55 protein-coding genes and 1 tRNA gene (2 of these 56 cut by a window edge) are annotated in these 56,718 nt (G+C 68.6%); 24 read left to right on the top strand and 32 right to left on the bottom strand.

The genetic code is table 11. The features are described 5' to 3' along the window. The 6 genes in view from tkt to pgl are tightly spaced (at most 22 nt apart) and all read left to right on the top strand, a layout consistent with a single transcriptional unit that may run on beyond the window. Window positions 1-1,316, top strand: partial view of a transketolase gene (gene tkt / locus ABS642_RS02800; protein ID WP_350352173.1) — the 3' portion only. Its footprint begins 796 nt before the window's first position; the window shows 1,316 of its 2,112 coding nt (coding positions 797-2,112); the start codon falls outside the window, past its left edge; the stop codon is at window positions 1,314-1,316. Continuing rightward, window positions 1,313-2,425, top strand: coding sequence for a transaldolase (gene tal, locus ABS642_RS02795; RefSeq protein WP_350352172.1), 1,113 nt, complete (start codon window positions 1,313-1,315; stop codon window positions 2,423-2,425). Before tkt ends, tal begins: the two co-directional genes overlap by 4 nt. Continuing rightward, on the top strand, window positions 2,422-4,029 hold the full coding sequence (locus ABS642_RS02790) for a glucose-6-phosphate isomerase (protein WP_282216953.1): 1,608 nt from the start codon (window positions 2,422-2,424) through the stop codon (window positions 4,027-4,029). Before tal ends, ABS642_RS02790 begins: the two co-directional genes overlap by 4 nt. 22 nt (window positions 4,030-4,051) lie before the next feature. Then, window positions 4,052-5,602, top strand: a complete 1,551-nt coding sequence (gene zwf, locus ABS642_RS02785; RefSeq protein ID WP_350352171.1) for a glucose-6-phosphate dehydrogenase — start codon at window positions 4,052-4,054, stop codon at window positions 5,600-5,602. Further along, window positions 5,599-6,534: a glucose-6-phosphate dehydrogenase assembly protein OpcA gene (locus ABS642_RS02780; protein ID WP_350352170.1), complete on the top strand. Its 936-nt coding sequence runs from the start codon at window positions 5,599-5,601 to the stop codon at window positions 6,532-6,534. The genes zwf and ABS642_RS02780 overlap by 4 nt, the downstream gene beginning before the upstream one ends. Window positions 6,535-6,539: 5 nt before the next feature. Further along, window positions 6,540-7,319 carry a 6-phosphogluconolactonase gene (gene pgl, locus ABS642_RS02775; protein ID WP_282216951.1) on the top strand — a complete coding sequence of 260 codons (780 nt, stop codon included), beginning with the start codon at window positions 6,540-6,542 and terminating at the stop codon, window positions 7,317-7,319. Window positions 7,320-7,361: 42 nt separating this feature from the next. On the opposite strand, the gene ABS642_RS02770 is transcribed toward pgl, so the two are convergent. Next, complete coding sequence (locus ABS642_RS02770; protein WP_350352169.1) at window positions 7,362-8,432, bottom strand: DMT family transporter; 1,071 nt, start codon at window positions 8,430-8,432, stop codon at window positions 7,362-7,364. A 43-nt stretch (window positions 8,433-8,475) separates the two neighbouring features. Here ABS642_RS02770 and def point away from each other — a divergent pair, with 43 nt between their 5' ends. Together def and ABS642_RS02760 are read left to right on the top strand one after the other, a co-directional pair. Continuing rightward, window positions 8,476-9,042, top strand: coding sequence for a peptide deformylase (gene def, locus ABS642_RS02765; protein ID WP_282216949.1), 567 nt, complete (start codon window positions 8,476-8,478; stop codon window positions 9,040-9,042). Between the two features lie 129 nt (window positions 9,043-9,171). Beyond that, entirely contained in the window at window positions 9,172-9,687 is a 516-nt protein-coding gene (locus ABS642_RS02760; RefSeq protein WP_350352168.1) for a septum formation family protein, read from the top strand. A 70-nt stretch (window positions 9,688-9,757) separates the two neighbouring features. On the opposite strand, the gene ABS642_RS02755 is transcribed toward ABS642_RS02760, so the two are convergent. Beyond that, window positions 9,758-10,336, bottom strand: a complete 579-nt coding sequence (locus ABS642_RS02755) for an XRE family transcriptional regulator (RefSeq protein WP_282216947.1) — start codon at window positions 10,334-10,336, stop codon at window positions 9,758-9,760. 67 nt (window positions 10,337-10,403) lie between these two features. Between ABS642_RS02755 and ABS642_RS02750 the strand changes: the two genes are divergently transcribed. Beyond that, window positions 10,404-11,414: an NAD(P)/FAD-dependent oxidoreductase gene (locus ABS642_RS02750; protein WP_350352167.1), complete on the top strand. Its 1,011-nt coding sequence runs from the start codon at window positions 10,404-10,406 to the stop codon at window positions 11,412-11,414. Then, on the top strand, window positions 11,411-12,088 hold the full coding sequence (locus ABS642_RS02745) for a class I SAM-dependent methyltransferase (protein ID WP_350352166.1): 678 nt from the start codon (window positions 11,411-11,413) through the stop codon (window positions 12,086-12,088). The genes ABS642_RS02750 and ABS642_RS02745 overlap by 4 nt, the downstream gene beginning before the upstream one ends. Before the next feature lie 34 nt (window positions 12,089-12,122). Here ABS642_RS02745 and ABS642_RS02740 read toward each other — a convergent pair whose 3' ends face one another. Continuing rightward, window positions 12,123-13,214, bottom strand: coding sequence for an alcohol dehydrogenase catalytic domain-containing protein (locus tag ABS642_RS02740; RefSeq protein WP_350352165.1), 1,092 nt, complete (start codon window positions 13,212-13,214; stop codon window positions 12,123-12,125). After that, window positions 13,211-14,746 carry an APC family permease gene (locus tag ABS642_RS02735; protein ID WP_350352164.1) on the bottom strand — a complete coding sequence of 512 codons (1,536 nt, stop codon included), beginning with the start codon at window positions 14,744-14,746 and terminating at the stop codon, window positions 13,211-13,213. The genes ABS642_RS02740 and ABS642_RS02735 overlap by 4 nt, the downstream gene beginning before the upstream one ends. Window positions 14,747-15,017: 271 nt before the next feature. On the opposite strand from ABS642_RS02735, the gene ABS642_RS02730 reads away from it, so the two are divergent. Next, the gene (locus ABS642_RS02730) at window positions 15,018-15,947 is read left to right on the top strand and encodes an Lrp/AsnC family transcriptional regulator (RefSeq protein ID WP_350352163.1); all 930 of its coding nucleotides are present in this window, start codon (window positions 15,018-15,020) and stop codon (window positions 15,945-15,947) included. 47 nt (window positions 15,948-15,994) lie between these two features. Further along, on the top strand, window positions 15,995-16,915 hold the full coding sequence (locus tag ABS642_RS02725) for a dihydrodipicolinate synthase family protein (protein ID WP_350352162.1): 921 nt from the start codon (window positions 15,995-15,997) through the stop codon (window positions 16,913-16,915). A gap of 24 nt (window positions 16,916-16,939) precedes the next feature. Here ABS642_RS02725 and ABS642_RS02720 read toward each other — a convergent pair whose 3' ends face one another. From ABS642_RS02720 to dusB, 6 genes are all read right to left on the bottom strand, one after another. Then, the gene (locus tag ABS642_RS02720; protein ID WP_350352161.1) at window positions 16,940-17,359 is read right to left on the bottom strand and encodes an NUDIX domain-containing protein; all 420 of its coding nucleotides are present in this window, start codon (window positions 17,357-17,359) and stop codon (window positions 16,940-16,942) included. A 144-nt stretch (window positions 17,360-17,503) separates the two neighbouring features. Continuing rightward, window positions 17,504-17,576, bottom strand: a tRNA-Asn gene (locus ABS642_RS02715). A gap of 97 nt (window positions 17,577-17,673) precedes the next feature. Beyond that, window positions 17,674-18,447: an ATP-binding cassette domain-containing protein gene (locus tag ABS642_RS02710; RefSeq protein WP_282216939.1), complete on the bottom strand. Its 774-nt coding sequence runs from the start codon at window positions 18,445-18,447 to the stop codon at window positions 17,674-17,676. Window positions 18,448-18,483: 36 nt separating this feature from the next. Then, the gene (gene dnaG / locus ABS642_RS02705) at window positions 18,484-20,343 is read right to left on the bottom strand and encodes a DNA primase (RefSeq protein ID WP_350352160.1); all 1,860 of its coding nucleotides are present in this window, start codon (window positions 20,341-20,343) and stop codon (window positions 18,484-18,486) included. After that, window positions 20,343-21,728 carry a deoxyguanosinetriphosphate triphosphohydrolase gene (locus tag ABS642_RS02700; protein WP_282216937.1) on the bottom strand — a complete coding sequence of 462 codons (1,386 nt, stop codon included), beginning with the start codon at window positions 21,726-21,728 and terminating at the stop codon, window positions 20,343-20,345. Before ABS642_RS02700 ends, dnaG begins: the two co-directional genes overlap by 1 nt. Next, complete coding sequence (gene dusB, locus ABS642_RS02695; RefSeq protein ID WP_282216936.1) at window positions 21,718-22,872, bottom strand: tRNA dihydrouridine synthase DusB; 1,155 nt, start codon at window positions 22,870-22,872, stop codon at window positions 21,718-21,720. Before dusB ends, ABS642_RS02700 begins: the two co-directional genes overlap by 11 nt. Before the next feature lie 59 nt (window positions 22,873-22,931). Between dusB and ABS642_RS02690 the strand changes: the two genes are divergently transcribed. Further along, window positions 22,932-23,426 (top strand): glutathione peroxidase, encoded by a 495-nt coding sequence (locus ABS642_RS02690; RefSeq protein WP_116636646.1) that lies wholly within the window; start codon window positions 22,932-22,934, stop codon window positions 23,424-23,426. On the opposite strand, the gene ABS642_RS02685 is transcribed toward ABS642_RS02690, so the two are convergent. Then, a complete protein-coding gene (locus ABS642_RS02685) occupies window positions 23,423-24,115 on the bottom strand; it encodes a DsbA family oxidoreductase (protein WP_350352159.1) in 693 nt (230 codons plus the stop codon). The genes ABS642_RS02690 and ABS642_RS02685 overlap by 4 nt on opposite strands. Window positions 24,116-24,213: 98 nt before the next feature. On the opposite strand from ABS642_RS02685, the gene ABS642_RS02680 reads away from it, so the two are divergent. Continuing rightward, window positions 24,214-24,825, top strand: a complete 612-nt coding sequence (locus ABS642_RS02680; protein ID WP_350352158.1) for an AAA family ATPase — start codon at window positions 24,214-24,216, stop codon at window positions 24,823-24,825. On the opposite strand, the gene ABS642_RS02675 is transcribed toward ABS642_RS02680, so the two are convergent. After that, entirely contained in the window at window positions 24,765-25,568 is an 804-nt protein-coding gene (locus ABS642_RS02675) for an isoprenyl transferase (RefSeq protein WP_350352157.1), read from the bottom strand. The two genes, ABS642_RS02680 and ABS642_RS02675, sit on opposite strands and share 61 nt — an antisense overlap. Continuing rightward, a complete protein-coding gene (gene recO, locus ABS642_RS02670; protein WP_282216932.1) occupies window positions 25,565-26,308 on the bottom strand; it encodes a DNA repair protein RecO in 744 nt (247 codons plus the stop codon). The genes ABS642_RS02675 and recO overlap by 4 nt, the downstream gene beginning before the upstream one ends. Before the next feature lie 34 nt (window positions 26,309-26,342). On the opposite strand from recO, the gene ABS642_RS02665 reads away from it, so the two are divergent. Beyond that, window positions 26,343-27,035, top strand: a complete 693-nt coding sequence (locus ABS642_RS02665; RefSeq protein ID WP_282216931.1) for a TRIC cation channel family protein — start codon at window positions 26,343-26,345, stop codon at window positions 27,033-27,035. A gap of 188 nt (window positions 27,036-27,223) precedes the next feature. Here the strand turns inward: ABS642_RS02665 and leuA are convergent, their stop codons facing one another. Further along, a complete protein-coding gene (leuA, locus tag ABS642_RS02660; RefSeq protein WP_350352156.1) occupies window positions 27,224-28,978 on the bottom strand; it encodes a 2-isopropylmalate synthase in 1,755 nt (584 codons plus the stop codon). 194 nt (window positions 28,979-29,172) lie between these two features. On the opposite strand from leuA, the gene ABS642_RS02655 reads away from it, so the two are divergent. After that, complete coding sequence (locus ABS642_RS02655; protein ID WP_350352155.1) at window positions 29,173-29,820, top strand: hypothetical protein; 648 nt, start codon at window positions 29,173-29,175, stop codon at window positions 29,818-29,820. A gap of 22 nt (window positions 29,821-29,842) precedes the next feature. Here the strand turns inward: ABS642_RS02655 and ABS642_RS02650 are convergent, their stop codons facing one another. The 11 genes from ABS642_RS02650 to hrcA form a co-directional block, all read right to left on the bottom strand. Next, window positions 29,843-30,784: an NADP-dependent oxidoreductase gene (locus ABS642_RS02650; protein ID WP_350352154.1), complete on the bottom strand. Its 942-nt coding sequence runs from the start codon at window positions 30,782-30,784 to the stop codon at window positions 29,843-29,845. Window positions 30,785-30,795: 11 nt separating this feature from the next. After that, window positions 30,796-31,779, bottom strand: coding sequence for a hypothetical protein (locus ABS642_RS02645; RefSeq protein WP_350352153.1), 984 nt, complete (start codon window positions 31,777-31,779; stop codon window positions 30,796-30,798). Continuing rightward, on the bottom strand, window positions 31,779-32,300 hold the full coding sequence (locus tag ABS642_RS02640) for a sigma-70 family RNA polymerase sigma factor (RefSeq protein WP_350352152.1): 522 nt from the start codon (window positions 32,298-32,300) through the stop codon (window positions 31,779-31,781). The genes ABS642_RS02645 and ABS642_RS02640 overlap by 1 nt, the downstream gene beginning before the upstream one ends. 54 nt (window positions 32,301-32,354) lie before the next feature. Next, window positions 32,355-33,251: a GTPase Era gene (era, locus tag ABS642_RS02635; protein ID WP_282216925.1), complete on the bottom strand. Its 897-nt coding sequence runs from the start codon at window positions 33,249-33,251 to the stop codon at window positions 32,355-32,357. Then, window positions 33,244-34,539, bottom strand: coding sequence for a hemolysin family protein (locus tag ABS642_RS02630; protein WP_282216924.1), 1,296 nt, complete (start codon window positions 34,537-34,539; stop codon window positions 33,244-33,246). Before ABS642_RS02630 ends, era begins: the two co-directional genes overlap by 8 nt. Beyond that, window positions 34,536-34,994: an rRNA maturation RNase YbeY gene (gene ybeY / locus ABS642_RS02625; RefSeq protein ID WP_017202321.1), complete on the bottom strand. Its 459-nt coding sequence runs from the start codon at window positions 34,992-34,994 to the stop codon at window positions 34,536-34,538. Before ybeY ends, ABS642_RS02630 begins: the two co-directional genes overlap by 4 nt. A 16-nt stretch (window positions 34,995-35,010) precedes the next feature. After that, window positions 35,011-36,036, bottom strand: a complete 1,026-nt coding sequence (locus tag ABS642_RS02620; protein WP_350353385.1) for a PhoH family protein — start codon at window positions 36,034-36,036, stop codon at window positions 35,011-35,013. A 79-nt stretch (window positions 36,037-36,115) separates the two neighbouring features. Next, window positions 36,116-36,466, bottom strand: a complete 351-nt coding sequence (locus ABS642_RS02615) for a histidine triad nucleotide-binding protein (protein ID WP_282216923.1) — start codon at window positions 36,464-36,466, stop codon at window positions 36,116-36,118. Between the two features lie 48 nt (window positions 36,467-36,514). Next, window positions 36,515-37,243, bottom strand: a complete 729-nt coding sequence (locus ABS642_RS02610) for a 16S rRNA (uracil(1498)-N(3))-methyltransferase (RefSeq protein ID WP_350352151.1) — start codon at window positions 37,241-37,243, stop codon at window positions 36,515-36,517. A gap of 2 nt (window positions 37,244-37,245) precedes the next feature. After that, the gene (gene dnaJ / locus ABS642_RS02605; protein ID WP_282216921.1) at window positions 37,246-38,361 is read right to left on the bottom strand and encodes a molecular chaperone DnaJ; all 1,116 of its coding nucleotides are present in this window, start codon (window positions 38,359-38,361) and stop codon (window positions 37,246-37,248) included. 37 nt (window positions 38,362-38,398) lie between these two features. After that, complete coding sequence (hrcA, locus tag ABS642_RS02600; RefSeq protein ID WP_350352150.1) at window positions 38,399-39,430, bottom strand: heat-inducible transcriptional repressor HrcA; 1,032 nt, start codon at window positions 39,428-39,430, stop codon at window positions 38,399-38,401. A 114-nt stretch (window positions 39,431-39,544) separates the two neighbouring features. On the opposite strand from hrcA, the gene ABS642_RS02595 reads away from it, so the two are divergent. Continuing rightward, entirely contained in the window at window positions 39,545-40,966 is a 1,422-nt protein-coding gene (locus ABS642_RS02595) for a carboxylesterase family protein (protein ID WP_350352149.1), read from the top strand. Between the two features lies 1 nt (window position 40,967). On the opposite strand, the gene hemW is transcribed toward ABS642_RS02595, so the two are convergent. Together hemW and ABS642_RS02585 are read right to left on the bottom strand one after the other, a co-directional pair. After that, the gene (hemW, locus tag ABS642_RS02590) at window positions 40,968-42,203 is read right to left on the bottom strand and encodes a radical SAM family heme chaperone HemW (RefSeq protein ID WP_350352148.1); all 1,236 of its coding nucleotides are present in this window, start codon (window positions 42,201-42,203) and stop codon (window positions 40,968-40,970) included. Window positions 42,204-42,219: 16 nt separating this feature from the next. After that, on the bottom strand, window positions 42,220-42,873 hold the full coding sequence (locus ABS642_RS02585; protein WP_282216917.1) for a DUF1990 family protein: 654 nt from the start codon (window positions 42,871-42,873) through the stop codon (window positions 42,220-42,222). Between the two features lie 198 nt (window positions 42,874-43,071). Here ABS642_RS02585 and ABS642_RS02580 point away from each other — a divergent pair, with 198 nt between their 5' ends. Beyond that, window positions 43,072-43,479: a GIY-YIG nuclease family protein gene (locus tag ABS642_RS02580; RefSeq protein WP_350352147.1), complete on the top strand. Its 408-nt coding sequence runs from the start codon at window positions 43,072-43,074 to the stop codon at window positions 43,477-43,479. On the opposite strand, the gene ABS642_RS02575 is transcribed toward ABS642_RS02580, so the two are convergent. Together ABS642_RS02575 and lepA are read right to left on the bottom strand one after the other, a co-directional pair. Continuing rightward, window positions 43,458-43,973, bottom strand: a complete 516-nt coding sequence (locus ABS642_RS02575) for a DUF1990 family protein (protein ID WP_350352146.1) — start codon at window positions 43,971-43,973, stop codon at window positions 43,458-43,460. The genes ABS642_RS02580 and ABS642_RS02575 overlap by 22 nt on opposite strands. 2 nt (window positions 43,974-43,975) lie before the next feature. After that, entirely contained in the window at window positions 43,976-45,829 is a 1,854-nt protein-coding gene (gene lepA, locus ABS642_RS02570) for a translation elongation factor 4 (protein ID WP_350352145.1), read from the bottom strand. 240 nt (window positions 45,830-46,069) lie between these two features. On the opposite strand from lepA, the gene ABS642_RS02565 reads away from it, so the two are divergent. From ABS642_RS02565 to ABS642_RS02545, 5 genes are all read left to right on the top strand, one after another. Continuing rightward, on the top strand, window positions 46,070-47,053 hold the full coding sequence (locus tag ABS642_RS02565; protein WP_282216913.1) for an ABC transporter permease: 984 nt from the start codon (window positions 46,070-46,072) through the stop codon (window positions 47,051-47,053). 1 nt (window position 47,054) lies between these two features. Beyond that, window positions 47,055-47,993, top strand: a complete 939-nt coding sequence (locus ABS642_RS02560) for an ABC transporter permease (protein WP_282216912.1) — start codon at window positions 47,055-47,057, stop codon at window positions 47,991-47,993. Next, the gene (locus tag ABS642_RS02555) at window positions 47,990-49,918 is read left to right on the top strand and encodes an ABC transporter ATP-binding protein (RefSeq protein WP_350352144.1); all 1,929 of its coding nucleotides are present in this window, start codon (window positions 47,990-47,992) and stop codon (window positions 49,916-49,918) included. Before ABS642_RS02560 ends, ABS642_RS02555 begins: the two co-directional genes overlap by 4 nt. Before the next feature lie 142 nt (window positions 49,919-50,060). Next, window positions 50,061-51,779, top strand: a complete 1,719-nt coding sequence (locus ABS642_RS02550) for an ABC transporter family substrate-binding protein (protein ID WP_282216910.1) — start codon at window positions 50,061-50,063, stop codon at window positions 51,777-51,779. 86 nt (window positions 51,780-51,865) lie between these two features. Then, window positions 51,866-52,594 carry an alpha/beta hydrolase gene (locus ABS642_RS02545; protein WP_350352143.1) on the top strand — a complete coding sequence of 243 codons (729 nt, stop codon included), beginning with the start codon at window positions 51,866-51,868 and terminating at the stop codon, window positions 52,592-52,594. On the opposite strand, the gene ABS642_RS02540 is transcribed toward ABS642_RS02545, so the two are convergent. Both ABS642_RS02540 and ABS642_RS02535 read right to left on the bottom strand, forming a co-directional pair. After that, window positions 52,589-53,809 carry an MFS transporter gene (locus ABS642_RS02540; protein WP_350352142.1) on the bottom strand — a complete coding sequence of 407 codons (1,221 nt, stop codon included), beginning with the start codon at window positions 53,807-53,809 and terminating at the stop codon, window positions 52,589-52,591. The genes ABS642_RS02545 and ABS642_RS02540 overlap by 6 nt on opposite strands. Next, the gene (locus ABS642_RS02535) at window positions 53,806-55,179 is read right to left on the bottom strand and encodes a GH1 family beta-glucosidase (RefSeq protein WP_350352141.1); all 1,374 of its coding nucleotides are present in this window, start codon (window positions 55,177-55,179) and stop codon (window positions 53,806-53,808) included. The genes ABS642_RS02540 and ABS642_RS02535 overlap by 4 nt, the downstream gene beginning before the upstream one ends. Before the next feature lie 221 nt (window positions 55,180-55,400). On the opposite strand from ABS642_RS02535, the gene rpsT reads away from it, so the two are divergent. After that, window positions 55,401-55,661 carry a 30S ribosomal protein S20 gene (rpsT, locus tag ABS642_RS02530; protein ID WP_282216906.1) on the top strand — a complete coding sequence of 87 codons (261 nt, stop codon included), beginning with the start codon at window positions 55,401-55,403 and terminating at the stop codon, window positions 55,659-55,661. 75 nt (window positions 55,662-55,736) lie between these two features. Here the strand turns inward: rpsT and holA are convergent, their stop codons facing one another. Further along, window positions 55,737-56,718, bottom strand: partial view of a DNA polymerase III subunit delta gene (holA, locus tag ABS642_RS02525; protein WP_350352140.1) — the 3' portion only. Its footprint extends 56 nt past the window's final position; the window shows 982 of its 1,038 coding nt (coding positions 57-1,038); the start codon falls outside the window, past its right edge; it ends in the stop codon at window positions 55,737-55,739.

Below are 56,718 nucleotides of genomic sequence, written 5' to 3'. Positions count from 1 at the left end.
CGCCCGGCAAGCAGAACTCCGGCAAGATCCACGGTTCCGCCCTCGGCGCCGACGAGCTCGCGGCGACCAAGAAGGTCCTCGGCTTCGACCCCGAGCAGAACTTCGCCGTCGCGGACGACGTGATCGCGCACACCCGCGGCCTGGCCGACCGTGCCGCCGAGGCGCGCGCGGCCTGGCAGGAGTCGTTCGACGCCTGGGCCGCCGCCAACCCGGAGCGCAAGCAGCTGCTCGACCGCCTCGAGTCGGGCGAGCTGCCCGCCGACATCGACGCCGCCCTGCCGGTCTTCGAGAGCGGCAAAGAGGTCTCGACCCGCGCGGCATCCGGGCAGGTCATCAACGCCCTCGCCGCCGAGCTCCCCGAGCTGTGGGGCGGATCTGCCGACCTCGCCGAGTCGAACCTCACGACGATCAAGGGCGCCCCGTCGTTCATCCCCACCGAGTGGTCGACGCACGAGTGGTCCGGCAACCCCTACGGCCGCGTGCTGCACTTCGGCATCCGCGAGCACGCGATGGGTGCCATCGTCAACGGCATCGTGCTGCACGGCCCGACCCGCCCGTTCGGCGGCACGTTCCTCATCTTCAGCGACTACATGCGCCCCTCGGTGCGTCTGGCCGCGCTGATGAACATCCCGAGCATCTTCGTCTGGACGCACGACTCCGTCGCGCTCGGCGAAGACGGCCCGACCCACCAGCCGATCGAGCAGCTCGCCACGCTCCGCGCGATCCCGAACTTCTCGGTCGTCCGCCCCGCCGACGCGAACGAGACGTCCGTCACGTGGCTCGAGATCCTCCGCCGTCAGGCCGGCCCGACCGGCATCGCCCTGACCCGCCAGAACATCCCGGTGTTCGAGCGCGGCGACGGCGCAGCATCCGGTGACGAGTTCGCCGCCGCCTCCGGCGCGGTCAAGGGCGCGTACGTGCTCGCCGAGGCGCCGAACGGCACGCCGGACGTCATCATCATCGCGACCGGGTCCGAGGTGCAGCTGGCCGTGAACGCCCGCGAGGCACTCGCCGCCGAGGGCGTGAACGTGCGCGTCGTCTCCGCTCCGTCGCTGGAGTGGTTCGACGAGCAGGACGAGGCGTACCGCGAGAGCGTGCTCCCGGCGGCCGTCACCGCCCGTGTCTCCGTCGAGGCGGGCTCCGTGCTCAGCTGGCGCGGGATCGTCGGCGACCGCGGTCGCTCGGTCGGCATCGACCACTTCGGCGCCTCCGCCGACTACAAGACCCTCTTCGAGAAGTTCGGCATCACCACCGAGGCCGTCATCGCGGCCGCACGCGAGACCATCGCCGCAAACAGCACCAAGGAGAACGCATGAGCACCCCCACCGCAGAGCTCGCCGCCGCAGGTGTCAGCATCTGGCTCGACGACCTGTCGCGCACCCGCATCTCCTCCGGCAACCTCGCCGAGCTGATCGAGTCCCGCAACGTCGTGGGCGTCACGACGAACCCGACGATCTTCGCGAACGCGATCACCGACAAGAGCAACACCTCGTACGACGCTCAGGTCACCGAGCTCGCCGCGTCCGGAGCCACGGCCGAGGAGGCCGTCTTCGCCGCCACGACGCAGGATGTCGCAGCCGCGCTCGACGTCTTCCGTCCTGTCTGGGAGAAGTCCGGCCACGTCGACGGTCGCGTGTCGATCGAGGTCTCCCCCGACCTCGCTCACGACACCGCGGGCACCGTGGCGCAGGCCAAGGAGCTGTGGGCCAAGATCGACCGGCCGAACCTGCTGGTCAAGATCCCCGCCACGAAGGCCGGGCTGCCCGCGATCGCCGAGGCCATCGGCGCCGGCATCAGCGTCAACGTCACGCTGATCTTCAGCCTGGAGCGCTACGCGGCGGTGATCGACGCCTACCTCACCGGGCTCGAGACGGCCAAGGCCGCCGGGATCGACCTCTCGACGATCCACTCGGTCGCGTCGTTCTTCGTCTCGCGCGTCGACACCGAGACCGACAAGCGTCTCTCCGCGATCGGAACGGATGCCGCCGAGGCGCTGAAGAGCAAGGCCGGTCTCGCCAACGCGCGCCTGGCCTACGAGCTGTTCGAGCAGACCTTCGCGGGCGACCGCGCCAAGGCTCTCCTCGACGCCGGCGCGAACCCGCAGCGCCCGCTGTGGGCGTCGACCGGCGTCAAGGACCCCGCTCTCCCCGACACGCTGTACGTCACCGAGCTGGTCGCCCGGGGCGTCGTCAACACGATGCCCGAGAAGACGCTCGAGGCGACGTTCGACCACGGCGTCGTCACCGGCGACACCATCACCGGCGGCTACGACGAGGCCCGCGCGGTCTTCGCCGGGCTCGCCGAGGTCGGCATCGACTTCGACGACGTCACCCAGGTGCTCGAGGATGAGGGCGTCGCGAAGTTCATCGACTCCTGGCACGACCTGCTCAGCCAGGTCGCCGAGGGCCTGGAGGCCCAGCGATGACGTTCTCCATCCACACGTCGGGCGCTCCTCGCGCCGCGATCGACGAGACGGTTCCCGGCCTCGTCCACGACCTCGTGGCCTCGCGCATCACGAACGGCGATCCGACGCTCTGGGGTGCCGCTGCCGAGGCCGAGGCGGCCGTCCGGCTCGGCTGGGTCGAGGCCGTCTCGATCTCCCGCCCGCTGGTCGCCGAGATCACGGCCCTCCGATCCGAGCTGCACGCCAAGGGCGTCACGCGTGTCGTGCTCGCCGGCATGGGCGGTTCCTCGCTCGCGCCCGAGGTCATCGCGCAGACGGCCGGCGTGCCGCTGACGATCCTCGACTCGACCGCACCCGGCCAGGTGCTCGCGGCCCTCGACGAGGGACTCGCCGACACCGCGCTGGTCGTGTCGTCCAAGTCCGGCTCCACGGTCGAGACGGACTCGCAGCGTCGCACCTTCGAGGCGGCGTTCCGCGATCTGGGCATCGACCCCACCGAGCGCATCGTCGTCGTGACCGACCCGGGCTCTCCGCTCGACGTCTCGGCACGCGAAGCCGGCTACCGCGTCTTCAACGCCGACCCCAACGTCGGCGGACGCTACTCGGCTCTCACGGCCTTCGGCCTCGTGCCGTCGGGCCTGGCCGGTGTGGACATCGACGAACTGCTGAACGAGGCCGAGGCCTCGCTGCTCGAGGTCGCCGTGGACTCTGCCGAGAACCCGGCGCTCCGCCTCGGGGCGGCGATCGCGGCGACCACTCCGCGCCGGGACAAGCTCGGCCTGATCACCGACGGGACCCACATCAACGGGCTCCCCGACTGGATCGAGCAGCTCATCGCGGAGTCCACCGGCAAGGACGGCACCGGCATCCTCCCGGTCGTCCTGCTCCCGGTCTCCCCCGAGCTCGACTCGAAGCCCGCCGACCTGCAGATCGTCCGTCTGGTCGACGACGCCAACGAGTTCCACCTGCACGAGCGTCACCCTGGCGAGATCCTCGTGAGCGGCACGCTCGGCGCACAGCTCATCGTCTGGGAGTACGCCACGGCGATCGCGGGGCACCTGCTCCGCATCAACCCGTTCGATCAGCCCGACGTCGAGTCGGCCAAGATCGCCGCACGCGGCCTGCTCGATGCGCGTCCGGAGCCCACCGCCCCGGCGTTCACCGAGAACGGCGTCGAGGTGCGCGTGTCCGACCCGGCTCTCGCCGCATCCGGCACGGTCGAGGGCGTGCTCGACGCGCTCTGGGCGCAGCTCCCGGCCGACGGATACGTGTCCATCCAGGCGTACGTCAACCGTCTCGAGGTCCCGCAGCTCCAGGGTCTGCGCGAGCTCGTGGCCGCCGACTCCGGCCGGCCGACGACGTTCGGATGGGGACCGCGGTTCCTGCACTCGACCGGCCAGTACCACAAGGGCGGACCGGCCCAGGGCGTGTTCCTGCAGATCCTCGAGCGCACCGATGTCGATCTCGAGATCCCGGACCGTCCGTTCACGTTCGGTCAGCTCATCCAGGCGCAGGCCGCCGGCGACGCGGGCGTGCTCGCGGAGCACGGGCGTCCCGTCGTCTCGCTGACGATCACCGAGTCCTCCGACGACGTGCTCGCCCTCTTCGAAGCCGCACAGAAGTAGACAGCAGGAGAATCCCCCACCGATGTCTGTTCCCATCTCGCGCGGGCACAACCCGCTGCGTGACCCCGATGATCGTCGCCTCAACCGGATCGCGGGGCCCAGCGCCCTCGTGATCTTCGGGGTCACCGGCGATCTGTCACGCAAGAAGCTCATGCCCGCCGTCTACGACCTGGCCAACCGCGGCCTCCTGCCGCCCGGGTTCGCCCTCGTGGGCTTCGCCCGACGCGACTGGGAGGACCAGGACTTCGCCCAGGTCGTCTACGACGCCGTCAAGCAGCATGCGCGCACGCCGTTCCGCGAGGAGACCTGGACGCAGCTGCTGCAGGGCATCCGGTTCGTCTCGGGCGAGTTCGACAACCCCGACTCGTTCCGCAAGCTCCGCGAGACGGTCGAGAAGCTCGACGTGGAACGCGGCACGATGGGCAACCACGCCTACTACCTGTCGATCCCGCCGAAGGACTTCCCGCTCGTCGCGAAGCAGCTGAAGGAGTCCGGACTCGTCGGGGAGGATGCCGACGACGACGAGAACTGGCGCCGCGTCGTCATCGAGAAGCCGTTCGGACACGACCTCGAGTCCGCGCGCGCCCTCAATGCCGCACTCGAAGTGGCGTTCCCCGCCGACTCGATCTTCCGCATCGACCACTACCTCGGCAAGGAGACGGTGCAGAACATCCTGGCGCTGCGCTTCGCCAACGAGCTGTACGAGCCGATCTGGAACCGCAACTACGTCGACCACGTGCAGATCACGATGGCCGAGGACATCGGCGTCGGCGGACGCGCCGGCTACTACGACGGCATCGGCGCAGCTCGAGACGTGATCCAGAACCACCTGCTGCAGCTCCTGGCCCTCACCGCGATGGAAGAGCCGATCAGTCTCTCGGCCGCGCACCTGCGTGCCGAGAAGGAGAAGGTGCTCGCTGCCGTCCACGTGCCGGAGGACCTCTCCCAGGCGACCGCGCGCGGCCAGTACGCGGGCGGGTGGCAGGGTGGCGAGCAGGTCACCGGCTTCCTCGACGAGGACGGGATGAACCCGGAGTCGACGACCGAGACCTACGCGGCGATCAAGCTCGAGATCGACACGCGGCGCTGGTCCGGAGTGCCGTTCTACCTGCGCACCGGCAAGCGACTCGGCCGCCGGGTCACCGAGATCGCCGTGGTGTTCAACCGCGCACCGCAGCACCTCTTCGGGCGCGGCAACGCCTCCGAGCTGGGGCAGAACGCCCTGGTCATCCGCGTGCAGCCCGATGAGGGTGTCACGATCCGCTTCGGCTCGAAGGTGCCGGGCAGCGGATCGAACGTGCGCGACGTCACGATGGACTTCGGATACGGCCATGCCTTCACCGAAGCCAGCCCCGAGGCCTATGAGCGCCTGATCCTCGACGTCCTGCTGGGCGATCCGCCGCTGTTCCCGCGGCACGAGGAGGTCGAGCTCTCCTGGAAGATCCTCGACCCGGTGGAGAAGTACTGGGCAGCCGTCGGCGGCCCGGTCGAGCAGTACGCGCCAGGCTCGTGGGGACCGGCATCCGCCGACGACCTGCTGGCCCGCGACGGACGAGTCTGGAGACGCCCGTGATCATCGACCTTCCCGACACGACCGTCAGCCAGGTCGCGAAGCAGCTCGTCAAGGTGCGTGAAGACGGCGGCGCCGTCGCCCTCGGGCGCGTGCTCACGCTGGTCATCTCGGCGCGCAACGGCGTCGCAGAGGCAGCGATCGACGCGGCCAACGACGCCTCCCGCGAGCACCCGATGCGCGTGATCGTGCTCACCACCGGCGAGGGAGAGTCCCGTCTCGACGCGCAGATCCGCGTCGGCGGCGACGCCGGAGCCAGTGAGGTCGTGGTGCTCCGCGCCTTCGGAGACGCCGCCAGCAACGAGGAGAGCCTGCTCACGGGCCTTCTGCTGCCGGACGCCCCCGTGGTCGCCTGGTGGCCCGAGGAGGCGCCGGAGTCCCCCGCGACGTCGCCGCTCGGGCGCATCGCGCAGCGCCGGATCACCGACGCCGCGACCGCTCCGGATGTGCGCGATCGGCTCGCGCTGCTCGGCCGCACGCACGCTCCGGGCGACACCGACCTCGCGTGGACCCGCCTGACGCACTGGCGCGAACAGCTCGCTGCCGTGCTCGACCAGCCCCCGTACGAATCCATCACGGATGTCGAGGTCCGCGGAGCGGCAGCCTCGCCGTCCACGGCGCTGCTCGCGGCCTGGCTGCAGATGGCGCTGGAGGTTCCGGTGCGCTGGTCCTACGAGGAACCCGATCACTGGCAGGAGGGGATCAAGTCGGTGCGCCTCACACGCGAATCCGGCGACATCCTGCTCGAGCGTCCGACACCGGGCGTCGCGGTCCTGACGCAGCCCGATCAGCCGAACCACGATCTGCACCTGCCGCGTCGCACGCTGCGGGAGTGCCTCGCGGAGGAGCTGCGACGGCTCGACCCGGATGTCCTGTACGGTCGAGTGATCACCGAGGGCTGGGAGAAGCTGGGTCCGCCTGAGACGGGAGAGTGAAGTCGATGCAGGTTTCGTCCGCAGAGAAGCGGGTCGTGGTCGAGGCCACACCTGCCGCCGTCGCCTCCCGGGTCGCCGACCGTTTCCTCGCACGCGTCCGTGCGCGCACGCGGAACGGTCGGATCGCTCACATCGCCCTCACCGGCGGTTCGATGGGCGGGGCGGTGCTGCGCACGGCTGCGGAGGATCCTCGCGTGTCGGAGATCGATTGGTCACTGGTCCACTTCTGGTGGGGCGACGAGCGCTTCGTTCCCCGTGACGACCCCGACCGCAACTCCCTGCAGTCGCGTCGCGCGCTGCTCGACCACATCCCGGTGCCCTCGGAGAACGTGCACGAGGTCGCGGGCCCCGACAGCGGGCTCACCCTCGACGAGTCCGCCGCGGCATATGCGGCCGATCTCGCGCGGTACAGCACGGACGAGCATCCCTGGCCGTCGTTCGCCGTCTGCTTCCTGGGCGTCGGACCCGACGGACACATCGCCTCCCTGTTCCCGGATCGCGACGAGGTCACGGTGACGGACGCCGCGGCTCTGCCCGTGCGCAACTCGCCGAAGCCTCCGCCCGAGCGGGTGACGCTCACGCGACCCGTCCTGAACTCGTCCAAGCGCGTCTGGCTCGTCCTGACCGGAGCCGACAAGGCGTCCGCCCTCGGACTGGCGCTGGCCGGCGCGAGCTACACGAGCGTCCCGGCTGCCGGGGCGAAGGGCCGCAAGCGCACGGTGTTCTTCGTCGACGAGGCGGCGGCCGCAGAGGTCTCCCCCGACCTCATCGACCAGGCCTACTGAGGCTCCTCCACCGCGACGGTTTCGCGGCGTCGACGCGCTCGGCTAGGGAACGTCGGGCCGGGTCTGATCCGTCTGCGGCCAGGCATCCGACCGGCTCGACGGCTCCGTCGTGCCGGGATCTGAGGCGGGCTGCGACGGATCGCTGCCCCGCACGATCGGCAGTTCCTGGCTCTCGCTCAGCACCTGCGGGTGGTATCGGGCGAGATTGACGACGCCCCAGACTGCGATGGCCCCGGCGACGCCGAAGATGATGAACACCCACCACGGCGCGGCCGCGGCCTCGCCGAGCACGATCATGCCGATCAGGACAGCGATGAGCGGGTCCACGACCGTGAGGCCGGCGATGACGAGGTCCGGCGGCCCGGAGCTGTAGGCGGTCTGCACGAAGTACGCGCCGACCGACGCTGCCGCGAGGAGCGCGACCACGCAGATGGCGGTGATCCATTCGAACTGGCCGGCTTCGATGCGCTTGATGACGACCTTCGCGAGAGTGGCGACGAAGCCGTAGAGGATGCCGGCGCCGATCACGTAGAACAGCGCGCGCATACGGTGACGGAGGACGAGCCAGCACGCCCCCAGCACGATGATCACGACGAGGAGGAGGGCGAGGATCACGAACAGTTCGCGCTCGGTGACCTCCTTCTCGGTGGCGTAGATGGCCGCGAAGAAGACGAAGAGGAAGATGCCGCCGACGCAGAAGATGATTGCCGTGAGCGACTTCCTGGTCGGCGAATGGCCGGAGATGCGCGCGTTCAGGAGGGTCGTGATCACGAGCGCGATCGCGCCGAGCGGCTGCACCACGATGAGCGGAGCCTTGACGAGCGCCGCGAGCTGACACACGATCGCGAGCCCGAGCATGAGCGTGCCGAGGATCCACGACGGGCGGGTCAGGAGCGCCTTGATCTGGCCTCCGGTGAGTCCGGTGGTGCCGTCGGAGCCGCTCAGTCGCTCGACCTTCTCGACGCCGCGATGCTGGTACTGCGCGCCGAGGGACATGAACACCGCACCGGCGAGGGCCAGTGGGATTCCGAGCAGAAGTCCGGGGTTCTGGAAGGCGCCGACGAGCTGTTCGCCGACCTCTTCGGCCGTATTCGTCCACACCCCAGCGCTCACACTACGACCCTACCTGGCACTTCCCGCCCAGTAGGGTTGTGACGTGGCTGTACTTCCGATTCGCATCATGGGCGACCCCGTGCTTCACTCCCCCGCCTCCGCCGTCGAGGAGATCACGGACGAGATCCGCACACTCGTCGCCGACATGTTCGAGACGATGGATACCGCACCGGGAGTCGGGCTCGCCGCACCGCAGGTCGGCGTTCCGCTGCGCATCTACACCTACGCGTATGTGGACGATGACGATCAGCCCTGGCGCGGCGTGCTCATCAACCCCGTGCTGTGGATCGCACCGATCGAGCCGGGCGATCCCGACCCCGATCTGGAGTCGGAGGGATGCCTCTCCTTCCCCGGGGAGCGATTCCCCCTTCGTCGTTCCGAGCGGGTGCACCTGACGGCGACCGATCTGGACGGGCAGCCCGTCACGATCGACGTAGACGGCTGGCGCGCACGGATCATGCAGCACGAGTTCGACCATCTCGACGGCATCCTCTACGTCGACCGTCTCTCCGACGGAGACTGGAAGACCGTTCAGAAGATCGCGCGCAAGCGCGGCTGGGGGCGCCCAGGAGCGAGCTGGATGCCGGGCGTCGACGACCTCGAGGGCTGAGTCCGCTCCCAGCCGGATCACAGCGTCTGTGGAGTTGCGTCATAGACTCCGCGGCGGCTAGCGTGAGTTCGCGCGACCGAAATTTCGGCATGCCCGCGCATCAAGAGGCTCTGTGGAGGGGACACAATCATGATGAAACTGCGCAATCGACGCGCTCTGATGCTCGCAGGAACCGCGGTGGCGCTCTCCATCGCTCTGAGTGGCTGCAGCGCCATCAACAGCATTCTCGGGAGCGGCTCCGGCGACGCCGACCGCGACGAGGAGACCGGACAGGTCACCGAGAGCTCGAACATCGATGTCTTCGCGCTGAAGGTCGGGGACTGCAAGATGTCCAGCGCGACGGGTCTCATCGAGGCCGTCGACGTCGTGCCGTGCGAAGAGCCGCACGACGAAGAGGTCTACCACGAGTTCTCGATGGAGGACGGCGAGTTCTCCGAAGAGGCCGTCGACGCGGCGACCGAAGGCTGCATCGGCGATGCCTTCACCACGTTCGTCGGCGTCATCTGGGACGAGTCGACCCTCGACGTCTACCCGATCACCCCGACCAAGGAGACCTGGGACCAGCTCAACGACCGCGTGATCCAGTGCGTGATCTCCGACCCGGCGGGCCCGGTCACCGGCACCCTCGCAGGCGCCGCACGCTGATCTGAAAAGCAGTCGGCTGTCTGAGTGACATCCGGAGAGGGCCTCGCCGTTCGGCGGGGCCCTCTCTGCATCAAGAGGCGGCCGGACGTGCGCGCAGGTGGATGCGCTTGCCGTCTTTGCTGAAGATGGACACGATCTCGGCCGGACCCGGACCCGCGGCCGACAGCCAATGCGGAACCCGGGTGTCGAACTCCGCCGCCTCGCCAGGCCCGAGCGTCACGTCCTGATCGCCCAGCACCAGTCGCAGACGGCCCGAGATCACGTAGAGCCATTCCTGACCGTCGTGCACTTTCGGCTGCGGCACGGCGGTGATGCCGACGGGGCGGGCGGGGAAGGTGACCTTGTAGGTCTGCACAGGGCTCGACGCCGGCGAGAGCGATTCGTAGCGGATGCCCTCGACCTCCCTGGTCGTCCGCGACACCCGGGGGTCGGGAACGGCGCGCGGCACGATGTCGTCGAGGCCGAGGCCGAGTGCACGCGCGATCGGCACGAGCAGCTCGAGGTTCGGTGCCCGTTTGCCTGCCTCCAGGCGCGACAGAGTGCTCGGAGAGATGTCCGTCAGCGCGGAGAGGTCCGCGAGAGTCATGCTGCGCTTCTCCCGCCAGCTCTTGAGGCGAGGGCCGATGAGGGACAGGGAATCGTCGGGCACGTCGTCTCCATTTGCTGATTCGGCACGGATAGTTGCCGAAAGCGTATCAGGCGCGGATGCTGAGAACATGACCGACGCCACTACTCCCCCCACCGTCCCCGCCCATCCCTCCGAGTCCTCGACGGCTCCGATCTCGGACGAGCACTGGGACGTCATCATCATCGGCGGAGGCGCAGCCGGCCTGAGTGCCGCGCTCATCCTCGCGCGAGCCCGGCGCCGAGTGCTGGTGCTCGACGCCCAGGAGCCGCGCAACCGGTTCGCGCCTCACATGCACGGCGTGCTGAGCCGGGACGGCTACTCTCCGCTCGACCTGGTCGCCGACGGCTACCGGGAGGTGCGCGCCGTCGACGGCGTGATCGTCGACGCCCGCGTCGCCACGACCCGCACGATTGCCGACGGGTTCGAGGTCGTCACCGAGGCCGGTGCACGTGCGACCGCCCGGCGCCTCATCGTCGCCACAGGAGCGCGCGACCTGCTGCCCGAGATCCCCGGACTGGCCGACCAGTGGGGTCGGGGCGTCGTCGCCTGCCCCTACTGCGACGGATACGAAGCCCGAGAGCGTGCGATCGGCGTGTTGGCGACCTCGGTGGCCGGCCTGCACAAGGCGCACATGCTGCGGTCCTACTCGGAGGACATCACGGTGTTCACCGGGCTCATCGACGGTCTCCCCGACGAGGAGCGACTCGTCCTCGAAGCGCGCGGGATGCGTGTGGAGACCCGTGCCGTCACCCATGTGGTCGCCTCCTCCGGCGAGCTCACCGCCCTCGGCCTGGATGACGGCTCGACGATCCCCGTCGACGTCGTGTTCGCCGAACCGGCTCTGGTCGCGCTCGATGAGCCGCTGCGCCAGCTCGGAGCCGAGCGCGTCGACACGCCGATGGGGCCGTGGACCGCTGTCGACGCGCTCGGACGAACAAGTGTCGACGGCGTCTGGGCCGTGGGGAATGCAGCGAATCCGGGCGCACTCGTTCCGATCGCCGCCGGTTCCGGCGCAGCCGCGGCCCTCGCACTGAACGGGGAGTTCGTGGCGCTGGACGTCGCCGCTGCCGCCGATCGGGTCACGCGGGTCGCATCATGAGTGACGCCGGGCACTCCGTCGATCCGGTGACGGACCCTGCGGAGTTCTGGGAAGCGCGCTATCGAAGCACCCGCGGCGAGCACGGGAGAGTGTGGAGCGGTCAGGTGAACGCGGCCGTGGAGCGCGAGGTCGCGGGTCTCACTCCCGGCACGGCTCTCGACCTGGGCTGCGGCGAAGGGGGCGACGCGCTGTGGCTCGCTGCGAACGGATGGACCGTGACGGCGATCGACATCTCCGCGGCCGCGCTCGACGTCGGCAGGGCGGAGGCGCAACGTGCGGGACTCGCCGACCGGATCCACTGGGTCCGCGGCGATCTCTCGACGTGGGAGCCGACCTCGGCGTTCGATCTCGTGACCTCGGCGTTCCTGCACTCCCCCGTCGAGCTGCCGCGAGACGAGGTGCTGCGCCGCGCGGCATCCGCTGTGGCGCCCGGCGGGCGGCTCCTCGTCGTCGGACACGGAGCAGCCCCACCAGGTTCGAAGCTCAACCACCACGACCACGACGGGCCGCCGCTGCCGACCACCGACGAGGTGCTCGAGTCGCTCGCCCTGACCGACGAGTGGATCACGGAGACCCGGGCGATGGTGGAGAGGTCCGCGATCTGGCGCGACGGCTCGACGGTGACGCTCGTCGACGCCGTGCTGCGCGTGAGGCGGTCCGGCCCGCGCGCATAGGGTGCGCGCCATCGCAGCATGGTCGCCGCCTCGACTATGGAACGAGGATTCCGCGCAGGCCGATGCCTGCGCGGAGCTCCTCGAAGGCGATCTCCGCCTCGGCGAGCGGGCGCGTCGTACCCACGAGATCGCCGAGCGGCAGGCGGCCGTCGAGGAACAGACGCGCGAGGCGCGGGATGTCGACAGCACCGACGCTCGAACCGTAGTTGCATCCCAGCAGGCTCTTGCCCTGGTCGGCGAGGTCGAAGGCGTCGATCCCCACCTTGGCACCGATCGGCGGCATGCCGACCACCACGGCGGCACCGCCCGAACGCACCATCGCCGGGAGCTGCTCGATGAGAGCGGGGCGGCCGACGGCCTCGAAGGCGTAGTCCGCGCCACCGAGGTGCTCCTGACACCACGCCGGGACATCGACCGTCGCACCGTCGAGTGTCGCGGTCGCTCCGAAATGCGCGGCCGCCGCGCGACGCTCCGCTGACAGGTCGACGGCGATGATCGCTCCCGCCCCCGCGAGACGCAGGCCCATGATGATCGCGAGCCCGACTCCCCCGCAACCGACCACCACGGCCGTGTCACCGGGCCGGACGCCGGCCGTGTTCACCGCGGCACCGACCCCGGTCGTGACCGCGCAGCCGAGCAGCGCGCCGACGTCGAACGGCAGTTCCTGCGGCACCTTGATCGCCGCTGTCCGTGGCACGACCACGTTCTTCGTGAACGCGCCCAAGCCCAGGAACGGCCACACCGGCTCACCATCCTCCTCGAAAGCCGTGCCGCCGTCCGGCAGCACGTTCTCCACCGCACGAGTGCCGGTGCACAGCCATGCTCTGCCGGCGGCGCAGCGATCGCAGCGACCGCACGGGGCGAACCAGGAGAGGACGACGTGGTCGCCCCGCTCCAGGTCCACGCCGGCGCCGACGGCCGTCACGACGCCGGCAGCCTCGTGTCCGAGCACGAGCGGGCGATCCTCCGGCCAGTCGCCGTTCAGGATATGGAGATCGGAGTGGCAGACGCCGGCGGCACGGATCTCGACGGCGACCTCGCCCGCGCGCGGAGCGCGGACGGCGACCTCTCGGACGCGCATGCCGGATCCCGGCTCGAACACGACGGCGGGGTTCGTGACGGTCATCGTCCGGTCTCCTTCTCCGTCCGGTCGCCTCGCTGGGCTGCGGCCGCCGCGTCCTGGACCTCGAGGTGCGGCTTGCGCACCACGAGATACCCGATGCCGATCAGGATGAGCGCACTGAACACGACGATCACCGCCCATACCTGCACCCACGCACCGGATGCCGGGGCGAGCTCCGCCCTGGGCCACGCGACGTTGACGACCTCGAACGCGAGCCACGCCACCGCGAGGATGTTGATGATCAAGCCGAAGCGTCCCGGAGCGAACGAGCCACGGCTCGGATCCCAGCGTCCGTTCAGGCGTGCCCACAGCGCGACCACGGCGACGATCAGGAAGACGATGTAGAAGCCACCCGAGCCGAACGAGATCAGCGTGGCTGCCGCATTGCCGTTCAGGCCCAGCAGCAGGCCGAGTCCCGCGAGCACCGCTGTGGTGATGAGCGCGACGTGCGGGATCTCCTTCTTGCCGATCCGCGAAAGCGGCGTGGAGAACGGGATCTGGCGGTCACGGGCGAAGCTGTACACCATGCGGCCGATGTAGGTCTGGATCGAGACCGCGCAGGCGAAGAAGGCGATGAGGACCACGACGATGAACGGCTTCTCCGTCCAGGCGCCGAAGGCCTCGGTGACGGAGGCCAGCACGGGGTCGCCGACCTCGCCGGTCACGGCACGAGCCGGATCCCGCAACGAGAGGGTGACCGCCGTACCGCTCAACAGCACCGTGATGCCGACGAAGAGGAAGGAGAGCAGCATCGCCCGAGGCACCGTACGACGCGGTTCATGCGCTTCCTCGGCGACCTGTGTCGTCGCGTCGAAGCCGAGGAACGCCCAGCCGGCCACCGCGAGACAGGTGAGGATCCCCGCGAGCGTCGATCCGCCGGAGTTCTCCTCCGCTCCCAGGGTCTGCACGAGGATCCCGATGTCGTTGTGGAGGAAGAAGACGAGCAGCAGCACGCTGACCACGATCGAGGCGACGCCCTCGGCGATGATCCCGGCGCTCAGGAAGTGCTTGACCGGGTTCACGCCGAGCAGGTTGATACCGAGAGCGACCACGAGGAAGACCGCGCCGTAGAGCACGAGGCCTCCGGCGCTGTCCGAGGCGTCGCCGACGAGCGCCTTCATCCAGATCCCGCCCAGGTAGGCGACCGTCGAGAGCGATGCGATGGCCGCCGCGAGGTAGATCCACCCGGTCATCCAGCCGAGCTTCGGACCGGCGAGGCGTCGTACCCACTGGTAGACGCCTCCCGTCATCGGGAACTGGGAGGAGAGTTGCGCGTAGACGGTCGCCACCAGCAGTTGGCCGATGAACGCGATCAGCACGGCCCAGATCCAGACGGGCCCCGAGAACACGAATCCGAGCTGGATGACGGCGTAGATCCCGACGACCGGTGAGATCGTCGCGAAGCCGAGGGCGAAGACCGCCCAAGGCGAGAGAGCGCGCTTGAGCTCTTGCTTGTAGCCGTAGTCTGCGAGCTCGTTCTCATCGTGGCCGACTTCTGCGGTTCGCCCGGATGATCGAGAGGAGGGTGTGGACATATCGGGGTGCCTTTCGCCGTTGAGAGATCGGTCGGATCGTCATCGATCAGTCGATCGGAACCCGGAGGTCCTCGTCGTCTCGAACAGTCAGTCGTCTTCTTCCGGCTGTCGACCTGCTCGCTCAAGGACGACAGTAGGGCGGGTTCAGCGTGAACTGAAGCGAAAACCGAGCCGGATCTGGCTGGATGTGCGTATTCGTCGCAACGCAATGCAGAATGAGAGGCTCAACGTGCACCGAGGAGCTTGATCCTCGCGAAGTGTAGGCACGTGCTTGACGAATCTGGAGGCCGGGATGGAGCATCGGGACCCGCTGACCACGCAGGTGCTCGCCGCACTGCGCGAGGATGGACGGGCGAGCTACACCCGCATCGCGCAGTCGCTCGGCGTGACTCGGCGACGCATCACCCAGATCGTGGAACGCGCCGTCGAGCGCCATGAGGTCGTGTTCACGGTATCCGTGAGCCCGGATCTGCTGGCGCTGCAGCGGTTCGCCTACACGCAGCTCCGGCTCGACGGGCCGGTCGCTCCGGTGCGCGAGGCCCTCATCGCGATGCCCGAGACCACGTTCGTCGCCGACATCAGCGGCGAGGCGCCGATCGACGCGGAGATCCGAGTGGGCGCCGATCCGCATCTGAGGCGCACTCTCGATCGCATCCGCTGCCTCCCGGGAGTGCGCGATATGCAGGCACACCTCTACGAGAGCATCGAGATCAACCTCTACTCCCCGCTCCGCACCGGTCGCACGGCATTCCGCCTCGACGCCGTCGATCGGGCGATCGTGCGTCGGCTGCAGATCGACGGCCGTGCATCGTTCCTCGAGCTCGCAGAAGCAGCGGACATCTCCCCCAGCGGCGCGCGGCTCCGCCTGAACCGCCTCGTGCGTCACGACGCCGTGAAGGTCGTCGGGATCCCGGTGCGACACGACAGCCCCGATCTCCTCACCCTCGGCGTCGGCATCCGAGTCCGCGGAGAGCTGGCCGCCGCGCTGGAAGAGGTGCGCCGTCTCTCGCCGGAGTTCCTCGCGATCACGATCGGCGAGTACGAGCTCATCGCCACCCTCTCCGCCCAGTCGGTCGACGGACTCCTCGAACTCGCCGACCAGCTGCGTGCCAGCTCGCAGATCGCGGGGATGCGTACCTGGACCAACCTGCGGACCGTCAAGGAGGAGTACGGCCGGGGCGACCGTCTCGCCGACGACTGAGGCCACGCGACGAGAAGCGCCGCTCCCCTGCGCTATTCTCGCTGAGCATGCATGACGAGCAGAGGAGCCCCTCCGTGTTCACCGGCCTGAGCGCATTCCCTCTCACCCCCCTGCGCGACGATGCCTTCGACGAAGCCGCGTACGCGCGCCTCGTCGAGCGGCTCGTCAGCGCCGGCGTCGACTCGATCACAGCGCTCGGCTCGACCGGCTCCTACCTCTACCTCGACCGCGAGGAGCGCCGACGCGTCGCCCGCGCTACCGTGACGCTCGCGGGAGACGTCCCGGTGATGGTCGGCATCGGCGCGCTACGCACCTCTCAGGCGCAGCGGCTCGCCGATGATGCGCAGGATGCCGGCGCGAGTGCCGTGCTGCTCGCGCCGGTCACGTACCAGGCACTGAGCCCCGACGAGGTGTTCACTCTGTTCGAGGACGTCACGGCCGGGCTCTCGGTGCCGCTCGTCGTCTACGACAACCCGCGCACGACGCACGTCGCGTTCACCGACGAGCTCCACGCACGGATCGCTGCCCTGCCCAACGTTGCATCCATCAAGATCCCCGGTGTCCCATCGGAACCCCGGGATGCAGCCGCGCGAGTGCAGGCGCTGCGCGAGCGCATCCCCGGCACGGTGTCGATCGGTGTCTCGGGCGATTGGCTCGCGGCCACGGGCTTGAACGCAGGATGCGACGCCTGGTACTCGGTCATCGGCGGCACGCTCCCCGACCCGGCGCTCACCATCACCCGAGCCGCCCAGGCCGGCGACCACGCCGCGGCCACCGCGGAATCAGCCCGCCTCCAGCCGTTGTGGGATCTGTTCCTGGAAGACGGCGGCTACCGCGTCACCGCCGCCATCGCCGAGCACCTGCAGTTCGTCGCCCCGGACTGCCTTCCGCGCCCGGTGCTCGGGCTGGGTGCGGCAGCGCGTGGACGAGTCGCAGAGGTCGTCGATCAGCTGGGACTGCGGGACTGAACAGGCTTCGAGCCGGACAAGTCCTCAGCGGCCGTCGGCGAGGCATTCCGCGAAGGCTCGCCGCACGATCTCTCGCGCCTCCTCGGGTACGAGCGGCTCGTCTGCGAGCTCGGCTACCGGGACCCATCCGGGCCGATACCGGTTGTCCTCGCTCTCCGCGAGGGCTTCCGGCCCACCCAGAACCGGCTCTCCGGGCACGGCCGCCATGAGCAGGTAGTGCGCCCGCCGGTCGTCGTGATCGACAGTGGCGAGGTTGCCGGTCACGGTCGCGACGAGACCGGTCTCCTCGGCCAGTTCACGCACTGCTGCCTGGTCGGGGATTTCGCCGGGCTCGATGCCGCCGCCCGGGAGCACGGTGTACTGCCGGCCGCCGTGGAGTCTCCTCATCAGCAGCACGCGGGAGCCGTCGAAGCACACGCAGACAGCGCGTTCCTTGGGGTTCATGGCATCCTCCCTCGCGCGCGGGTCCGTTTCTCCGACGCTACGGTAGGCCGCCTCTCGCAACCGGCCATCGGGTTGCATGGCTCGAGACGCGTGACGCCGGAAACGGCGAAACCCCGCCCGGAGGGGCGGGGTTTCAGGGGATTGCTCCCCGGCTTGGACTCGAACCAAGAACCTGCCGGTTAACAGCCGGCTGCTCTGCCAATTGAGCTACCGAGGAATGTGCTCCGCTGAGCGGGCAACTCGACAAGCTTAGCAAACTCCGGGCCCCACTCGTGACACCGGGGCGGGGTCGACGCAGCTCGGGCGTGTCGTGTTCAGTGCCGCGAATCGGACTCGGCGTTCGGGACCCAGAGGAGGTCCTTGCCGACGCCGCGAGCGACCACGTGACCGCCCCGGAGCATGAGCGTCTCGGCGTTCAGCTCGCGGATGAACGCGGCGTCATTGGTCACGAGGAGCGCCGCCATCGACTCTTCCTTCCGGCGACGGGTGATCGCGTCGAACACCACCGGTCGCACCTCCAGATCGAGGTTCGCGAGCACCTCGTCGGCGATGAGCACCTTCGGCTCCAGGATGAACGACCGGGCGATCGCCACGCGCTGACGCATGCCGGCGCTCAGCTCGTACGGGAACTTGGCTGCGGTGCCGAGCGGAAGGTGCAGCTCGTCGAGCAGCGTCGCGACACGGATAGACAGCGCCTTCGTGTTGACCCGGCGCTCGCGGATCAGGATCGGCTCAGCGATCACCTCGTTGACGGTCAGACGAGGCGGGAGGTCGGCACCCGCGCCCTGCGGGACGAAGCCGGTGCGGTACGTGAGGATGCGGTGCTTCCGTCCGGGCCGGCGCACATCGACACCGCAGACGGTGGCGCTGCCGCCCACGACGCGCACCGACGGGTCGGTGGACCCCGCGAGGGCGGCGACCAGGGTGGACTTTCCCGACCCCGTCGGACCCGCGACGCAGATGAGCTCGCCCGGGGCGAGAGAGAACGTCACGCCATCGACGGCGCGGGTGGGCGTGCCGTGCCCGATCCGGTCGATCACCAGATCCGAGCAATCGATCGCGTTCTGGGATTCTGGCCTGCGGGACATGACTCCATCCTGCCCTCTGCGGACCTGCTGGCCGCGTTACGACTCGGCGAACCTCTGACGCTCTGCGTCGATGTCGCGCAGACGCATACGCAGGGCGCGACCGCCGTCGGACTCCGCGGGGACCCGCTGCACCGCGCCGAGCAGCTCCTGCTTGTCGCGCTCCAGCTGACGGAGGATGAGACGACGGGCGAGATCGGTCGTCGAGGCGACGGCGCCCTCCTCGTTCCTGGCGGGGAACGGCGTCATCAGCAGCTCGCCGGCCAGCGACCGGTACGGCTCCCGCACGCCGTTGACGGCGTCCGTCACCCAGCCCGCCCTCGTGCGGTCGGGAGCGGATGCCACGGCCTCGCGCACGGCATCGAGCCCGGGTGTCCGGAACGGCGCGCCGAGAGCGCGGTTCAGGAGGGTCTGGTCGACCTGGTGTCCGTACTGCAGGGCCCCCATCAGAGCATCGCGCTCGACCGCGACGTCAGCCGTCCGGGGCAGGCTCGCGAGAGTGACGGGGGCGACGGCCGCGATACCGGTCGACGGATCGGCCTGCGGGGTCTCGCGCCGTGCCGCGGGCTGCTGCGAGGCCCCACGCGCGGCGCGTTCCACCTCGCTGTGCACCTCGGTGGGATCCATCCCGAGACGCCGCGCCAGCACGCGCTCGTACCCGGGGCGCAGCAGCCGGTCCCTGATCTCGGCGACGATCGGCGCGGCCGCACGAAGTGCACCCACGCGGCCCTCGACCGTGGAGAGGTCGAAGCCGCCGAGCTTCCGGTCCATCGCGAACTCGAACATCGGCACCTTGGCGTCCATGAGCCCGCGCACCGCGGCATCCCCGCGCTGCAGACGCAGATCGCACGGATCGAGGCTGTCCGGCGCGACCGCTACGAAGGTCTGCGCGTTGAACCGGTCGTCTTCCGTGAACGCGCGCAGCGCCGCCTTCTGTCCGGCTTCGTCGCCGTCGAACGTGAAGACGACCTCGCCCGAGGCGTTGTCGTCTCCCATCACCCGGCGCAGCACCTTGATGTGCTCGGTGCCGAACGCGGTGCCGCACGTCGCGATCGCCGTCGTCAGCCCCGCGAGATGGCAGGCCATGACGTCGGTGTACCCCTCGACCACGACGACTCGGCGAGGGTCTCCGCGGGAGATGTCGCGCTTGGCGAGGTCGAGCCCGTAGAGCACCTGCGCCTTCTTGTAGATCGGCGTCTCGGGCGTGTTGAGGTACTTCGGTCCCTGGTCGTCGTCGAAGAGCTTGCGCGCGCCGAAGCCGATCGTCTGCCCCGAGACATCGCGGATCGGCCACACCAGGCGTCCGCGGAACCGGTCGTAGACGCCGCGCTGTCCGGTCGAGACCAGGCCGGCGGTGGCGAGCTCCTCACGGGTGAAGCCCTGCGCGGTGAGCGCCTTGAGCATCCCGTCCCAGCCGCGCGGAGCGAAGCCGACACCGAAATGCGCGGCGGCCCCGGAATCGAATCCGCGCTCGCCCAGGAACCGCCGCCCGGCCCCGGCGTCCGGAGAGAGCAGCTGTGCGCGGAAGAACTCCGCCGCGGCCGTGTTCGCCGCGTAGAGGCGGCTGCGTCCGCTGGTCTCGGGCGCCGCTCCCCCGTCTTCATAGTGCAACGTGTAGCCGATGCGACCGGCGAGACGCTCGACCGCCTCCGTGAAGCTGACGTGGTCCATCTCGCGGAGGAACGAGTACACGTCCCCCGACTCGCCGCAGCCGAAGCAGTGGTAGTAGCCCACCTGCTGCCGCACGTGGAAGCTCGGGCTCTTCTCGTCGTGGAACGGGCACAGCCCCTTGAGGGATCCGACTCCGGCCGACTTCAGCGCCACGCGCTCGCCGACGATGTCGGCGATGTTCGTGCGCGCCTTGACCTCGTCGACGTCGGCCTGCCGGATGCGGGGCATCAGCCCACCCCTTCGGCGACGGGCCGCCTCTCGGCGTGCGCGCCTGCCCTCGCACGGGCGTGCCGCGGCGTCCAGATGCCGACCTCGGCGGGGTCGATCTCGCCCACCAGACGGTTGTGCCAGTCGATCGCGCTCTGATCGGTGAGGCTCGCGATCTGGTCGACCACGACCCGTGCGCGCTCGGCATCGTCGACCGCGGCGACGAAGTCCGCCGCGAACGCGGGCTCGAGCACATCCGCTCCCGCCGACCAGAGTGCATCGGTCGACCACAGGGAGTCGGCGAGCCTCTTCAGCACGCGCCGCTGCTCCTTGTAGACGCCCTTGCGCGCATCGATCGTGACGATCGCCTGTCCCATGATGCCCTTGAGCACCGCGATCTCCGCCTCCACGACACGGGGCACGACGACGTGGGCGTTGTAGCGCACGAGATTGCTGCCGCCATACGCGTCGCGCGTGGCCGAGACGGAGGCACGCGCGAAGCGCCCGATCAGATCGCTGGTCAGGTTCTTCAGACGGGCGAGGGCCTGACGCGACCGGTCGAAGGACGGGAGCCACATCGACTGCGACGCCAGCCGGTAGAGGGCGTCGGCGAGCTCGTCACGGGTGAAGTCGTAGCCGACCCACTGCTGGATGCGGCCGACGAGGGCATCGTGACCGCGCGGATCCGCGAGCTGGGCGACGTCGACGTAGCCGTTGACGATCGCGTCCTCGAAGTCATGCACGGAGTACGCGATGTCGTCGGAGAGATCCATGATCTCGGCCTCGATGCAGCGGAGGCGCCCGGGGGCGCCTTCTCGCATCCACCGGAACACGGCCTCGTCCTCGGGGTAGACGCCGAACTTGAGTCGACCGCCCGGATCGGGGACCGGGCTGTCGACGGTCCAGGGGTACTTGCACGTCGCGTCGAGACTCGCCCGCGTGAGGTTGAGTCCGACCGAGTGGTCGTCGTCGTCGAGGACCTTGGCTTCGAGCCGCGTCAGGATGCGCAACGACTGGGCGTTGCCCTCGAACCCGCCGATGTTCTCGGCCCACTCGTTGAGCGCGCGCTCGCCGTTGTGGCCGAACGGCGGATGGCCGAGGTCGTGGCTCAGGCAGGCCGTGTCGACGACGTCGGCCGAGACGCCGAGGGCCGTGGCGAGCTCGCGACCGACCTGCGCGACCTCGAGCGAGTGCGTCAGGCGGTTGCGCGCGAAGTCGGCTGTGCTCGCGGGGCTCAGGACCTGCGTCTTCGCGGCGAGGCGGCGCAGCGCCGCCGAGTGCAGCACACGGGCGCGGTCGCGGGCGAAATCGTCGCGCTCGGAGCGGTGCGTCTCCGCGAAGAAGCGCTCGGCGTCACGGGAGTCGTAACCGTCGGTCCGCGCACCGGCCTGAGTGTCAGCCACCACTGTTCTCGATCTCCGCTCCACGCATCATCTCGGAGGCCGACGACTCGATCTCCCGCGACTCCAGCCACTTGTCCGGCAGGGCAGTCCGCTTCGGATGGCCGGAGCGTCCGCGCTGGCCCTCCGCATCGGCACCCGGGTACGGTGCGGTGTGATCGAGCCGGCCGAGCAGGTCGTCGATCTCCGCGAGGCTGGATGCGGTGGCGAGTCCGGTGCGGATGTCTCCGCCGACCGGATAGCCCTTGAAGTACCAGGAGACGTGCTTGCGGATGTCACGGCATCCGCGGTCCTCCTCGTCGAAGAACTCGACGAGGAGCTGAGCGTGCCGGCGGAAGGCGTTCGCGACGAAGCCGAGCGTTGCATCGACCGGGTGCGATTCTGCGCCGAAGGCGGCGGCCAGTTCACCGAAGAGCCAGGGGCGGCCGAGGCAGCCGCGGCCGACGACGACGCCGTCGCAGTCGGTCTGCTCCATCATGCGCACCGCGTCGTCGGCCGACCAGATGTCGCCGTTCCCGAGCACCGGAATGCTCGTGACCGCCTGCTTGAGTTCGCCGATCGCGTTCCAGTCGGCGTGCCCCGAGTAGAACTCGCTCGCCGTGCGGGCATGGAGCGCGACGGCGGCGGCGCCGGCGTCCTCGGCGGCGCGTCCCGCCTCGAGGAAGGTCAGGTGGTCGCGGTCGATGCCCTTGCGCATCTTCACCGTCAACGGGATGGAACCGGCGGCCTTGACGGCCTGGTCGACGATGTCGGCGAACAGCTTCGACTTCCATGGGAGCGCCGCTCCCCCGCCGCGGCGCGTGACCTTCGGCACCGGGCATCCGAAATTCAGGTCGATGTGATCGGCGTGATCCTCCGCGACGATGATCCGCACGGCCTCGGCGATGGTCCCGGGATCGACGCCGTAGAGCTGGATCGATCGCGGGGTCTCGGACTCGTGGTGCCGGATCAGGCGCATCGTGGTCTCGTTGCGCTCGACGAGCGCCCTCGACGTGATCATCTCGCTGACGTAGAGCCCCGCACCGTACTCGCGGCACAGACGACGGAACGCGGTGTTGGTGATGCCCGCCATGGGCGCGAGGACGACCGGCACGTCGAGGTCGATCGGACCGATGCGAAGCGGGCGGGCGGGGGCGGTGGCGAGAGTCATGTCCCCTCCATTCTCCCAGACGCGGAGCCGGTGCGGATGCGGCGACCTAAGCTGTGAATATGACCGATTCTGCGCTCCGTTCGATCCCCTTCACCGACGCCCAGGGCAACGAGAAGACGCTCGACGACCTCGGTGCCGACGTGGTGCTCGTGGTGAACGTCGCCTCCAAGTGCGGCCTCACCCCGCAGTACGAGCAGCTCGAGGAGCTGCAGCGCCTCTACGGCGACCGCGGCTTCAGCGTCGTGGGCTTCCCGTGCAACCAGTTCTTCGGTCAGGAGCCGGGTTCCGTCGACGAGATCCTCGAGTTCTGCTCGACGACCTATGGTGTCTCGTTCCCGGTGAACGACAAGGTGAAAGTGAACGGCAAGAACGCCTCCGAGCTCTACAAGGCTCTCAAGGAGGCCCCGGATGCCGGCGGCAAGGCGGGCCGCGTCGAGTGGAACTTCGAGAAGTTCCTCGTGCTGCCGGACGGCGAGGTCCTGCGCTTCCGCCCGAAGCAGAAGCCGGACGCCCCCGAGATCGTCAGCGCGATCGAAGCGGCCCTGACCCGCTAGACCGCCGCGGGCTCGGTCTCGTCCTCGGTCTCTCCGCGCTTCGCCCAGAGATCGCGGAGGACGTTCTCGAACGCCTCGGGAGGCTGAGCGCCGGAGATGCCGTACTGGCCGTCGATGACGAAGAACGGCACGCCCTGGATGCCGTAGGCCTGCGCCTGCGCTTGGTCCTGACGGACGGCGGGGAGGTAGGTCTCGCTCTCGAGAGCCTGCCGCGCGCCATCGGCGTCGAGACCGACCTCGACCGCGAGAGCGACGAGGTCGTCGATGCGGCCGACGTGCTTGCCCTCGGTGAAGTACGCCGACATCAGGCGCTCCTCCATCACGTGCTGAAGGCCCTCGGCCTTCGCGAAGTGGAGCAGCTCGTGCGCCTTGACGGTGTTGGTGTGCTGCAGGAGGTCGAAACGGTACTCGAGGCCCGCGTTCGCCGCGACGCCGGTGACGTTCGACAGCATCTGCTCGACCTGTGCCCGGGGCATCCCCTTGTGGCCGGCCAGGAAGTCGATCTCATCGCCGTCGAAGTCGACGGGGGTGTCGGGCGAGAGCTCGAAGGAGTGGAAGGTGACGGTGACCTCCGGGGCGTCCTCGTCGGCGGAGACGGCTTCGAGGCCCTTCTCCAGATTGCGCTTGCCGATGTAGCACCACGGGCAGGCGATGTCGGACCAGATGTCGATCGAGATGGGTTCGCTCACACCTTCATCCAACCGCATGGTTCTGTGAGCTATTCCGGGACATGCTCGGGTCCAGGTTCCGGTGCGCGACGAATCCCCGCGATCGGTAGGATTTCCGGATGCTCTCCGCCGACGATCCGCTACCGCTCAGACCGGAGCGAGTACTGATCGCCGGAGTATCCGGGTCGGGAAAGACGACGCTCGCCGGCCGCATCGGTGACGCATGGGGACTGCAGCACGTCGAGATCGACGCGCTGTTCCATGGGCCGAACTGGACACCGCGACCGGAGTTCCTCGACGACGTGCGCGCGTTCGCGGCCGAGGACCGCTGGGTGACGGAGTGGCAGTACACGAGCAAGGGCACCGACGAGATCCTGACGCCCCGTGCTCAGCTGGCGGTCTGGCTCGACTATCCCTACCGAGTGGTGCGTTCGCGGCTGATCCGTCGGACTCTCGCCCGCGGCATCCTGCAGCGAGAACTGTGGAACGGCAACCGCGAGAAGGGGCCGTGGAACCTGCTCAATCGCGATCCCGAGCAGAACATCCTCCGGTGGCAGACGAAGACGCTTCGCACGTGGGAGGAGCGGATGCCGACGATCTCCGAGCGTTTCCCGCACCTCACGATCGTGCGCCTGCGCCATCCTCGCGAGACCGAGAAGTGGCTCCGCGCTCAGGCCGACGCGTCGGGCGCGTCGACGGCTCCCCCGAAGCGACGGTCGCGCGACAGGTAGATGCCGATCGCCCGCCACAGCTCCTCGCGGGAGAAGTCGGGCCACAGCGTGTCGAGGAACACCATCTCGGCATACGCCGATTCCCACAGCAGGAAGTTCGAGGTGCGCTGCTCCCCCGAACTCCGCACGAAGAGGTCGACGTCGGGCATGTCGGGCACATAGAGGTGGCGGCGGATCATCTTCTCGCTGATCGCGTTCGGCTTCACCCTCCCCGCGGCGACATCAGCGGCGATCGAGCGCATCGCGTCGACGAGCTCGATCCGTCCGCCGTAATTGACGCACATGGTGAGCGTGAGCACGTCGTTGCCGCGCGTGAGCTGCTCGGCGTACTGCAGCTCCTTGATGACGCTGCCCCACAGCCGCGGCTTCCGTCCGGCCCAGCGCACCCGCACGCCCCACTCGTTCAGCTGGTCGCGTCGGCGGTGCAGCACATCGCGGTTGTACCCCATCAGGAAGCGCACCTCCTCGGGAGAGCGCGCCCAGTTCTCGGTGGAGAACGCGTACACGGACAGGTGCTTCACTCCAGCCTGGATCGCACCGGCGACGACGTCGAGGAGCACCTCCTCGCCGGCCTTGTGTCCTTCGACGCGGTTCAGGCCGCGGCGGTTCGCCCAGCGGCCGTTGCCGTCCATGACGATCGCGACGTGCTCGGGCACCGCAGGGAACGCGGGCGGGTGCACACCCGTCCAGTCGAGAGGGCGATAAGCCACGGCATCCTTGTGCGTGTACGGCTTGGGAGTCACCGTGCTCCTTCTCCTCGGATGTCGGAAACGTGCGAGAGCGAGCGGATGCCGCGCTCCAGGTGCCACTGGGCGTAGGCGCCGACGAGTCCGGCCGCGGCAGCCGACTCGGCGGGAGACGCCGCGTCGATGAACTCCCAGTCGCCTCGGATCAGCGCGCGGAGCAGTTCGAGCGTGCGTTCGGCGATGCGGGGGCTTCCGGCCGGCGCATCGTTCACGCACACGAGTCCGCCCAGCTGAGCGACGAAGGTGCTGTGCGGTCCGGGCGCCGCGCATCGGGCGCAGTCGTCGAGCGAGGGCGCCCATCCCGACAGCGACATCACCCGCAGCAGGTAGGAGTCCAGGATGCTGCGCGGCACGTGCTCGCCCCGCGAGAGCGCGCGCAAGCCGCCGACGAGGAGCAGGTACTGCTCGGGCGTCGCCTCGGAATCACTCAGCCGGTCGGCGGTCTCGACCATCGCGTTGGCCGAGGTGAAGCGGTCGTAGTGCGCGGCGATGTCGGTGCCGTACGAGCCCAGCGACTCCGCCTGCTGCACGATGTCGAGCGAGCGACCCTGGTAGAGCTGCACGTCGGCGACCATGAAGGGCTCCAGCCGCGAGCCGAACTTCGACGAGGTGCGGCGCACGCCCTTCGCCACCGCCCGCACCTTGCCGTGCCGACGCGACAGCATGGTGACGATGCGATCCGCCTCGCCCAGCTTGTGGGTGCGCAGGATCACCACTTCGTCTCGGTAGGTGGGCACCCTTCGATTATCCTCCGTGCGCGAGAATGGGAGCGTGACCGAACCGCTCTTCACCATTCCGCTGTGGGCGGACCTCCTCGGCGTCGGCCTCGGCGGGGTGCAGGGCGCATTGTTCGCCTCCGGGTTCCAGGGGCAGCGCCGACTCGACTGGCTGGGCGTGGCGATCATCGGCATCATGATCGGCATGGGCGGCGGTCTGATCCGCGACATCCTGCTCGGTCAGACGCCCGCGACTCTGCAGAATCAGTGGTATCTCGTCACGGCCACCGGAGCAGCGCTCTTCGGGATGCTCCTCGCGGGGCTCTTCAGCCGCCTGAACACCGTGATCGTCGTGCTCGATGCGGTCGTCATCGGGATGTTCGGCGCGTTCGGGACGAGCAAGGCTCTGGCCTTCGGTATTCCGGAGGTTCCCGCCGTTTTCATCGGCGTCTGCGCCGCGGTCGGCGGCAGCGTGCTGCGCGACATGCTGATGGGCCTCCCCACCGCGATCATGCACGTGGGTTCGCTGTACGCCGTCGCCGCCGGCGCCGGGTGCGCGTTCATCGTGATCGCGAACGGCTTCGGCATGTCGATCACACTCGCCGCGATCATCGGCATCGTGGTGACCGCCGTGATCCGTGTGCTCGCGGTGAGCTTCGACGTCTCGCTCCCAGAGCAGCGACGCATCTATCGCCGCAAGGTCGCCGCCGAGACCGGCGCCATCCCGATCGTGAAGCCGCGCGACTGAGCGGAGGCCCCGGCGAGCGACCCACCCCTCCCTGCGGGATTGACACCTCACGTCGGAATCAGCTCGGCTTTCCGACATCACGTGCCAACCTCGCGGTGGGACGGGACTCGCAGTTGGCACCTCTCGACGGAATCAGAGGTGCGTTCCGGCAAGAGGTGCCAACCAGGGGCAACCGTAGGCGGCGAAGGTCAGACGGCGGCCAGTTCCTGCTGACGCGTGCGGATCGAGCGGTTCACGCCCGACACGATCGCCTTGAGCGAAGCGGTCGAGATGTCGCCGTCGATGCCAACGCCCCACAGGCGCTGGTCTCCGACCTGCAGTTCGACGTAGGCTGCAGCCTGCGCGTCGCCGCCCGCACTGAGAGCGTGCTCGACGTAGTCGTAGACCGTGATGTCGAAGCCCTGGGCACGCAGCACCTCGACGAACGCGGCGACCGGTCCGTTGCCGGATCCCGCGACGGCCAGCTGCTGCTCGTCGTCACGCAGCACGACGTCGAGCACGACCTCGCCCGACATGTCGCTGCGGGTCTGCGTCGCGAGCAGCTCGAAGCGGCCCCACTTGGCGGCGGAGTCGTCGGCAGGCAGGTACTCGTCGTTGAAGATCGACCAGATCTGGTCGGACGTGACCTCGCCGCCCTCGGCATCCGTCTTCGCCTGAACCACGCCGGAGAACTCGATCTGCAGCTTGCGCGGCAGGTCGATCGCGTGGTCCGACTTCAGCAGATAGGCGACGCCGCCCTTGCCGGACTGCGAGTTGACGCGGATGACGGCCTCGTACGAGCGGCCCAGGTCCTTCGGATCGACCGGCAGGTACGGCACGGCCCATTCGATGTCGTCGACCGTGACGCCCTCGGCCGCGGCCCGGACCTCCATGGCCTCGAAGCCCTTCTTGATCGCGTCCTGGTGCGAGCCGCTGAACGCGGTGAAGACCAGGTCTCCGGCCCACGGGCTGCGCTCGGGTACCGGCAGCTGGTTGCAGTACTCGACCGTGCGCTTGACCTGGTCGATGTCGCTGAAGTCGATCTGCGGGTCGATGCCCTGCGTGAAGAGGTTGATGCCCAGCGCGACGATGTCGACGTTGCCGGTGCGCTCGCCGTTGCCGAAGAGGCAGCCTTCGATGCGGTCGGCTCCGGCCATGTAGCCGAGCTCGGCCGCCGCGATGGCCGTGCCACGGTCGTTGTGAGGGTGCAGCGACAGGATGATGTTCTCGCGGTGGGCGAGGTGGCGGCTCATCCACTCGATCGAGTCGGCGTACACGTTCGGCGACGCCATCTCGACGGTCGCCGGCAGGTTGATGATCACCTTGCGGTCGGGAGTCGGCTCGAAGACCTCGATGACCTGGTTGCAGATGTCGAGGGCGAACTCGAGCTCGGTGCCGGTGTAGCTCTCGGGCGAGTACTCGTAGTACACATTCGTGTCGGGGATGGTCTTCTCGAACTTCCGGCACAGGCGTGCGCCTTCCAGCGCGATGTCGATGATGCCCTGCTTGTCGGTGCGGAAGACGACCTCGCGCTGCAGCACGCTGGTCGAGTTGTACAGGTGCACGATGGCCTGCTTCGCACCCGCGATCGACTCGTAGGTGCGCTCGATCAGGTGCTCGCGCGCCTGCGTCAGCACCTGGATCGTCACGTCGTCCGGGATCAGGTTCTCTTCGATGAGCTGGCGGACGAAGTCGAAGTCGGTCTGGCTCGCCGACGGGAAGCCGACCTCGATCTCCTTGTAGCCCATGCTGACGAGCAGCTCGAACATGACCCGCTTGCGCTCGGGCGACATCGGGTCGATCAGGGCCTGGTTGCCGTCACGGAGGTCGACCGCGCACCAGCGGGGCGCCTCGGTGATGCGGGCGTCGGGCCAGGTGCGGTCCGGCAGGTGGACGTTGATCTGCTCGTGGAACGGCCGGTACTTGTGGATCGGCATCGCTGAGGAGCGCTGAGTGTTCTGCATGATGGGCTTCTTCTCTTCGTCAAGATGTACGGGCCAACACAAGCGCCGCGACGAGGAAGGCCCTAGCTCTTAGGACTCGTCGCGGCAGCTAAGAAGAAGCAGACCGCCGAAAGGCATGCGGCCATGGTAGCAGGGAAGCTCCTGTCCCGTTCGACGGTCGTGAGACGATCGACGCGGAAGCGACACTGAGGAGTATGAGCACATCGCATCGACGCCTCGTCTTCGCCGCGGCATCCGTCGTCGGGGTCCTCGCGCTCAGCGCCTGCGCGGGCGGGGCCGGCGACTCCCCCGCGCCGACGAACACCGCGATCCCGTCGGACCAGCGCCTCGAGAACGCCACGCCCGGCCTGCCGGAGGGCCGCGTAATCGGCGTCGGCACCGTCCTGGATGTCGCGGGCGACGTGCAGCTGTGCCTGGGCGCGATCATGGAGTCGTATCCGCCGCAGTGCACCGGTGTCCCGCTCGATGACTGGACGTGGGACGGCGTGGACGGCAGCGAGACCAGCGGTGAGACGACCTGGGGTGCCTATGCGGTCTACGGCACCTATGACGGCGAGCGGATGACGAACACCGATCCGCCGATCATGCTGGCCCTGTTCGACCCGGTGGCTCCGGAGGATCCGACGGGCGGTGTGGAGGGCGCGACCGACGAGGCCGAGCTCGCCCGGATCCAGGACGACATCTCCGCACGCCTCGGACAGGACGCCCTCACCGTGGGCCCTGACCGCGGATATGTCTGGCTACAGGTCGTGTGGGATGACGGCACGATCCAGGATGCCGCGGATGCCGAGTTCGGCGACGACGTGGTGATCGTGACCTCGTCGCTCCGCGAGATCGACTGACCGGTAAACCCGAATAGAGGCCTCAGGCGTCTGGGATCAACGCGAGCTTGCCGCCGGGGTGGCCGGTCGCGAGGAGGCGATGCGCCTCGGGTGCCTGGTCCAGCGCGAATGTTCGCGCCACGGGCACGACCAGGTCGCCGTTCTGCGCCAGAGCGATCAGCTCCGCGCGGACCTCGTCGCGGAACCGCGTGCTGGCCGGCATCGACCCGGCGATGGCCAGGATGCCGTCGGCCCCAGCGCGGCCGAACGCGGCGATCGTGACGATGCGCCGGCGATCCGCGACGAGATCGAGCGAGACGTCCACGGCCTCATCCGTGCCGACGGCATCGAGCGCCGCAGCGATCGGCCCGCCGGCTGCGTCGCGCACCCGATCGGCGAGGCCGTCGCCGTAGCGCACGGGCACCCCTCCGAATCTGTGCACCTCGTCGAAGCGGTTCTCCCCCGCCGTCCCGATCACTCGGATGCCGCGCAGCCGCGCCTGTTGCAGCACGCTCACACCGACGGCCCCCGAAGCGCCGTGCAGCAGGATCGTCTCTCCCGGCGCTGCGCCGGTGACCGCGAGCATCTCGGCCGCGGTCGTGCCGACGAGCAGGAGGTTGGAGGCCTCGGCGTGGGTGAGTGTCGTCGGCTTCGCGAACACCTTCTCGGCGGGCACCGTGAGTTGAGTCGAGTATCCGCCGCGCACGCGGAAGGCGACGACCTCGTCGCCCACGGATGTGGCGCCCGATCCGATCGAGGTGTTCGGGCCGATCGCGGTGAGTTCCCCGGAGACCTCGTATCCGATCGCCGCCGGGAACTCGACCCCTGCCCGCGGGCCTGCGACATGCTTCGCATCGGCCGGATTCACGCCGGCGGCCCGCACGCGGATCGTGACCTCACCCTCGGCCGGCGCAGGCGGCTCGTACTCGACGAAGTCCCAGGTCTCCGGTGCGCCCGGGGTCCGTGCGATCCACTGCAGTGCCATGGTCGCACGCTTCATTCGATGGTTCCTTCCGTGACGTCCCACATCTCGTAGGAGATGATCGCTCCCGCGTCGAAGATCTCGTCCGCGATGAGCACGGTGCGTTCGACACCGACGATCCGGCCCGTCTCGCGCGAGATCAGGATGAGGTCGCTCGCAGCCCCGTCCGGAGACTGCACGCGGATGCCCGCCACCGGCCGACCGAGACGATCCGTGGAGGTGCCGAGTGCGACACCGTCGCCGGCTTCCTCCAGGAGCGAGAGAAGCTCGGCGTGCTGCGCGTTCGTCAGGGTCCACTGCTGGAGAACCGACGTGAACGCGCTCTCGACATCGAACGCTGTGGGATCGTCCGGCATGCCGAAAGCGCGGAGCATCGCGACCATGTCCTCACCGTCGTCGGCCGGCACGGTCGTCCAGGGCGTCGTGAAGTCGCCGGGTTCCATGATGAGGTCCGTGATGACCTCGCCGCTGCTCGTGACCTCGGCGGCACTGTTGGCCACGGCATCCGCGGGATCGTAGGGGACGCCTGCGATGATCGTCATCCGCCCGGAGCCGTCGGGCTCCCACGTCAGCGTCGAGAGCTTCGGCACGACCTTCGACTCCTTCTTGCCGACGTCGACCGCGAAACCCCATGACGCTGTCCGAACCGTTCGCTCCGCCGCGGAAGGACCGGCCGACGCGGCGAGAGCGGTATGCGCCTGCTCGACGACGTCGGCCACCGTGGCCTCGCCCTCGAAGTCCAGGGGCGCCGGCGTGCCCGCGACAGCGGCGACCTGGGGCGTGACCAGCGCGAAGGCGACGACCGCGGCGGTCGCGACCGCGACGAGCCCGGTCGCCCAGCCCAGAACGCGCACACGACGACGTTTCTTCGGGGCCGCCGTCGATCGGAGTATCCGGTCTCGGGTCGCGATGGCGTTCGCGTCGGGAACGGCGTCGCGCGGGGTGCGTCCGGGATCCGCGTCGCTCAAGGCCCTGTCGAGAACCGTGTCGTCAATCATCACCGGATGTCACCCCCCTCCAGGCCGAGCTCCGTGCGCAGACGATCCTGCGCACGGCGAAGCGTTCTCCGCACCCTGGACTCAGAAGCGCGCAACAGCTCCGCGATCTCCCCCTCCGCGAGTCCGTCCCAGTACGTGAGCATGATGATACGCCGTTCCCTGGCGGTGAGGACCCCCAGCGCCCGCACGACCTCGGCCTGACCCACTCGTCCGGGAGGCGCGGGATCGCCGGTGACTCCCGCGTGCACCGCATCGAGCGCGGTGAGCAGCGTCAGCGCGCGCCCGGAGCGCGCGCGTAGGCGCCGCTCCGCCGCACGCAGCAGCCAGACCCGACCCATCGGTCGAGCAGGCTTCAGCCGGGACCAGGCGAGGAGGAACACCTCCGAGACGATCTCGGTCACCTCGGCGTCGTCATCGACGACGCACTCGATGTGGTGACGCACCGCCGCCCAATGATCGTCGAAGACGCGGGTGAAGACCTCGTTCCGCAGCGCTTCCGGGTCCGGGCTGCGGCCGTTCATGCCTGCGGGGTCGGCGGTCTGCCCGCCGCCCTCGGCGTGGTGCCGGAACTCATCTCAGAATCCGAGCCGGCCGAGCTGCTTCGGGTCGCGCTGCCACTCCTTGGCAACCTTGACGTGCAGCCCCAGGAAGACCCGCGTGCCGAGGAGCTCCTCGATGCCCTTGCGCGCACGAGCTCCCACATCACTGAGCCGTTTGCCCTTGTGCCCGATGATGATGGCCTTCTGGCTGTCACGCTCGACCACGATCGACGCGTGGACGTCGGTGAGGTCGGTACCCTCCCGGGGCGCGATGTCGTCGATGACGACCGCGATCGAGTGCGGGAGCTCGTCCCGCACGCCGTCGAGGGCCGCCTCGCGGATCATCTCGGCGATGCGGTCCTCCTGCGACTCGTCGGTGGTCATGCCCTCGGGATACAGGGCGGGCCCCTTCGGCATGAGGCTCAGCACCTCGTCGGCCAGCACCTCGAGCTGGTCCCGCGTCAGCGCGGAGAGCGGGATGACGGCAGCCCAGTCCTCGCGGAGCGCATCGACTTCCAAGAGCCTCTCGGTGATCTCGTCCCGGCCGGCGGCATCCGTCTTCGTGACGATGGCGATCTTCTTCGCCCGCGCATAGCCGTCGAGGGAGGCCGCGATGCGCCGATCGCCCGGGCCCACCTTCTCCGTCGCCGGCACGCAGAACCCGATCACGTCGACGTCGCCGAGCACCTGGTCGACGAGGTCATTGAGGCGCTCGCCGAGCAGGGTGCGCGGCTTGTGGATCCCGGGGGTGTCGACGATGACGAGCTGACCCTCCGGGCGATTCACGATGCCGCGGATGGCACGGCGGGTGGTCTGCGGCTTCTCGCTGGTAATGGCGATCTTCTCGCCGACGAGCGCGTTCGTCAGCGTGGACTTGCCCACGTTCGGCCGGCCGACGAAGGTCACGAACCCGCTTCGGGTGTTCTCAGTCATCGTGTCGTTCTCCCTCGTCCTGCGAAGCGTCGGGCTCCGTTGCCGTGCGTTCCACGAAGACCGTGGCGATTCCTCGACCGCGGCCGCGCGATGCTCCGCCGGTCAGCGCGAGCCCCGAGACCGTCGCGGTCGCACCGGGCTGCGGCACCTGGCCCAGGGCCTTTCCGAGCAGACCGCCGATGGAGTCGACGTCCTCGTCCTCGAGTTCGAGGCCGAAGAGATCGCCCACGTCCTCGAGCGAGAGCCGAGCGCTCACGCGGTACCGGCCATCACCGAGATCGACGAACTCGGCGGATACCTGATCGTACTCGTCGGAGATCTCTCCGACGAGCTCCTCGATGAGGTCCTCGAGTGTCACGAGCCCGGAGATGCCGCCGTGCTCGTCGATCACCAGGCACACGTGCACCGCGTCGCGCTTCATCTGCTGCAGGAGCGTCTCGGCGCGCATCGACTCGGGCACGAACGTGGCAGGGCGGGCGATGGGGCGGATGGATGCCGCGCGCCAGGCGCTGTCGTCGCGGTAGGCGAACTGCACCAGATCCTTCAGGTAGAGCACCCCGACGACGTCGTCGGCGTCGTCGTCCACGACCGGCATGCGCGAGACACCGCGGTTCAGGAACAGGGACATGGCCTCGTCAGTGGTCGCGGTCGCGTCGACGGTCACCATCTCGGTGCGCGGAACCATCACCGCACGGACGAATTGGTCGGTGAAGTCGAACACCGAGTGGATGAGATCCCGGTCGTCCTCTTCGATGAGGTCGTTCGAGGCCGCCTCGTCGACCATGCTGAGCAGCTGGTCCTCGCTCGTGAAGGAGCTGCGCCCGGTGCCCGGGGTGACCCGGTTGCCGAGCACGACGAGCGCCTGAGCGAGAGGGCCGAGGAAGATGCGCAACCCGCGCACGATCGACGCGGTACCGCGGATCATTCCCTCAGCGTGCTGACGGCCGAAGGACCGCGGGCTGGCGCCGACGAGGACGAACGTGATCGCAGTCATCAGCAGCGCGGCGGCGAGCATCGCCCACCAGTTGTTCTCGATCAGGATCGTGAATGCCACGGTCACGAGCACGGCAGCCGTGACCTCGGCCAGGACGCGGATGAACGCGACCGCGTTGACGTGCGCATCGAGGTCGGCGGCGATGCGGCCGAGGGCCTTTGCCCGCCGTCCTTCTGTCGCCATGTCGGCGAGGTTCGCGCGCGAGGCGACGCCGTAGGCGGCATCGATCGCGGCCATCAGACCACCGAAAGCCACCAGGAGCACGGCGGCGATGAGCAGGAGGGTCGCTGTCATCGGCGGCGTTCGGCCGCGGCGAAGCCTTGGATGAGCTCCTTCTGCAGTCCGAACATCTCACGCTCCTCGTCGGGCTCGGCGTGGTCGAAGCCCAGGAGGTGGAGCAGGCCGTGGGTGGTGAGCAGGATGAGCTCGTCCATCAGTGTGTGACCGGCCGCCTGCGCCTGGGTCTCCGCGACCTGCGGGCACAGCACGATGTCGCCGAGCAGCCCCGGAGCGGTCGGACGATCTTCGGTCCCTGGACGCAGCTCGTCCATCGGGAAGCTCAGCACGTCGGTCGGACCCGGCTCGTCCATCCACTGCACATGGAGCGCCTCCATGGCACCCTCGTCGACGAGCACGATCGCCACCTCGGCGTCGGGGCTGACATGCAGCTGTGCGAGGTTGAAGTCGGTCAGCCGCTGGAGCACGGTCTCGTCGACGTCGATCGCCGACTCGTTGTTGATCTCGATCATGACTGTGCTCGTTTCATCAGGAGAGGCCTCGTTTCGGCATCCGGTCACGGGGTCCCGGGCGCTGCGCCCCTCGGCGCTCGGCGCGATTGGCGAACTCCGCCGCCTGCTCGCGTTCGAATCGCTGCGCCGTGCGCTTCTCGTCGTATTCGCTGTAAGCGTCGACGATGCGACCGACGAGGGAGTGGCGCACCACGTCGGCGCTCGTGAGCCGCGAGAAGTGGATGTCGTCGATGCCGTCGAGCACGCGCGTGACGAGTCGGAGTCCCGAGGAGCCCTGCGGGAGGTCGACCTGGGTGATGTCGCCGGTGACGACCATCCGCGTGCCGAAGCCCAGGCGGGTGAGGAACATCTTCATCTGCTCCGGCGTGGTGTTCTGCGCCTCGTCGAGCACCACGAACGAGTCGTTCAGGGTGCGACCGCGCATGTATGCCAGCGGCGCGACCTCGATGGTTCCGGTGGCCATCAGCCGCGGCACGATCTCGGGGTCCATCATCTCGTTGAGCGCGTCGTACAGCGGTCGCAGGTACGGATCGATCTTGTCCGTGAGCGTGCCGGGGAGGAACCCGAGCCGCTCCCCCGCCTCGACGGCGGGACGCGTCAGAATGATGCGGGTGACCTCCTTGCGCTGCAGCGCCTGGACGGCCTTCGCCATCGCGAGATAGGTCTTGCCCGTTCCGGCGGGACCGATGCCGAACACGATCGTGTTCTCCTCGATCGCGTCGACGTACTCCTTCTGCCCGAGCGTCTTCGGCCGGATGACCTTGCCCCGCGTCGTGAGGATGGCCTCGCCGAGAACCTCGCTGGGACGCGGACCGCCCTCCTGCCGCAGCATCCGCGCCGAGTTCGAGACATCGCTCGGAGCCAGGTCGTGACCCGCCCTGGTCATCGCGAGCAGCTCGTCGACAAGGCTCCTGGCTCCGGCGACGGCCTCCCGCGAGCCGCTCAGGGTGATCTCGTTACCGCGGACGAGGACCTGCACATCGCGGTGCTCCTTCTCAAGCATGCGCAGCAGCCGGTCCTGCGGACCGAGCAGCTGTACCATCGCGACGCCGTCGGCGTAGATCTTCTCGACCGACTCGGGCGGGACGCCGCCGAGGCTGCGTTCCTGCGGTTCGTGGTTGTCAGGCACCGACACTCTTCTCCGTCAGTCCGCCGGCCAGCACATGCGCGTGGACGTGGAACACCGTCTGACCGGCGTTCGCGCCGGTGTTGAAGACGAGGCGGAAATCGCCGTCGTCCGTGTGCGTCGCCGCGAGTTCCTTCGCGAAGGCGATCATCTCGGCGAGCAGAGCCGGATCTCCGGCGGCGAGCTCGGCGACGTCGCGGTACTCCGCCGACTTCGGCACCACGAGAAGATGCACGGGCGCCTGGGGCGCGATGTCGCGCAGCGCGAAGACGCGATCGGTCTCACCGAGGATCTCCGCAGGGATCTCCCCGTTCAGAATGCGCGTGAAGATCGAGGGTTCCGTCATGGTGTCAAGTCTACTGACCGTCACGGACCGCGGTCCGTGGGTCCCGGCTCACCAGCGCCCGAGCGCGACCGACAGGACGGCGATCGCCGCAGGACCCGCCGTCGAGGTGCGCAGCACCGTGTCGCCGAGGAGCACGCGCTCCGCACCGGCATCCGTCAGCAGGGCGAGCTCCTCGTCGGAGATCCCGCCCTCGGGTCCGACCACCAGTACCAGGTCGCGCCCGTCCGGTTGAATCGCCGAGAGCCGGACCGATGCCGTCGGATCGAGCAGCAGCACGCGGTCGGTGCTCGCCCGCGCGGCGAGCTGCTTCGTGGTCACCGGTGCGGCGACCTCGGGGACCCAGGCACGGTGCGCCTGCTTCGCCGCTTCCCGCACGATGGTCGCCCAGCGCTCCCGCCCCTTCGCGGCCTTGGGGCCTTCCCAGCGTGACACGCTGCGACCGGCCTGCCACGGCACGACCTCGTCGACGCCGAGCTCGCAGGCGGCCTGCACGGCGAGCTCGTCGCGATCACCCTTCGCGAGGGCCTGCACGAGGACGATCCGCGGCGAGGGTGCCGGATGCTCGATCCGCTCCTCGATGCGCACGTCGACAAGGGACGGCGACACCTCTTCCGCGACTCCGGCGAGCCACACCCCGGAGCCGTCGCCGACCGTGACGGCCTCGCCGACGCGGAGCCGGCGCACCGCGGCCGCGTGCTTCGCCTCGGCGCCGGTCAGCGACACGACGTCTCCGACACGGGCGTCGGTCGATGACGCGACGAGGAAGTGCAGCGCCACGATCAGTGCCCGCGGAACCGGTCGCGGAGCTTGGAGAAGAGTCCCTGCTGGAACTGGGCGAGCTGCGGGCCGGGGGCCTTGGCCTTCTTCGCGAAGTCCTCGATCAGGGCGCGCTGCGCGGAGTCGAGCTTGGTCGGCGTCACGACCTGCACGCCGACACGGAGGTCTCCGCGCTGCGAACCGCGGAGCGGGGTGATGCCCCGACCCTTGATCGTCAGCACGTCACCGGACTGCACGCCGGGGCGGATCTCGAGGTCGACCTCGCCGTCCAGGCCCTGGATCGAGGTCTCCGTGCCGAGGATCGCATCCGACATCGACACCTCGAGGGTCGCGAGCAGGTCGTCGCCCTCGCGACTGAAGGCCTGGTGCGCGTTCACCGACACCTCGACGTACAGGTCGCCGTTGGGGCCGCCGGCCTTGCCGACCTCACCCGAGCCGGGGAGCTGCAGACGGAGTCCCGTCTCCACACCCGCCGGGATGTCCAGCGACACGGTGCGGCGCGAGCGCACGCGCCCCTGGCCGCCGCAGGTGCCGCACGGGAACGGGATCGTGGTGCCGTAGCCCTCGCAGGTACCGCACGGCTGAGAGGTGACGACGTTGCCGAGAAGGCTGCGCACCTGACGCTGCACGTGTCCCGAACCGCCGCAGATGTCGCAGGTCACGGGCGAGGTGCCCTCCTGGCAGCACGACCCCTGACAGGTCTCGCACAGCACTGCCGTGTCGACCTCGATGTCACGGTGCGCGCCGAACACGACGTCACCGAGGTCGAGCGTCACGCGCACGAGGGCGTCCTGACCGCGTTCACGACGAGAACGCGGTCGTCCGCCGCGACCGGCACCCTGTGCCGCGCCGAAGAACGTCTCGAAGATGTCGCCGAAACCGCCGAAGCCGCCGAAGTTGCCGGCCGCGCCGTCGCCCCCGCCCATGTCGTAGCGACGGCGCGAGTCGTCGTCGCTGAGCACGTCGTACGCGTGCGTGACGAGCTTGAACTTCTCTGCCGCCTCGTCGCCCGGGTTCACATCCGGGTGCAGCTGCCGCGCCAGGCGCCGATACGCCTTCTTGATCTCGTCGGTGGAAGCGTCTCGGGACACCCCGAGAACCTCATAGTGGTCCGCCACGATCGCCTTTCTGCGTGTGTCTCTCGTGACCGTCGCCTCAGCGACCGGCCTCGTCCTCGTCGAGCATCCGCGACAGGTAGCGGGCGACCGCCCGCGCCGCCGCGAGATTGCTCGGATAGTCCATGCGCGTCGGCCCCATCACGCCGACCCTCGCCGTCCCGCTGGGGGCGGCGTAGTTGCTGGCGACGATCGACGCCTCGCCGAGACCGAACGGCTCGTTCTCGGTGCCGATGCTCGCGCCGAGCCCCTGCTCGTCGGTCACCATCTCGCCCATCAGCCGCAGCAGCGTGACCTGCTCCTCGATCGCCTCGAGGATCGGATGGATGCTGCCGCGGAAGTCCTGCTCCCGCCGTGCGAGCGTCGCGGCTCCCGCCATGACCAGTCGCTCCTGGCGGAACTCCCCCAGCTCCTCGATGACGACGGCGGCGAGCGTGCGCAGCGCGACGTCCTTCGTCTGGTCCTCGGCGGCGACGAGATTCTGCAGCCGCTCGGCCGCATCGCTCACCGCCTGCCCCGTGATCAGGGCCGAGAGCCGCGCGCGGAGGACGGCGGTGTCGGCGTCGTCCACGTCGACGGGCAACGGCGTCAACCGCTGCGAGACGCCGCCCGCGTCGGTGACGAGGACGATCAGCACGCGATTCGGCGCGAGGGCCACGAGCTCGAGGTGCGTGATGTGCGCGCGAGCGAAGGACGGGTACTGCGCGAGCGCGACCTGGCCGGTGAGCTGCGTGAGCACGCGGACCGTGCGGATCATCAGATCGTCGAGGTCGGTGGGGGCCGTCAGGAACGACTCGATGGCGGTGCGCTGGGCGACGCTGAGCGGTCGCAGCTGCGCGAGATGGTCGACGAAGACGCGGTACCCCTTGTCGGTGGGCACCCGCCCCGAGGAGGTGTGCGGAGCGGTGATCAGCTCTTCGTCCTCGAGCAGCGCCATGTCGTTGCGGATGGTCGCCGCGGAGACGCCGAACGAGTAGCGATCGACGATGGAGCGGCTTCCGACGGGTTCGTGGGTCTCGACGTAGTCCTGCACGATCGCACGGAGAACCTGGAGTCCTCGCTCTGAGACCATCACCTTCCCCTTCCGCCGGTACTCGGACGCTCGCTGGCACTCTGATGTTCCGAGTGCCAATCCTACCCCGCGCAGCCGAGTAAGCCCCGAAAGGCCACCCCTAAGATGGCGCTCATGACGACGACGCCGCCGACCGCGACCCTCTCCGGCGGCACCGTCCGCGGAACTCTCGAGACGGGCATCCGCCGCTTCCGCGGCATCCCCTACGCCGCCGCACCGTTCGGTGCGAACCGATTCCGCGCCCCGCAGCCCGCGACGTCGTGGGACGGGATGCGGGACGCCACCGAGTTCGGTCCCACCGCACCGCAGCTGCCGTACCCCGGTCCGATCGGGGAACTCCTCGGCAGCGTCCGCATCGAGGGCGACGACATCCTCACCGCGAACGTGTGGGCGCCGCAGGATGCCGCCGCCGCGCCGGTGCTGCTGTGGATCCACGGCGGCGCGCTCGAACGCGGCACGGCGGCGCTCGGGCTGTACGACGGCATGCCCTTCGCACGCGCCGGGATCGTGTTCGTGTCGATCAACTACCGGTTGGGGTCCGAGGGCTTCTCGGTGCTCGACGGCGCCCCCCGCAACCTCGGTCTGGAGGATGCCGCGGCCGCCCTCGCCTGGGTCCACCGCGAGGTCGCGGCGTTCGGCGGCGACCCTGGGCAGATCACGGTGATGGGCGAATCGGCGGGAGGGGCGATCGTCGCGGGGCTCCTGGCGAAGGAGCAGTCCCGGACGCTCATCGCGCGCGCGATCATCGAATCCGGACCGCTCGAGGCGCAGGCGGCGCACAAGGCCGGCCGCATCTCCGTGCAGCTAGCGAAGCGACTCGGTGTCCGCCCGGAACGCGGGGCCTTCGCCGAGATCTCGCCCGACCGCCTGCTCGAGGCCAGGCGACAGCACGCCGCAGGATCCTCCCCGCTGGGCGGAGCACCCGGCTTCCAGTTCGCGATCGACGCGGAGAGCCTCCCGCGTTCCCCGCATGAGGTGCTGCCCGACGTCGACATCCCTCTGCTCATCGGCAGCAACACCGACGAGTACCGGCTGTGGTTCCCGCCGGCGGCCCTCGACGGCATCAGCGCACTCAAGCTCCTCGCGGCCCGTCTCGCCCTGCGGATCCCGCGCGCCGCCGTGCAGGCGTACCGCGCGGAGTTCCCCGACGCGTCGACCGGCGAGATCTTCGGGCAGCTCGCGACCGACGTTCTCCTGCGCGCTCCGCTGACGCGTCTCGCTCGGAAGCGGACCGCGCCGACGTACGTGTACGAGTTCGCTTGGAACAGCCCGGTGCGCGACCTCCGCGCGGCGCACGCGCTCGAGCTCGGATTCGTGTTCGACCGGCTCGACGACCCCGAGGCGCAGCGCCTCGCCGGCCCGGACACGCCACGTGAGCTCGCGGCGGAGATGCATGCGGCGTGGGTCGCGTTCGTGAAGACCGGCGACCCCGGGTGGCCGGTGTTCGGCACGGAGCGCCGGACCCGTGTGTTCGACACGACCAGCGCGACGGTTCCGCAACGGCGCACGACCGGATTGGACCTGCTGCCGACCTGAGTCAGTCGGTCAGCTCGCGCACCACCGCGTCGGCCATGAGCCGACCTCGGAGCGTCAGCTGGACGCGGCCCTTCACGGCCGCGACCGGATCGACCAGCCCGTCGGCGATGAGCCCGGCGACCCGCGTACGGTTCGCCGGGCTCACCTCGTCGATCGCGATCCCCTCCCGGATGCGACTGAGCAGCAGGATCCGCTCCAGCAGGCGGGAATCCGCGTCGGGTCGCTCGGTGCCGGCGGCAGGAGATTCGGATGCTGCGAGCCGCTGAGCGTAGGCGGCGGGGTGCTTCACGTTCCACCAGCGGAGACCCGCGACATGGCTGTGCGCACCGGGCCCGAAGCCCCACCAGTCGCTCCCGCGCCAGTAGGCGAGGTTGTGCCGAGACCGGTTCTGCTCTGCAGTCCGGCCGTGGGCGGCACGCGCCCAGTTGCTCACCTCGTACCAGTCGAAGCCGGCGGCCGCGAGGCGGGCATCGGCGAGCTCGTACATGTCGGCCTGCAGGTCGTCGTCGGGCGTCGGAACCTCTCCCCGTCGGATCTGCCTCGCGAGCTTCGTGCCGTCCTCGATGATGAGGGCGTACGCGGAGATATGGTCCGAGTCGAGTTCGAGCGCGGCATCGATCGACGCCTCCCAGTCGGCGAGCGACTCGCCGGGCGCGCCGTAGATGAGGTCGACGCTGACCGCGAGGCCCGCGTCCTTCGCGGCGGCGACCGCCGTGCGCACGTTCTCCGGACGATGAGTGCGGTCGAGCGCGGCGAGCACGTGCGGCACCGCGGACTGCATGCCGATCGAGAGGCGGGTGACGCCGGAGGCCGCGAGAGTGCGCGCGACGTCCGGGGTGACCGTGTCGGGGTTCGCCTCGACCGTGACCTCGGCACCCTCGACCAGACCGAAGGCGGATGCCGCGGCGTCCAGCATCCGCGCCAGATCACCCGCCGGGAGCAGCGTCGGCGTGCCGCCGCCGAAGAACACCGTGTCCATCGGTCGCAGGGCACCGGCCTCGCCCAGCACCCGTGCGGCGAGGTCGATCTCTCCGATCAGCGTGGAGGCGTAGTCCTCCTGCTTGGCGCCCCGCAGCTCGCTCGACGTGTACGTGTTGAAGTCGCAGTATCCGCAGCGCACACGGCAGAACGGGACGTGCAGGTAGGCCGAGAACGGCACACCGAGGTCGATCGGAAGATCGTCGGGCAGCCTGCCGTCGGAGGGCGCGGGATCTCCGAGCGGGAGCGGTCCCGCCATCAGTGGTGTCTCGGCATCAGACGGGCGTCGCGTAGAGCGGGGAGATCGCGCGGAGGTACCGGGCGAACAGCTCGCGCCGACGCCGCTTCACCAGGGCGGGGACGGTGCGGTAGAGCAGGGAGTTCGGTGCGTCGAAAGCACGCACGGTGAACCACACCTCATCGTTGTCCTCGCGCCATTCCACGTCGAACGACTCCTCGCCGCTGACGACGGATCCGCCGACGGTGCCGAGCACGAACCCGATGCGCCGGGTCTCTTCGGTGACCGAGATCACGCGGAGTTCGGAATCGGCGCGCATTCCACCGATGCGCCCCTTCAGGTGGAGGGTCATGCCCGCGCCGACGAACGGCGTGCCCTCGGCGTCGTAGCGAGGCTCGACGTCGTGCTTGCTGGGAGCGATCGGATTGCCCTCGGCGTCGAAGCTCACGCCGGCGTACGCCGGTCCCGGTGCAGGCCGGAGGTCGTCGACGGAGAGACCCGCGGCGCGCTGCGCCGTCCAGGAGAGGAGGGCTTCGCCGGCGGTCTGGAAGCGTTCGGCACCACTGCCGATCCGCCACGAATCCTCTGCCGGGATGCTGCGCTCCGGCGGATACTGCATCAGATCGGGCGCGTGGGTCGCACCCACGGCCGCATAGTCCACCGTGTCGTCTCGGAAAGTCCCGCGCCGCATGAGTTCCAGCCTACTTCGGGTTCCCTGAGTGATCACCCCCCACGCGCCGCATACGGTCACATCCCTGTCCCCGTGAGGCGCTCCCCCGGCTCCCTGAGCCTGTCGAAGGGCCCGCACCCCTGGGTCCCTGAGCCTGTCGAAGGGCCACACGTTATCCACAGCGCCGTCCGGGCACCCGGCCGCGCGGCACGATGAGTAATGCCCTGGACATACATTCTGAAATGCAATGACGGCACCTTCTACACGGGAAGCACGAACGGCGAACTCGAGTCGCGCGTCTGGCAGCACAACCATGACGATCAGTACGCTGCGAACTTCACGCGCAGACGCCGTCCGGTCGTCCTGGCTTATGCCGAGCAGTTCGACACCGTCGACGCGGCATCCCGCCGCGAGAAGCAGATCCAGGGCTGGAGCCGGGCGAAGAAGATCGCTCTGATCGAGCTGAGAGGTCACGACCTTCCTGCGCTGTCCCGGTCGCGAGGCAGCGACGCTTCTACAAGCTCAGCGACCCAGGACGCGAACCCACGAGACGGCGACGCTTCGACAAGCTCAGCGATCCAGGACGAGAAGCGCCGAGGACAACCTCAGCCGGACGTGGGTCCCTGAGCCTGTCGAAGGGCCCGAAGCGCTGCTTCGGCTTCCGCCTGCACGATGCGGACGTACTTCGCGTGCGTGCGGCGCTGCAGGAGCCGCAACGCCGGCGCCATCAACATCCAGAAGAGAGATGCCGGACGGGAGACGGACCGCGCGGTGAACACGCCGTGCTCGTCGATCAGGAAGGACTCCTCGCCGTAGATCGGATGCCCCGGCCTCGTCTCGTAGCCGAACCCGCTCGCATCGGCCCACACCACCCTGATCGGCTCGACGAAGCGGATGCCGAGGAGGCGCTTCGCGAGCACCCCCTCCGCGCCGGGAACGGGTTCCCCGACCGGAACCTCGAACCCCGCACGCCGCTTGAACTCCCAGGACCGGACCAGCGCGGACACGGCTTCGACGGACTCCGGCGGTACGACCGTGGAGTGCTCCACGCCGCGCATCCCGCTCGGCACAGTGTCGAGCGGCCGACGTGTGAGGCCGCGCTCGTATGCCGGGAGCGGCATCCCTACTTCTTGTCCTTGCCGTCGACGTCACCCGAGAGTGCGGCGATGAACGCCTCCTGGGGGACCTCGACGCGACCGACCATCTTCATGCGCTTCTTGCCCTCCTTCTGCTTCTCGAGGAGCTTGCGCTTGCGGCTGATGTCACCGCCGTAGCACTTGGCGAGCACGTCCTTGCGGAGTGCACGGATGGTCTCACGCGCGATGATCCTGGCGCCGATGGCAGCCTGGATCGGCACCTCAAAGTTCTGACGAGGGATGAGTTTGCGCAGCCGCTCCGTCATGAGCGTGCCGTACGCGTACGCCTTCTCGCGGTGCACGATCGAGCTGAAGGCGTCGACCTTCTCACCCTGGAGCAGGATGTCGACCTTCACGAGGTCGGCCTCCTGCTGTCCGGAGGGCTCGTAGTCGAGGGAGGCGTAGCCCTGCGTCTTCGACTTGAGCTGATCGAAGAAGTCGAAGACGATCTCGCCGAGCGGCATGTTGTAGCGGAGCTCGACGCGTTCCTCGGAGAAGTACTCCATGCCGAGCAGCGTTCCGCGGCGCCCCTGGCATAGTTCCATGACCGTGCCGACGTAGTCCTTCGGCAGCAGGATCGCCGCCTTCACCATCGGCTCGGAGACGGATCCGATGCGTCCGTCCGGGTACTCGCTCGGGTTGGTGACCGTGACCGTCTCGCCGGTGTCGGAGGTGAGCACCTCGTAGATCACGCTGGGCGCGGTGGTGATGAGGTCGAGACCGAACTCGCGTTCGAGGCGCTCCGTGATGATCTCGAGGTGGAGAAGACCGAGGAATCCGCAGCGGAAGCCGAAGCCGAGCGCGACCGAGGTCTCGGGCTCGTACGCGAGCGAGGCGTCGGAGAGCTTGAGCTTGTCGAGCGCCTCGCGGAGCTCGGCGTAGTCGCTGCCGTCGATCGGGTAGACACCCGAGAAGACCATGGGCTTCGGATCGGTGTAGCCGGGAAGCGGCTTGTCCGACGGCCGGCGCGCCGTGGTGACGGTGTCGCCGACCTTCGACAGACGCACGTCCTTCACACCGGTGATGAGGTACCCGACCTCGCCGACGCCCAGACCCTTGGTCGGTGTCGGTTCCGGGCTCGAGACGCCGACCTCCAGCGCCTCGTGGTTCGCGCCGGTCGACATCATCTGGAGGCGCTCGCGCGGCGCGAAGCTGCCGTCGATCATGCGCACGTAGGTGACGACGCCGCGATAGGAGTCGTAGACCGAGTCGAAAATCATCGCGCGGGCAGGGGCATCCGCGTCACCGGTGGGCGGCGGGATCTCCTTCACCAGCCGGTCGAGCAGCTCCTCGACACCGACGCCGGTCTTGCCGGAGACGCGCAGCACATCCTCGGGCTTGCCACCGATGAGTGAAGCGAGCTCTTTCGCGTACTTCTCGGGGTCGGCGGCCGGCAGGTCGATCTTGTTGAGCACCGGGATGATGTGCAGGTCGTTCTCGAGAGCCAGGTAGAGGTTCGCGAGCGTCTGGGCCTCGATGCCCTGCGCCGCGTCGACGAGGAGGATGGCGCCCTCGCATGCCGCGAGCGATCGGGACACCTCGTACGTGAAGTCGACGTGGCCAGGTGTGTCGATCATGTTGAGCGCGAAGGTCTCGCCCTCGATCTCCCACGGCATCCGCACCGCCTGGCTCTTGATCGTGATGCCGCGCTCGCGCTCGATGTCCATGCGGTCCAGATACTGCGCGCGCATGTCACGGTCGGAGACCACTCCGGTGATCTGGAGCATGCGGTCGGCGAGAGTCGACTTGCCGTGATCGATGTGGGCGATGATGCAGAAATTGCGGATCTGCGCGGGCGGCGTCGCGGCAGGCTGAAGAGGAGTGAGGGCGCGTGGTGACATGTCCCGTCGATTCTACGGTCAGGGCAGGCTAATGCTCGATTCGCCCCAGGTGCTGATATTCTGCCGAGGTTGCCCGGGAGCAATCCGTGACACCGGATCCCGAGAGCGATAGGACTCCGTCACAGACCTCGTGCAGGGCGTCGCGTCGCGCAAAGAGGTGGATGGTGATTGAATGTCTACCCGGCTCAGCGTTGCGTCGGCGATCCCGCGCATCTCTGTAGAAGAGAAAGAATCATCACCTTGATCAAGTATCTCGTGCGCCGTGCACTCGGCTGGCTGCTCATGATCGTGGTCGCGACGAACATCACGTACTTCCTGGCGTGGGGGTTCCTCGACCCGCGCAGCAATTACGTGGGTCGACGTCCGCCGCTGACCGAAGAGCAGATCGTCAACACGCTCGCTCCGCGCAACCTCAGCGACACCGTTCCGCTCATCGAACGGTGGTGGACCTGGCTCACCGGCATCCTTCTCCGCTGGGACTGGGGCGTCAGCCCCACGGGAGGCTCGGTCAACGAGCAGGTCGCGTACCGGATGTGGGTCAGCGCCGAGCTCGTCCTGGGTGCGACGATCCTCACGACCGTGCTCGGAATCGCGCTGGGCGTCTACACCGCCTCGCGTCAGTACAAGCTCGCCGACCGGATCGGTCAGGCGACCAGCATCATCACGATGAACATCCCGATCGTCGTCGCGGCATTCGCGATCGTGCTCCTCGCGATCGGTCTGAACGACGCCACCGGCGTCCGCATCTTCTACGTGACGGGCAACGCGAGCCGAGGTGTCGAAGGCTTCTTCCCCGTCCTCATAGACGTCCTCCAACATCTGACCTTGCCGACGATAGCTCTCGTGGTGATCGGCTACGCCGGCATCCACTTCCTGCAGCGGTCGCTCCTCCTCGACAACATCGGCGCCGACTACGTGCGCACGGCACGAGCCAAGGGGCTGACGAAGCAGCAGGCGATCCGCAAGCACGCCCTGCGCACCTCGCTGATCCCCGTCGCCACGCAGGTCGCCTTCACGATCCCCGCCATCTTCACCGGGGCGGTCCTCACCGAGACGATCTTCGCCTGGAACGGCATGGGCAAGTACTTCATCGAGACCATCACCAAGAACGACATCCACGGCACGGTCGCGGTCGCGGCCTTCGGTGCCGTGCTCACCGCGATCGGCGCCATCCTCGCCGATGTCGCCGTGGTGGTGCTCGATCCTCGAGTGAGAGTGAGCTGACATGACCTCGGAAATGATCGATCCCACCGTCGAAGCCTCGACGGCAGCTCCCGGCCCCGAGACGACGCGGGTCGCGACCCGGCGACTGTCCAAGTGGACCCTGTACTCCCGGCGTTACGCCCGCAACAAGGGTGCGGTCGCCGGCCTCATCATCTTCGCCCTGCTCGTCCTCTTCGCCATCATCGGACCGCTCATCGCGCGCTACGACCACGTCGAACTCGACTTCCTCGCACTCAGCACCGGGCCCACGGCAGAGCACTGGTTCGGCACGAACAACGCCGGCAACGATCTCTTCGCCCAGGTGGCGGTCGGTCTGCAGCGCTCGCTGATGATCGCGGTGAGCGTGTCCGTCGGCGTGACGATCGTCTCGGCTCTCGTCGGAACCGCGGCCGCCTACTTCGGCGGGTGGACCGAGCGCATCACCCTGCTCGTCATCCACTTCATGATGGTGATCCCCTCGTTCCTCATCCTGGCGATGATCTCGAACAAGTCCGGCGGCGACTGGCGCGTCATCGCGCTCATCATGATCTTCGTGATCGGCTGGTACTTCCCCGCTCGCGTGATCTGGACGCTCGCTCTGTCTCTGCGCGAGCGCGAGTACGTGAGCGCCGCCCGCTACATGGGCGTTCGCGGCTTCCGCATCGTGCTGCGCCACCTGCTCCCGAACATCGGCTCGCTCCTCGTGATCAACTTCACCCTGGGCGTCGTCAACGCGGTCGTGGCCGAGACCGGCCTGTCGTTCCTCGGGTTCGGCGTCAAGATCCCCGACGTCTCCCTCGGCGCGCTGATCGGCGCCGGCTCGAGCTCGCTGATCACCTCGCCCTGGCTGTTCTACTTCCCCGCCGCCGCGCTCACCCTTCTCACCGTGTCGATGGCGCTCGTCGCCGACGGCCTGCGCGATGCCCTCGATCCCACGTCTGCGGCTGGAGGCCGAGCATGAGCAACGTACTCTCCGTCCGCGATCTCGCGGTCAGCTTCGCGTCAGAGGCGGGCCGCGTCGATGCGGTGCGCGGTGTGTCCTTCGATCTCGAGGCCGGCAGGACCCTCGGCATCGTCGGCGAGTCCGGGTCCGGCAAGTCGGTCACGTCCCTCGCGATCATGGGGCTCCTCGACGAGAACGCCAAGGTGACTGGGTCGATCATGTACGAGGGCAAGGAGCTTCTCGGCATGACCGACAAGCAGCTCTCCGTGATCCGCGGCAACGGCATGTCGATGGTCTTCCAGGATCCGCTGACATCCCTCACGCCGGTGTTCACCATCGGCGATCAGCTCATCGAGGCGCTGACCGTGCACCGGAGCCTGTCGAAGAAGGATGCCTGGAACCGCTCGGTCGAACTGCTGAAGCTCGTCGGCATCACCGAGCCGGAGCGACGGATGAAGTCGTTCCCGCACGAGTTCTCCGGCGGCATGCGCCAGCGCGTCGTGATCGCCATCGCGATGGCGAACGATCCGAAGCTCATTATCTGCGACGAGCCAACGACCGCCCTCGACGTGACGATCCAGGCACAGATCCTCGACCTCATCGAGAAGGCCCAGCAGGAGACCGGCGCCGCGGTCATCATGATCACCCATGACATGGGTGTCGTCGCCCGCACGGCGGACGACGTCATGGTGATGTACGCCGGGAAGCCCGTCGAGCAGGCTCCCGTGCACGAGCTGTTCCACAAGACCCGGATGCCGTACTCGATCGGTCTGCTCGGCGCGATCCCGCGCGTCGACAAGGCGGAGAAGGAACCTCTCACGCCGATCAAGGGCAACCCGCCGCTGCTCATCAACCTGCCCGATGCGTGCCCCTTCGCCGACCGCTGCCCCATCGTGATGGACGCGTGCCGCACGAGGGAGCCGGAACTCCTGCCGGTCGCGACCGGTTCCGGCGACCTGCACCGCGCCGCCTGTATCCGCGCCCACGAGATCGAGGACGGCGGCCTCCTCGGCGGCATCCCCGTGTACCCCGTCCGCGAGGTACCGGAGAGCCCGCTGGCGAAGCTTCCCCGCGAGGAGCGGCCCATCACGCTCGAGGTCAAGAACCTCACCAAGACGTTCCCTCTTCTCAAGGGCGCGTTCCTGAAGCGCAAGGTCGGCGAGGTGCACGCGATCAAGGGCGTGAGCTTCGATGTGCGCGAGGGCGAGACGATGGCGATCGTCGGCGAGTCCGGGAGCGGCAAGACGACGACGCTCCTGCAGATCATGGACATGGTCAAGCAGACCGACGGCGACATCGTCATCGCCGGCACGAGCGTGAACGACATCCACAGCCACAAGGTAGAGCGTCAGCTGCGCCGCGACATCCAGATCGTCTTCCAGGACCCGATGGGAGCACTCGACCCGCGCATGACGGTCGCCGACATCATCTCGGAGCCGCTCTTCGCGATCGGGACCCCCAAGGAGGAGGCGCACCGTCGGGTCGACGAGCTGATGGACCTTGTCGGCTTGAATCCCGCGCACAGCGACCGCTTCCCGCAGGCGTTCTCCGGAGGACAGCGACAGCGCATCGGCATCGCCCGTGCCCTGTCGACCAACCCGAAGATCGTCGTCCTGGATGAGCCGGTGTCGGCACTCGACGTCTCGATCCAGGCGGGCGTGATCAACCTCCTCGACGAGCTGAAGGCGAAGCTGGGTCTGTCGTACCTGTTCGTCGCGCACGACCTGTCCGTCGTGCGGCACATCGCGGACCGCGTGGCGGTCATGTATCTCGGTGACTTCGTGGAGCACGGCGACGTCGACGACGTCTTCGAGAACCCGCAGCATCCGTACACGAAGGCGCTGCTCTCGGCCATCCCCGTTCCCGATCCCGACATCGAACGCACGCGCCAGCGCGTGGTTTTCGATGCCGAGACCATGAGCACCCGCGCCGTGACGGCCTGAGACACGACCACGAAAATCCGCGGAACGATGCTGTGGTCACCGTCCGATAACGGTTAGGCGGTATTCACTGTCGCCCGCTGTGGTTCGGAACAAGGCGAACTATTCTTCCCTTTATGAATCGCCGAAAGGCGGAAGGAGCACCATGAAGAACAAGAAGTTGTTGGGGGCCATCGCGATCAGCGGCGCCCTCGCACTCGCCCTCGCGGGTTGCGCGAGCGGCTCCGGGAACACCGGCGGCGGGGACAACGGCGGCGGCGAGACCGTCGAGACCAAGGCAGCGGACTACAACCCGCAGCCCCGCGAGAACCTGAAGGAGGGCGGCGAGGTCAACTTCGAGATCAACGAGGTCCCGGAGCAGCTCAACGCCTTCAACAGCGACGCCAGCGCCGACACGGCGCGCCTGTGGTACTACTACATGCCGCAGCTCCTCCTCGTCAGCCCGGAGGGTGAGGTCACGAAGAACGACGCGTACCTCGACGCCTACGAGATCGGCGAGGACGGCGGCAACACGACGCTGACCTTCACGTTCACGGACGAGGCCCACTTCAACGACGGCACCGACATGGACTGGACCGCCATCGACGCGACGTGGAAGGCGAACCGCTCGACCGAGGAGGGCTACAACCCGAACGCGACCGACGGCTACAAGCAGATCACGTCGGTCGAGGAGGGCGACTCCGTGAAGACCGCGGTCGTCACCTTCGACGGCATCTACGCATGGCCGTCCATGGCGTTCCTCACGGGTGGTGTCCTCAACCCGAAGCACGCTGATGTCGAGACCTTCAACAACGCCTACATCGGCAACCTCAACGCCGAGTGGGGTGCGGGTCCGTACACCGTCGACGAGTTCGACGCGAACGCGGGCTTCGTCTCGTTCAAGCCGAACCCCGAGTGGTGGGGCAACGCGCCGCTGCTCGACAAGGTGACGTTCACGGCGCTGGAAGACGACGCCGCGATCAACGCCTTCAAGAACGGCGAGATCGACCAGGTCGAGGCCGGCAGCCAGGAGCGCCTGGCCCAGGTCGAAGACGTCGACGGCGCTGTCGTCCGTCGCGCTCAGCAGACCGCCAAGACGGTCCTCATGGTCGACGGCGACAAGCCGCAGTTCGCAGACCTCGAGGTACGCAAGGCGTTCTTCATGGGAATCAACATCGACCAGCAGAAGCAGATCGCCTGGAACGGCCTCGGCTACGAGGAAGAGGCGGCCGGCTCGCTGAACATGTACTCCTTCCAGGACGGGTGGTCCGACGCGTTCGGCGAAGCCGGTCTGAAGTACGACGTCGACGGCGCCAAGAAGCTCCTCGACGATGCAGGCTGGGTCGAGGGCGATGACGGCATCCGCGAGAAGGACGGCGTCAAGTTCACGGTCGTCTACCCGATCTTCAGCAACAGCCCCGTGCAGGAGGCGCTCGCGAAGTCGCTGCAGGCTCAGCAGAAGGAGATCGGCATCGATGTGCAGATCGAGGTCCGCGCGTCGGCTGACTTCTCCGACGACTTCACGTCGAAGAACTGGGACATCTTCGGTCTCCGCTTCACCGACTCCGACCCGTTCGGACCGGCGTGGATGTGCCAGATCTACTGCTCCGACAGCGGTCTGAACCTGTCCGCCACCGGCAACGCCGAGATGGACAAGGAGATCGCTGACGAGGTCGAGTCGCAGAAGGACGCCAAGAGCTGGACCGAGGCTGCCATGAAGCTCGAGCCGAAGCTGATCGAGAAGACCTGGGGCGTCATCCCGCTCTACAACGGTCCGTCGGTCTACGTGGCCCAGAAGGGCCTGGCGAACCTCACGCCGGAGCCGTACGTCGGACTGGACCTCTTCGGAGTCACTCCCGTCGAGAACCTCGGCTGGGAGAAGTAATTCCCCGGGGACACTGAGCTCGTCGGAGTGCCCCGGAGCGGGGTCGGTGGTTCATCCACCGGCCCCGCTTTCCTTATGCTGAACGCGTGAACGTCCAGATCGTCTTCGTGCACGGCATCCGCACCTCTGCGACCATGTGGCGCTCGCAGCTCGCCTATCTCGACGAGCACGGGTATTCGTCCACCGCCGTCGACCTCCCCGGTCACGGCTCCCGCATGCAGGAGGACTTCACCCTCCACGAGGCGCTGCACACGATCGACGCCGCGGTGCGCGCAGCGGCGGAGAAGGGACCGGTGCTGCTCGTCGGTCATTCGATGGGCGGGCTGTTGTCCCTCACCTACGCGGGAGGGGCGCAGACGCCTCCGGTCGCCGGCCTGGTCGCAGCCGCCTGCACGTCGCTCCCCCGCGGCGCCGGGCTCTCCGCCTACCGTCTACTCTTCCGCGCCGTCGATTCGCTCCCGGATCGCGGGATGTGGATCACCCGCCGCATGCTGGCCGCAACCATCCCCGCCGAGAACCGCGCCGACTTCGCCGCCGGCGGCTACGCCCTGGACACGCAGGATGCCGCGCTGCGCAGCCTCTCCACCCTCGACGTCGCGACCGCCGTCGAGCGGATCAGGATCCCACTGTGGTTCGTGAACGGCCAGTACGACCAGCTGCGGGCGAACGAGCGCCTGTTCCAGCGCCTCGCCCCGCAGGCCGAGCTCATCGTCGTGCCGCGGACGACGCATCTCGTGACGGCGATGCGGCCGCGCGTGTTCAACGCCGTGCTGGAGCTGGCTATCGCGACGATCGCCCAGGCCGACGCATCATGACCGCGCAGGCTGCCGTGCGAACGCGGTGAGGACACCGCCGACGAGCGACAGCACAGCGGCAGCCGCGAACACGAGCCAGAATCCGCCGACGAGCGCGACGAGTCCGGCGCCCAGCACCGGACCGATCAGCTGGCCCAGCGCCGCAGTGACGTTGACGATGCCGAGATCTCGTGCGTGGTCCTGTTCGTCGGGGAGCAGGTCGGCGGCGAACGCGAGCCCCACCGTCGAGAACGCGCCGTACCCGAGCCCCATCAGCGCGGCCGCGACCATCGTCATCTCGAAGGTGGGCACGAGCGCGATCGCGACGCCTGATGCCGCCTGGACGACGGTCGCAGCGACCGTGAGCGTACGACGGTTGCCGGTGCGGTCGGAGACGATACCGGTGCGCACCGACGCGATCACCACGAACACCGTGTAGACGAGGATGAGCAGCAGCAGGTTGTCCTGCGCGGCCGCACTCGGCTGCCCGAGTCCGTGCAGCAGGAAGAACAGGAAGAGCGCCGTGCCGAGCGCGTTGCCGATGTTGGTCACCAGCCGGCCGGACAGCATCCAGGCGAAGTCGCGATCACGGAGCGACGCGAGTGTCTTGCGCCCTGCGCCCTTCGGACGCATCTCCGCCGTCCCCGGAGGGTCGGGCAGCAGCAGAGCGGATGCCGTGCCGATCGCCGCGATGATGCCGGCCAGCAGCAGGTATCCGGCGACGATGTCGAGGCCGAGGAGCACGACCAGGCCCACGCCCAGCACGATGCCGACGGCCTGACTCGAGCCGACCGCGGCGGCAGCGGCTCCGCGCTGCGTGGTCGGCAGCTGGTCCGCGATCAGCGCGGTGAAGGCCGCGGACGAGACGGCGACGCCGATCGAGACGCCCACCCATCCGGCGCCGACCGCCCAGGGACCGCTCGCGAAGCTGGTGAGCACGAGGCACACCGCGGTGAGCCAGACTCCCCCGAGCGCCCAGGGCCGCCGGCGGTGTCGTCCGGCGGCGGCGCGATCGGAGAGCGCTCCTGCCAGGGGACCCGCCACGATGCCGGCGAGCCCGCCGATCCCGAGCACGAGCCCGGAGGAGACCACCCCGCGGATCCAGTCATCCTCGGGGGTATCGAGCTGGAGGGGCAGGAGAAGCTGTACGGGCGTCAGCTGCACGGTCCAGATGGCGAGCCACGCGAGCGTGAACAGCGACATCCATCGCGCGCCAGCCCTGGTCGCACCACTCATCGTGTCTCCTCCTGGCGTGCTGCTGCGGAACGTGCGCTCGCGATGAGGTCGCGATACCAGTCGTACGATGCCTTCGGGGTGCGCTCCCCCGTCTCGAAATCGACGTGGACGAGGCCGAAGCGCTGCGTGTAGCCGTCGGCCCACTCCCAGTTGTCGAGGAGAGACCACACCGTGAACTCCTCGACGGGAACGCCGGCCGCGATCGCCTCCCCCACCGCGGCGATGTGACCTGCGAGGTAGCCGATCCGGTCCGCATCCTCGACGCGTGCGGCGCGATCGGGCTCGGGGAACGAGGCGCCGTTCTCGCCGATGATGACGGGAGGGAGGTGCGGATGCCGCGCGTGCAGGTCGATCAGGAGATCGCGCAGAGCCTCCGGCATGATCGGCCATTCGGGTCCGAATCCGGTGACGGCGACGCCCGGTGTCGGCACGATGTCGAACGGGATGGGGCTCGACGCATCTGCGGCGGTGACGGTGGTCGGGTTGTAGAAGTTGATGCCGTAGAAGTCGATCGACGCCCGGATCGCTTCGAGATCGCCGTCCTGCACCGGCATGGCAGGAAGCCCCCAGGCAGCAAGGTCGGGATACCCGCCGGCCAGGAGCGGCTCGCTGAACACCCGATTGTGGATCATATCGTAGAGAGCTGCTGCACGACGGTCCTCTGCCGTGTCGTTCAGAGGAAGCACCCAGGTGTGGTTGTTCACCAGGCCGACCTGGGCGGAGCCGCGGGATCGGATGGCCTCGGCGGCGCGGGCGTGCGCAAGGAGCTGGTGATGAACGGTCGGCAGTGCGTCGAACAGCAGCTGCTTCCCGGGGGCGAGCGCACCGACCGCATAGCCCTGCAGCGTGGTCATCGCCGGCTCGTTCAGGGTGTACCACTGCGCGACGCGATCGCCCAGTCGGTCGACCACGATCGCGGCGTAATCGGCGAAGCGCTCGACCGTGTCCCGACGGAGCCATCCGCCGTCGGCATCGACGGCGGATGGCATCTCCCAGTGATACAGGGTCGGAAAGGGAGCGACGCCGGCTTCCAGCAGGAGATCCACGAAGCGCGAGTAGTGGTCGAGGGCCGCGGTGTTCGCCGCTCCCCTGCCATCGGGCTGCACCCGCGCCCACGGGATCGAGAAGCGGTAGCGATCGAGGCCGAGACCGGCCGCGAGAGACACGTCCGCCTCCGGATGCCGATAGCTGTCGCACGCGGGATCGGCCGTGGAGCCGTCCTTGATCGCGCCGGGAGCCTCGAGGTAGTCGTCCCAGATCGATCGACCGCTGCCCTCGGCGCCACGGGCCCCCTCGATCTGGAAGGCGGATGTCGCAGCGGACCAGCGGAATCCCGCGGGCAGAGACGAGCGGGTGGGGACGGCGGTCATGTGGCTCCTCGACATCGGTGTCCGGATAAGGTTGATTCTGCACCCGGTACCAGCGTTTCCGCGACTCAGTACCGCTTCTTGCAGCCGTTTCGCGTGATCGAGTCCTCTGCTGATAGACTCGACTCTTGGCTTGCGTGTGGGTTCTTCCCATACGACCGCTGTGCAGCAGCCCTCTTCTGCTGCCAGCATTTCCCATCACTCCTGTACAGAAGGTTCCACACGTGGCAAACATCAAGTCGCAGATCAAGCGCAACAAGACCAACATCAAGGCGAACGAGCGCAACAAGGCCGTGAAGAGCGAGCTCAAGACGCTCATCCGCTCGACCAAGACCGCCGTCGCCGCCGGCGACAAGACCGCTGCCGAGGCCACCCTCAAGAAGGCCGCCGTCAAGCTCGACAAGGCCGTCAGCAAGGGCGTTCTGCACAAGAACCAGGCCGCGAACCGCAAGTCGGCTCTCGCCAAGCAGGTCTCCGCTCTCTGAGCGAACGCTTCTGCTCACTGAGCATCAGCTTCTGAATCAGCCCGCCTCACCGAGGCGGGCTTTTTCGTGCCCGCCCTATGCCCCGAAGGGCTCACGGGTGGCGATGACGGTCACCATGCGCTCGAGGGCGAAGATCGGATCGCGCGCGGCGCCCTTGACCTCGGCGTCGGCGCGCGCGGTCGCCTGGATCGCCATGCCGAGCGAGCGTTCGTTCCAGCCGGCCAGGTCGCGCCGTGCGCGATCGACCTGCCAGTCCTTCATGCCGAGGCGCTGAGCCAGCTGCCTGCTGGGTTCTCGATTGCCCGCCACCCGCGCCATGCCGCGGAGCTTCATGGCGAATGCGGCCACCATCGGCACGGGGTCGGCACCGGAGGACAGTGCATGACGCAGCGCGATCAGCGCCTCGCCGTAACGACCGGCGATCGCCGTGTCTGCGACGACGAAGGCCGAGACCTCGACCCGGCCGCCGTAGTACCGGGTGACGGTGTCTTCCGTGATGTCGCCCTCGACGTCGCCGATCAGCTGCTGGCACGCCGCGGCGAGTTCGGTGAGATCGTCGGCGAAGGCCGAGACGAGCGCTCGCAGTGCGGGCGGCGCGATGCGCTTCTTCGCCGAGCGGAACTCGCCCGCGGCGAAGTCGACCCTGTCGCTGTCGCGCTTGATCGCCGGGACCGCGATCTCGATACCGCCCCCGGTGCCGGAGCGGAGCGCGTCGAGGAGCTTCTTGCCGCGGACGCTCGCCCCCGTGTGCCGCAACACGACCGTCGCGCCCTCTTGAGGGTGGTCGAGGTACGACACCGCTTCCTGGATGAACGCGTCGGTGCACTTCTCGACGCCCGAGACGCGAACGAGCCGCGGCTCACCGAACAGGGACGGCGAGGTGAGCGAAAGCAGGGTGCCGGGTTCGTAGTCGTCGGCGCGCACGTCGCTGACCTCGAGCGACGGATCCTCCGCGCGCAGGTAGTCGCGCACGCCCGCGATCGCGCGCTCGGCGCAGATCTCCTCCGGACCGGAGACGAGGATCAGCGGTGCCGGATGCGGCTCGCGCCACGACACC

It is taken from the genome of Microbacterium sp. A8/3-1, from assembly GCF_040267695.1.
GTDB lineage: Bacteria > Actinomycetota > Actinomycetes > Actinomycetales > Microbacteriaceae > Microbacterium > Microbacterium luteolum.
This window is presented reverse-complemented; position numbering and strand designations above follow the sequence as displayed.

Coding starts and splice junctions, on each gene's coding strand:
- ABS642_RS02720 (WP_350352161.1), bottom strand. CDS start 17,359: ATGAACCCCAAGGAACGCGCTGTCTGCGTGTGCTTCGACGGCTCCCGC.
- ABS642_RS02690 (WP_116636646.1), top strand. CDS start 22,932: ATGACCGATTCTGCGCTCCGTTCGATCCCCTTCACCGACGCCCAGGGC.
- zwf (WP_350352171.1), top strand. CDS start 4,052: ATGTCTGTTCCCATCTCGCGCGGGCACAACCCGCTGCGTGACCCCGAT.
- ABS642_RS02550 (WP_282216910.1), top strand. CDS start 50,061: ATGAAGAACAAGAAGTTGTTGGGGGCCATCGCGATCAGCGGCGCCCTC.
- ABS642_RS02640 (WP_350352152.1), bottom strand. CDS start 32,300: ATGAACGGCCGCAGCCCGGACCCGGAAGCGCTGCGGAACGAGGTCTTC.
- ABS642_RS02725 (WP_350352162.1), top strand. CDS start 15,995: ATGCATGACGAGCAGAGGAGCCCCTCCGTGTTCACCGGCCTGAGCGCA.
- ABS642_RS02735 (WP_350352164.1), bottom strand. CDS start 14,746: ATGTCCACACCCTCCTCTCGATCATCCGGGCGAACCGCAGAAGTCGGC.
- ABS642_RS02540 (WP_350352142.1), bottom strand. CDS start 53,809: ATGAGTGGTGCGACCAGGGCTGGCGCGCGATGGATGTCGCTGTTCACG.
- pgl (WP_282216951.1), top strand. CDS start 6,540: ATGCAGGTTTCGTCCGCAGAGAAGCGGGTCGTGGTCGAGGCCACACCT.
- ybeY (WP_017202321.1), bottom strand. CDS start 34,994: ATGATCGAGATCAACAACGAGTCGGCGATCGACGTCGACGAGACCGTG.
- ABS642_RS02535 (WP_350352141.1), bottom strand. CDS start 55,179: ATGACCGCCGTCCCCACCCGCTCGTCTCTGCCCGCGGGATTCCGCTGG.
- lepA (WP_350352145.1), bottom strand. CDS start 45,829: ATGTCACCACGCGCCCTCACTCCTCTTCAGCCTGCCGCGACGCCGCCC.
- ABS642_RS02560 (WP_282216912.1), top strand. CDS start 47,055: ATGACCTCGGAAATGATCGATCCCACCGTCGAAGCCTCGACGGCAGCT.
- tal (WP_350352172.1), top strand. CDS start 1,313: ATGAGCACCCCCACCGCAGAGCTCGCCGCCGCAGGTGTCAGCATCTGG.
- dnaG (WP_350352160.1), bottom strand. CDS start 20,343: ATGCCCCGCATCCGGCAGGCCGACGTCGACGAGGTCAAGGCGCGCACG.
- ABS642_RS02615 (WP_282216923.1), bottom strand. CDS start 36,466: ATGACGGAACCCTCGATCTTCACGCGCATTCTGAACGGGGAGATCCCT.
- ABS642_RS02745 (WP_350352166.1), top strand. CDS start 11,411: ATGAGTGACGCCGGGCACTCCGTCGATCCGGTGACGGACCCTGCGGAG.
- hemW (WP_350352148.1), bottom strand. CDS start 42,203: ATGGCGGGACCGCTCCCGCTCGGAGATCCCGCGCCCTCCGACGGCAGG.
- ABS642_RS02630 (WP_282216924.1), bottom strand. CDS start 34,539: ATGACAGCGACCCTCCTGCTCATCGCCGCCGTGCTCCTGGTGGCTTTC.
- ABS642_RS02740 (WP_350352165.1), bottom strand. CDS start 13,214: ATGACCGTCACGAACCCCGCCGTCGTGTTCGAGCCGGGATCCGGCATG.
- era (WP_282216925.1), bottom strand. CDS start 33,251: ATGACTGAGAACACCCGAAGCGGGTTCGTGACCTTCGTCGGCCGGCCG.
- ABS642_RS02680 (WP_350352158.1), top strand. CDS start 24,214: ATGCTCTCCGCCGACGATCCGCTACCGCTCAGACCGGAGCGAGTACTG.
- ABS642_RS02585 (WP_282216917.1), bottom strand. CDS start 42,873: ATGCGGCGCGGGACTTTCCGAGACGACACGGTGGACTATGCGGCCGTG.
- ABS642_RS02620 (WP_350353385.1), bottom strand. CDS start 36,036: ATGGTACAGCTGCTCGGTCCGCAGGACCGGCTGCTGCGCATGCTTGAG.
- ABS642_RS02595 (WP_350352149.1), top strand. CDS start 39,545: ATGACGACGACGCCGCCGACCGCGACCCTCTCCGGCGGCACCGTCCGC.
- ABS642_RS02645 (WP_350352153.1), bottom strand. CDS start 31,779: ATGATTGACGACACGGTTCTCGACAGGGCCTTGAGCGACGCGGATCCC.
- ABS642_RS02760 (WP_350352168.1), top strand. CDS start 9,172: ATGATGAAACTGCGCAATCGACGCGCTCTGATGCTCGCAGGAACCGCG.
- ABS642_RS02790 (WP_282216953.1), top strand. CDS start 2,422: ATGACGTTCTCCATCCACACGTCGGGCGCTCCTCGCGCCGCGATCGAC.
- ABS642_RS02650 (WP_350352154.1), bottom strand. CDS start 30,784: ATGGCACTGCAGTGGATCGCACGGACCCCGGGCGCACCGGAGACCTGG.
- leuA (WP_350352156.1), bottom strand. CDS start 28,978: ATGCAGAACACTCAGCGCTCCTCAGCGATGCCGATCCACAAGTACCGG.
- hrcA (WP_350352150.1), bottom strand. CDS start 39,430: ATGGTCTCAGAGCGAGGACTCCAGGTTCTCCGTGCGATCGTGCAGGAC.
- ABS642_RS02580 (WP_350352147.1), top strand. CDS start 43,072: ATGCCCTGGACATACATTCTGAAATGCAATGACGGCACCTTCTACACG.
- ABS642_RS02575 (WP_350352146.1), bottom strand. CDS start 43,973: ATGCCGCTCCCGGCATACGAGCGCGGCCTCACACGTCGGCCGCTCGAC.
- ABS642_RS02710 (WP_282216939.1), bottom strand. CDS start 18,447: ATGTCCCGCAGGCCAGAATCCCAGAACGCGATCGATTGCTCGGATCTG.
- dusB (WP_282216936.1), bottom strand. CDS start 22,872: ATGACTCTCGCCACCGCCCCCGCCCGCCCGCTTCGCATCGGTCCGATC.
- ABS642_RS02750 (WP_350352167.1), top strand. CDS start 10,404: ATGACCGACGCCACTACTCCCCCCACCGTCCCCGCCCATCCCTCCGAG.
- ABS642_RS02555 (WP_350352144.1), top strand. CDS start 47,990: ATGAGCAACGTACTCTCCGTCCGCGATCTCGCGGTCAGCTTCGCGTCA.
- ABS642_RS02655 (WP_350352155.1), top strand. CDS start 29,173: ATGAGCACATCGCATCGACGCCTCGTCTTCGCCGCGGCATCCGTCGTC.